Below are 57,671 nucleotides of genomic sequence, written 5' to 3'. Positions count from 1 at the left end.
GGCCCGGCGTACGGCCCAGAACTGAACCAGTAGGCCAGGTTCGGAGTCTCGTCGGCCATCTTGTTCGTTTCGTGCGCGTAGGACTCCCGAAACACCTCCTGCATCTCCGGCACGGTCATTGCCCGGCCGGACCGTTCATAGGCTTCGGCTGCCTCGTGGAACGCAGTGCCTTGTGATAGCCACGCCGCGGGCCGCTGCCAGACTCCCTCGATGCGCTCCAAGTAATAGCCGTAGGAGCATCGCTCGTATGTTTTGTGCTGGGAAACAGAAAGAGGCCGCCCGGTGCCGGGCGGCCTCTCGTCTGTGGTCGAACCGGTCATCCGGTCCCCACCATATTGACTCCTATGTGGTTATGCTGCGCTTTCCTTGACACCGTCGACACGGTAACAGGACATAAGAGCGCATCCGAACATGAATTCAGGAAATTTTTCCGTCCGTTCCGACAACAGCTCTGTTCTGCGTATCTTGATGAAATCCGCGACCGGATCGTAGTCTTCGTCATCTAAGGGCAAGGCCAGACTTCGACGGACGAGCAGCAAGACGGTTCCAGCGGTTACCTCGAGAAACGCCTGCACCCACGGCAGGTTATTCACTACGACAAGTGAATCGTGGCGCAGCAGATCAAGCAAGTTCGTCCATCCCCTTCGCTACGGGTCCTTCGGCGGAAACACCCAAATCTTCTTCCCGTCGGATGTCAGCCGAGTGTGCTCGTTAAGCCTGATCAGAAGTTTCTTTCCGTCGCGCTCTTCGCGCGGACGGTAGGCGAAGCCTCCGGCCGGGGAAACACCGACAGTAGGAGGGAGCTTAGGATCGAACTCGAGTACATAGTTGTACTTCCGAAGCATGGCATACCAAGACCGGAGCCTTGACTTCTTCTCATCCGACATACCTTCGCCGCCGGTCGCCATAAACTCCCCGTGGTCCCGCATCCGCCGGTACGGCGGTGTCCGCTGCATCGCGGAGGGTACCTTCCAGGGAAATTCCTCCCCCACCATCCTTCGCGGCGTCTTCGGTAGGGAAATACCGTTACGAGCCGCGAACTGCTGAACGTATTGCCGCGTGTATCCAAAGCGTCTCGCGATTGCGGCGAAGCCTTCGCCCTTATCTACCAGCGCCTGAACCACCTCGGCTGACAATCCGTCAATGACTGTATTCATTTGTTGGTCCTTCTCGGCCCCCGACTTGTCCGCTGTCACAACAGACTAGTTGACAGTGTCTGCGGGCATATGTCAACTACGTCATCCCCACTCCCCCCTCCCCTTCAGCCCCAACCCGTCCCTACGGTATCGAACACGCGTTCGACACTTCTACCGATGTGACCCAAGTCTCTGTCACAACTTGTTTAGAAGTCAACCTGACGGGTACCAAATTAGGTTTGCCCACCGAGGACTCAAATGCCTTCTCGCACAGCCTGATCTGCGGGAACGCTCCGTATCCGCCTTTTAGAACAGCCTCAAACCTCTACTGTCCCTGCACCGATCAGACACATCCAAACCACGAACCTGGCCCCGATCGCAGGCCGAGTTGTTTCCGCGCGGCTCAAGCCTTCACATCCGTACTACCGCTGAACGATCGCCAGGAACAGCCAGACCGGAGCCCACAGCCCACAAGAGATCAAGGTGAGCGCGAAGTGCAGCGGGTGGTTGCATCTCCGGCGCGGCGTCACGGTGACGTTCTGCATCATCACCATCGGCTGCCGCGGGCTGACGTAGCCAGGATTCGGCGGTTGCGGACCTCCCGCCGGCCATACCCCTGGCCCCGCCGGATACGGCTGCTGGTACTGCGGGACCGGATGGCCGTGCGGGTACGCGGCTCCGTACGGAGGCAACTGCGAGGTTCCCAGCGGGTACGAAGGACCCGCTGGCGCCGGGGCTGACGCCGGGCCGGAGCCCGGGTAGGGAACCGGTCCGGCAGGAAGCGGCTCGGTCTTGGGATAGGCGCGTGAATCACCCTGCGAGGGTGAAGAACTGGTCACAGGAACCGACACTACGGTCGAATCCCTGTGCCCGCCACGATGTTCTAGCGCAGCCACTCGTCAGGCGGTTGCCCGCCGTGCGAGAGATAGCCGTCTAGAGCGTCCATCGCTTCGATCGCCCTTCGGTATAGGGCGGTCATTTGGTCGTCGTACCGTTCGAACTCCGTTGGCGAGTGCTCCTTGTCATCATCTGAGTTGAACTCTTCAGCAAGGTGTTCGGATTCTGCGACGGCCTGACGGAACTCGGCTAGCAGGTGGTTCGGGTTTGGCCCCATCGTGTTCCCCTTCTCGATAGCTCGGATACGAAGCGGCCCCCGGTCGCTAAGGACGACCGGGAGCCACAAGTGTGCTGAAGCCTTTAAGCGCACACCAACACTCTGTTCAGCATGTCGAGTGCTTCCGCGTCCGCTTCCCCTGTCTTGCCGGTGATCGCATTAGACATGTTCCGTTCGGCCCGGGTGGTCTCACCGCGCACCGTCGAACCGTGATGGTTGTAGGTGTTGACCGATTGCAGGACACCGAACGCCGTGCCGCGCCAGGGGGCCGCTCGCATGTCGGTGTCGTACATGGCTTTCAGCGCGTCGCGCTTGTTCTCGGCCAGCGTGCGCCCGCGTCCCTTCTCATCTGGCACCGGTGCCCACAGCTTCAGGAACTCCGAGAATTGGCGATCCGTGACCGTGGTCGCGCACAGCTGCGCCACGTCGGCGGCGAAGCGGTCCGCCGACTCCACAACGATGCCGAGTGCCTGCCGGGCATCGCTGATCTTGTCTAGCGAATTCTTGGTTCGTTTGAACTTGAACCGCTTGCCGGTGCCGCGCGCCTCATTCAGCGCCGACGCCATCGTGTTGTCACACACCACGATCGTTTGCACGGCCGCGTACTGAGTCGCGATAGAGCCATCGTGCGAGGACGTGGCGAGTAGAGACGATCTGAACTCGACGCCTTGCGGAGTCGTGACGTTCTCGGGGCGTTCGATCTGCACCCACGCCTGTGCCCCGTTCTTCAGCAGACCGGCGGATCCGATGCCGAGAGAGTCCGTGGACACTGCGAGACCGTCCGGGGTGATCAGGCTGGCAAGGTTGTCGAGCAACCATTCCTGGAACTGGTGAATCCTGTAGCCCTCTTTGAACACGCCTAGCAACGCGCCGGTATCGCTGCGGTAGATGACCTTTCGCGAATCGTCGGTGATGGTCCGAATCATCTCGCCGTCACCGATGCTGGTGAAGGTTTCGACCGTGCCGGGCACGTCGTAGCGGATAGGTGCGGCCTGCGCCTCCCAATTGAACAGTCGCGCAACAACATCCGCGACGGGAACGAATCCCGGGTAGTGATTGGACTTGTCGTCCTGGTCGGCCTTGCGGTAGTGCCAAGCCTTTCCGCGCTTGTCGGTTTGGCCGATCAACGTATAGTTGTTCAACCATTCGATTGTTTCCTGTGACATCATCTGCCTTTCTGTTTTGAACGAGCGAACGGCCACCGATGCAAGCTCGGTGACCGCTCTCTGGCTCAAACCCAAATAGATTCGATTTTCTGGACTGCTCGCGCGATCTCCAGGGCTGTTTCGGCCCCCACGCGCAGCGAGATCAGCACGTTGTCTGGCCCGCTGACATCTACGACACCTTGATGTTTGATGCCGAATCGTCCAGTCGTGGCGTACACGTCAGACATGGTCGGATTCAGGACTTCTCGCAACTGTTCCATCAGCTTGTGCTGTCGCGCAGCGTGATCCCATTCCTGTGCAAGTGCTGCGTTCAGCGCTAGCCGGTAGCGAGGGATGAGATCGCGCTCCAGCTCGGCAGCGATGGCCGCACCATCGGTGTCACGAAGCACGACGGTGAACTGCTCAGCGTCGGACCCGTCCGGCAGATACCGGTACTCGCTTCCGAACCGGCCACCGATCCGGAGTCGCGTGTATTCCCGTCCCGGGTGCGGTCCTTCGATTCTTAACCACAGCTGCATATTGGCTGGGCCGGTCAGCGTGGCCGAGTTGTCGATATCGTCGGGCTTTTCGACCTCCCAATCGTCGGTAAGGTACCCCGCCAGTATCCTGGCGAATCTGACATGGTTGTTCCCACAGGTGCATTCGCACACTTGTTATCTCCTATTCCTTGAACTTCAAGAAAGGCCACGGGTAAACCGTGGCCCAATTTGATGTTCAACGCCGGAGCGCTCGTACTTTTGTTCTCCCGCTCGGGTCATTCCTTTCATGCGTGCCGTGAGCGTCGCAATATGCGGTGGACGCGAACCGGGGACAGTTGTTGTGCTCCCAATCAGCCCACCACGTAGCAGGCATTAGGCAGCCGTAACCCATGCAACCCTTGATCCCGCCGTCTAAACGTTTGAAGTATTGTTTACTCGACGCGGTCGACCCTTTACCCACGAGACACTGAGTTCGTGCGGTACAGGACAGGCAGTAAAGGGTTATACGGACCCTCCTCGATAATCGCGAATGACTCACGATCCGGACTGTCGTCCGTGATGTCATCATCATCAAGGTCAGACACTCTGTCCGAAATATTCTTGGCGTATGCGGCCTCTAGCTCGAAATCATCAGGCACATTCACCGTCGTCTCACGGTAAACGGTCTCTTCCCAGGTGATCGTGACAGATTTCATACCATGCCCTAACGTCCGCACACCGAATCGTCACCATAAAGAACCGGCAACGTCGGATCGAATCCTGCGGTTTGGAGGACCACGAAACCTCCCCTGTCGACGCTGTCGACTTTTACGTCGGATTCATCCAAGCAGGCGACATCGTCATCTATGGTTTCCTCGTAGTCTTCAATCCGCCAATCAAACGGCACGGCGACTTTGACTATGCAGCCGCGTGTCTCGACATACTCAATCACAACAGTCTTCATATGCTCGTCTTCCATCTTCAGTAGCTCAGCGTCAGGGCGGAACTCGACAATCTCGGCCTTAAAGTCTGATTCTTCGTTGGCGATTGCGGTGTACTGTCCTAGCTCTAGCACGGCATCAACGAGAGCACGGTCGTCATAGTTCTTCAGATCGAAGTCGTCTACAACATTCACGATTGCCGCATGGTCATGCTCAGAATGCCATCTGAGCTCTATTGTTTTCATCTCAACTCTTTTCAGAACAACGAAACCGCGTCCGGATCGAACTCCATGTCTTCGGCCTCGAATGCGTATTCGTAGCCGTTTTCATAGGTGTCGACGTCCGGCGCTACACAACACGCCATGTTCCGGAGAACGCCGTACGGGACATCTTCCAACTCGAAATCATCCGGCACGTTGACCAGGTAACCGTGCTCGCTCTGCTGTTTCCATTTGAGAAAGATTGATTTCATGTCAATCCTCTACGTACAGCCACTCGCAAAGCGCGCAAACGACAGCGTTGATCGCTTTTGCGTCGACGTCAACGCCCCAATGGTCCCGCCCAGGTTCCGACACTACGAAACGAATGAAGTCGCCGAAGTCAACAACTCGGAGCCCGCTTCCGGATCGGTCGAATATTTCCACCGTTCCACCTAGGTCCAACTCTTTCGGAAAACCCATATACTTTTCCTTTCATCATGTTTGAACTTCAAAAACGCTCCAGCCGCCCGAGTAGCTGGAGCGAATTTCAGGCTCAAACCTCTTCGGATGGTTTGAATTCAGCTCATACCTTTATTGACGGCCGGTTTCCGACCACCAAATTTCGCTGGTGAACCGGCTAGCCAACTTGCCCGCGATGGCCGAGAAATCGGCATCGTTGCCGTTCTTCTCCTTGTCCAATAGAGCTTCACGGATAGCGCGGGCCATATGTACCGACATACCCGTTACGGTTCCGCCGCTCATACTCCGAGCTGCCGCCTTAACATCTGCCCAGTCGAGTATTACGCCGGACCCTTCCGGGTATGGCGAATAACTTTCGGGACTTAGCCCTCGCTGCCGGAGGATGTGGTGGTACCGGTTTACAGCGTTCGCGACTACTTGGGCTTCAAGTTCACTTTCGCATTTGAACGAAACTGTTGACATGGTGCTCCTTTCCTTTTCGTCCCCGCGCTGGTATGACCCAGCTTTTCCAGGCGTGAGCCCGGCATTGAAGTCCTGGCCATCCGGAGCGCCATGTATGCGGCGCATCTAGAGGTTTGACTACGGGGTGACTCGCGATAGCAAACGCCGATTTACCCCATACGGAACGGCGGCTACGGCGAGCCGTAGTTACGCCCGAGCGCGAATACCGAAGACAAGTCAATTCGGTATTCGTTCCGGGCGTAGGCCCCACACTATGAAGTTCACAAAGGACAGTTGATTGACACGTACGGTCCGCGAGTAGTTCGCGCCTTGCCGTGCAATCGGAAGTTGTTTCTGAATGTCCGGCCGCTCGGCCTGACATGAACGACATTACGTGCACCTCCGGTGCATGTCAACATGAATCCGCCATTTTCTTCAACTCGCCCTATTTGCCGATCTAAGCGCCGAAAATGGCCGGGGGTAACGGGTTGCCGCTGCGGGCCGCTTCGATCGCTCAGCGGCGCGACTAGGGGGCATTCTCGGCATACTCCGTGCGAGATACATACGCGCACAACAGGTCTCGGCACGAGCACACCCGTTCCGGTCGCCCTCAAGTAGCTGGACGAGCTGCCCGGATGGTCCGCGGGAACACAAAACACCCGGTCAGAGAACTGACCGGGTGATTGCTGGGAATTATTCAGTTGTAGGTGTGCTATCTCGGGTGCAGCGCATTGGTACGCCTCCGCGCTGCGTCCCACGCGCGGAGCATGACAGCACGAGGAACCCTGTTCACCATGTCGGCGATGTTCGCCCGATTCGGCTCACTAGGGAGCCTGCCGAGCGCTTGCGCGACCATGAACACCTCGAACTGCCGCGCTAGATAACGCTCCGCTGCACTCATCTAGCGGGCATGTACGCGCTGATCGCAGCGTTCAACGCGATAAGGTCGCGTTCGCTGAGGTTTTCGATTTGCTCCTTGAACAGGGCACCGTGCGCGCGGATCACGTGGGGGTGCTGCTGCATTTTGTAGGCCATTCGGATTGTGAAGTACGTCCCGAGCGGCGCGGAGATCGGCCGCTTCACAAGATCGACCGTGGGGAATCCGAGTGTGTAGTACATGCGGGATTAGTCCTATCCTGGTGGATGGCCCCGGCGCGCTAAGGACGCGCCGGGACCGTTTAAAGGGTGATCAGGCGGTGATCAGGCACTCATCCGACACGCAGCCCGCGTCGGTCGCTGGATCGCACACACACTCGCCCGCCTCGCAGGCAAAGCACATGTACAGCTGGCCCGGACAATGCGGGTAGTCGACGTGCCGCAGTGCTGTATTCACTGGCACTCGATTTCGACCATGCCGAGCGCTGCCCGCGCGCCAGGGTTGCCGATCTCGCCCAAGCAGTGATAGCCCCAGTAGCCCGGAGCGACCCGCATAGGCTCCCCGTACGGGCCGGTGACGTAGGCGTCTACGCCGCAGAGCTGGTTGCCGTCCACTCGGCAGTCGAACAGCGCTGAGCCCTCCGGAACAGCGGGTTCGACCGCGCTCGGGGGAAGTTCGGCGTACAGGTCGGGCACCGTATCGCCGTTCGGCAAGTACAGCGTCGATTTCGTCAGCCACCCGAGCGGGAAGGGCGGCGCGGTGACCGAGGGGGAAGCGTCGGCAGCATCGTCACCGACTTGTCGCCCTGCCCAGACGATAACGGCCATGAACAGAACGCTGACCAAGACGGTAGCGGCTATTACGGCGCGGATGATTCGAGATCCGTTGTGCACGTTGATATCTCCCTAGGAAGGGGCGCGCCTTCCGGCGCACTCCGTAGCAGTCGGACTAGAGCTGGTGGCTTTCGCCGGTCAGAAGACCGAACACGTACCCGGTCTCGTACGCGGCGTGGTCGCGCTGCTCCTGAAAGGTCGGACGCATAGATCGGTACTTACCTACGCTGTGCCACTCGCCGAGCAGGTGGAACTGCTCGGATCTGGTCAGCATGGCTAGCGGGCTGGTCTGTGTCTCATTCACAGCACCGAACTTACGTATACCGGTGGTGCATGTCAACATGAATTCGACTGTGGCGCATAGCACATCGAGATCCCTGGACCGCCGAACAGTCGAGCCGCTACGGTCGCGCGTCGCGTCACCCCCGGTACCCCAGGGGGCACCCTCCCCCGGCCCCCACCGGCACCGGCTCGTCACTGCGGCTGCCCGTTCCTGTACGGGTATGGAAGTTCGCTATCGGCTAGCTATGCCGGAAACTCCCAGGTCGCCGAGAAAGTTTGTGTGAGCTGCGCCACTAGACGCCGTACGAACAACGGTTTTCGGAGAATTGGTCACCTACTTACTAGTGAGGGGTAGGAGAGAGGGACGTAGTCCCGAACGACGACCCCGAACGGTCGGCCGATCGACCGACCCGAGCCGGCGTGAAGCCGGTTCGGCCGGACCGGTTGACCGCCCCTCTACGGGCGGTCCCGAAACCGATCGGAACGGCCTTCAAGGGCCGTTCTTCGACCGGTCTAACGGTTCGGAAGCCTTCGGCTTCCTCACGCCGCCAAGGGAATGCTGAGCCTTCGGCTCGGCCCGGCCGGACAGCGGCCGTAGGTAGGCCGCTGCCGAAGAGAGGATGATTCGGTGTTCGGTTTGTCTGTTGAACAGTGGCTTGAAGTCGCGAAGGTGGCTACTTCCATCGTTGCGCTGGTCCTGCCGCTGCTGGTGTGAGTTGGTATAAGTCCAACCGACGTCACGATCTACCGGCCGACTGGCCCGCTAGGCGGGCCGCGGTTATGCAACGCGACGAACAACGGTGTCAGCTCGGCCTAGCCGGTTGCCTGCACAAGGCATCAGAGGTCGACCACATACGCCCGGGGAACGATCACTCCCTGATCAACCTCAGAGCCGTGTGCACGACGTGCCATGGCCGCAAATCTGCCGCCGAGGGCGCAGCGGCCAGCGTTGCGCGACGGCGCGAGTTGAGAGCCCGGAGGTTTCGCCCTACCGAACGTCACCCTGGGTCGCTATGTCATTGACGGGACAGGAGCCCGTCAGACCCAGGAGGTCAGTGTGGGCGCTCGTGGCCCTGTTCCTAAAAGGTCCGATCAAAGGGTCCGGCGCAACAAGCCGGACGGGCCGATCGACACAGTAGCCGCGGTTGGCGTGGTGTCGATTCCGGATCTGGATTTGACTGCCCCGCACGGGCTGGTGATGGACCTGTACGAGTCGCTGCGGCACTCGGCGCAGGCCGACTACTACGAGCCATCGGACTGGGAGATGGCCCGTCTCACAATGCATTTTCTCGACGGCCTGTTGAAGTCTCCGAGGGTGAACGGTCAGGTTCTTTCGGTCGTTCAGTCGATGCTCAATGACCTGTTGGTGACCGAGGGCGCCAGGCGCAGAGTACGTCTGGAGGTCGAGCGTGGCGGCCAGGCCGCGGAAGTAGTCGATATCGCCGAGATGTTCCGTCAGCGAGTTCAGGCGGGCAGTTAGGGCCGTGTGACCGTCTGGTCTCGGTCTAGAGCACGGTTCCGTGCTCCGGCTCCGGAGGAGGGTGTCCCTCCGGAGCTGTTTTGTCTTTGATGTCTAGCTCAACTGGTAGAGCAGCGGACGGTTGCACCGCAAGATCCTGGTTCGATTCTGGGGGCATCAGCAATGGGGAAAACGGTCGTGCCGCAAGGAAGCCAAGTACCCGACCCCGCGATAGCCACGCGGCATAGAAGATGAGGCGTTGGGGACGTTAGGTGCCCCCAGCAACAGACGCACCCGCTCCGAGGGGGACAAATTTCGGGGTGTCGTCGGCCCGGACAGATACGGGCACTAACCATCTTTCGGCCCTTCGGCTACTTAACAAGCTATTTCGATTGGATTCTGCATGTCTTGGACCGGTGATCCGGTGTGGCTCGCTGATGTCCTCCGCGAGGAGGGCTTGCGAGTCATCGAACACGATGGCTGGCGGAGCCGAGGGCACGCCGACTTCCGCGACATTCGCGGTGTCATCTGTCATCACACCGCTGGAGGCGGAAGCCAGGACTGGCGCATCGTCCAGTTCGGCCGACCCGATTTGGAAGGCCCTCTGGCACAGCTGGTTTTGGAGCGTGACGGCACATTTCGCGTGATCGCGGTCGGCGTCTGTTGGCACGCAGGGTTCGGTAGTTGGGACGGTTGGCCGACCAACAACGCGAACTACCACACGATTGGCATTGAGGCAGTTTCGCGCGGTGACGGTAGCGACTGGACACCCGAGCAGCTGGATGCCTACAAGCGTGGCTGTGCGGCGATTCTGCGCCGAATCGGCAGGGACGCAAGCGATTGCGCCGCCCATCGCGAGTACAGCAGCGAAGGAAAAATCGACCCGGCCGGCATCGACATGCGCGCGTTTCGCCGCGATGTCCAGGCATTCATTGACAGGGAGGATGCGCCGTTGAGCGCAGCAGAAGTCAAGCACATCGAAGACTTCATCGTCGGCTACGTCGGCCCGATCGGTAGTGATGTCAAGGACATTCGCGAGCAGCTGGCGGGCGACGGTGCCCGTGACGCGGGCGAGTACACCGGCTGGAGGCAACTCGGCGACAAGACCGTGGTGGACGCACTCGCCGAGGTTCTGCGGCGACTTGACGCGCTGGAGAAGCACGCCGCGTGACGATCATCGCTGACCGCATCATCGACATCGGGCATTCTCGAGCGGTTCGGCAGATCGCGTTCACTGCCCGCGATATCCGCAAGGATCATTCGGGGTCAGGCGTCGTCATTCGATACAACCACCTGGTGGAGATTCTGCCGGACGGCAGCTTCACGTCGCCGGATCTCGATCCCGGACCCGCGGATGTGACGATCGGCAACCAGGTCTATCCGATCCTCGTGCCTGATACCGGTGGCACCGTGAAGTTGTGGGATCTCCTCGATGCTCACCTGCCACTGCCGCCTTCCACGGGGCTTAGCGACTACGTCCGCAATGCGGGCGGTGTCGATCGCATCGTATGGATGACCGAGGCCGAATTCACGGCGCTGCCAGCGCGCGATCCAAACACTACTTACCTCACTTACTAGGAGTCTCGTTGGCTGGCGAAGTCACCAAAATCTACGGCCGACTGACGCGGTCCCTCTTTGCAGGCGAAATCAATCTGAACAGCCATCCTGTCAAGCTCGCCCTGTGCGGCTCGGCTTACGTGCCTGATCAGGACACGCACCAGTATTTCGCGCACGTCGCTAGCGAGGCAACAGGCCCGGGTTACACCGCTGGCGGACAGACGGTTGCAGACCTGACGTGGGCCTATGACCCGGCATCGAACACGATCACCATCGACTTCGATGACCCATCGTGGCCGAACTCGACTATCACGGCCAAATGGGCCGTGATCTACGTCGACAATGGCACGCCGAACAAGCCACTGATGGCCTACGGCGATCTCGGCGGCAACATCTCGTCCACCAACTCGACGTTCACGACGAAAGTGAATGCCGCAGGGCTGCTTACCTTCACGGTGGCTTAGCCCATGCCGATCCGTCGTCGCGGCGTTGAGCCGTACCGGATCGTGCGGGGTCGCGACAACCAACACGCGACACGCGTGTGGCTCGGCGATCGGCTGCTGTGGAACGGAACCCGTTCTGCGCTTGTGGAACTCGGTGTCAGCCAGGCTGGCGGCTCAGGACTGCCGATCATCGCGGCAGCTGGGCCGAGCGTGCAGCTCCAGATTGCGGCGGGCTCGGCCAACGCTCACGCGCTGGTCCCGAGCGTGGCGCCGGTCGTGCACCTGTCCACGGCGACCGGGATGGCCGCCAGTACCCCGGTCGAAGGGTCGGCCGGCGTGGAGGTGTCCATCACTGCGGGTCGAGCGACCGCAGGAGGCTTCCCTGTCCTCGCCCACATCTCCGCCGACGTCGTGGCAAACCTGGAGTTGGGCCGGGCCGTCGCGATGGCGTCCTCTGTCGCGCCTGCTGCCGGAGCCCTCGTAGAAGTTTCAGCTGCCGGTAGCGCCGCGCAGGCGTTTCCGCTCCAAGGCGCGGTGTCCGTCGTCGGAGAAGTTGTAACCGCGCCCGGTAGCGCACAGGCATACCTGATCACCGCCGCGGTGGGGCCGTCCGTCCCGTACCCGTCCGAATCGCTGTTTCCTTCCGAAACCCTCTATCCCGGAGCGTAAGTGCCCTATGTGAAGCAGGCGTGGGAAAACGATCCCCCGTCAAAGACTACGCCGATATCGGCGGCTCGAATGAATCACATTGAGGACGGCATCGCGGGCGCGTACGCGGCCGAGAAGACCCGAATCATCCCCTACTGCAACGGTGGGATGGACCAGACCGTCGCGACGACACCGATTACGGTCAACACCCAGGCGGGCTTCCGTACCTCGGTGCGACTACCGGTCTCCTCCACCCGGTGGCGGGTGAGAGCCCGCAACTACGGCATGACCGGTTCTGCCAGGCCGGTGTTGACCGGCAAAGGTATTCGGCTTGGAGAAGCCGCCCGAATTACGACCGGTTCCGGAACCACCTCCCGCACAGGCGGGTTCGTTGGAAATGCCGCTTTCAATATCGTGGCTACCGATTTCCCAATCCCCGGTGACGGGGGCTTTTACGCCTCTCCATGGGTCACAGACCCCGCGCAACAGCTCCAGGCGGGCCTGGAGTACCTGCTTGCCATCGCCTATACCGTGGCGTCGTCTACCAATATCGGCCTGACCATCGGCGAGTGCTTCTACTGGACCTCAGTCGCCTCAGCGCTCGACCCCACAGTGACAGCGGGTTCCACGATTCCTGCTGGCATCCCATTGGATTTGATCATCGAGTACGAAACTGTCACAACACGTTCGGCGTGGCTGTACATCGGAGATTCCATCGCAGAGGGAGTAATGGGGTCGCGGGGTACGACCAATTCAACCATCGTCCCGCAACCGATTTGGCGCAACTATCCCAATCAGTGGGCGGCGAGGAACAGCGCGCTGGCCGTGAACATGTCCATGGCGGGGATGATGACCTCTCAGTACTTGCCGACCAACTTTCCGCAATTCTTCTCGCGCATGGATCTTGCTGCGGCGCAGCTGGACGGTGCGATTGTCGCCACCGGTAGCAACGACTTCACATCGGGTGGCCGGACGCTGGCCCAATACCAGGCAGATATTGCGGCATTGATGGCGCAGATTCGAGCGACGATCGGAGAGAAGCCGATCTACCTCGGTGCCACGATCCCACGATCGAGCACGGGCAACTCGACTCGAATCGCTGCCAACGAATGGCTAGCGAGCTTGCCATACGGCGCAGCGGGTTTCGTGGACTTCGACGCAGCGATGCGAACCCAGGTCGATGCGGCTGCACTCCCCGCCGACCTGACATGCGACACCATCCATCCCTCGTTCAAGGGCGTTGAGCTCATGGCGTCGACCTTGGCTCGCTCTATTCCAACTTAATCCAGGAAAGGAGGCGGGTGGAGTACCACAAAGACCTCCTACCCGCCCCACCCCATATCTACGGCCCGACGTGGCGCAAACATGGGAACGGGCAATGGTTCCTCCCCGAGAAGACCTTGGGCTGGCAAGTCCTTGCCTGGTTGTTCGAATACGTTCTGACACCCGGCGGACCGAACGCCGGAACACCGTTCATGCCGACCGATGAGCAGATCAGGTTCATCGTGTGGTGGTACGCCATCGATCAGCACGGCAAGTTCGTGTATCGATCCGGCGTCCTGAGAAGGCTCAAGGGGTGGGGCAAAGACCCCGTGTCAGCCGCGCTCGCCCTTGCCGAACTCTGTGGGCCAGTAGCTTTTTCGCATTGGAACACCAAAGGCGACCCGGTAGGAAAGAAGCGGCACGCAGCCTGGATTCAGTGTGCGGCCGTCTCGCTGGACCAGACACGCAACACATTCAGCCTATTTCCGGCTATGGCGTCGAAGCGACTCAAAGAAGAATTCAAGCTCGACATCAACAAGACCGTCATCTACTCGGCAGACGGCGGAATCATCGAAGGCGTTACCAGCTCACCTCTGAGCCTTGAGGGCAAACGTCCAACGTTCGTGATCCTCAATGAAGTTCAGTGGTGGGTCGAAGCCAACAACGGCCACCGAATGGCCGAGGTCATCGCCGGAAACGTCGACAAGGCCAGCTATGGAAGCTGCCGAGCACTTTCGATCTGCAACGCACACGTCCCAGGCGAAGACTCGGTTGGCGAGCGTGATCACGACGCCTACATGGATGTGTTGTCAGGCAAGGCAATTGATACCGGCCTGCTCTACGACGCGGTTGAAGCGCCTGCTGACACTCCCCTGTCCGAGATTCCCTCCCCGATTGAGGACCCGGAGGGATACGCGACAGGTGTAGCCCGGTTGCGGGCCGGGCTGGAGGTAGCCCGCGGTGATGCGGTCTGGCTGGATCTCGACGTCATTATCGCGTCGATGCTGGACCGGCGACGCCCGGTCAGCGAGAGCCGCCGCAAGTTCTTGAACCAAGTTAACGCCAGCGAAGACAGCTGGATTGCTCCACACGAATGGGACCGGCTTCACGGGACCGTGCAGCTCCAGGCGAACGATCGCATCACGCTGGGGTTCGACGGCTCCAAGAGCAACGACCACACAGCGTTGGTGGCGTGCCGGATCGAGGACGGCGCGGTGTTCCTGCTCAACGTCTGGGATCCAGCCGACCATCCGAACGGCGAGGTTCCGCGAGACGATGTCGACGCGGCTGTACGAAGCGCGTTCGAACGATACGACGTCGTCGGGATGCGCGCAGACGTAAGAGAATTTGAGGCATACGTCGATATCTGGTCTCGCGACTATCGACGCAAAATCAAGGTCAACGCGACGCCCGGTCATCCGATCGCGTTCGACATGCGCGGACAACAGAAGCGTTTCGCTCTCGACTGCGAGCGATTCCTTGACGCGGTGCTGGAGAAGGAAGTCATCCACGACGGCAACCGCATTCTGCGCCAACACATTTTGAACGCTCGTCGGCACCCGACGACCTATGACGCAATCAGCATCCGCAAAGCCAGCAAAGACAGCGGCCGCAAGATCGACGCCGCTGTGTGCGCCGTGCTGGCGTTTGGCAGCAGGCAGGACTTTTTGATGAGCAAGAAGAACCGAGGCCGAGGGGCGGTGATCCTGGCCTGACAACGACAGACGAACACGTCAACCACCTCACCAACGCGCTATCGGCCGCTACACCGGATCTCAAGGAGTCCGCCGAGTACGCCGAGAGCAAATACAGACTCAAGACGCTCGGGATGGCGACACCGCCAGAGATGGCCCGGCTCCGCATGGACATCGGTTGGCCCGCGCTGTATCTGCGAGCACTCGAACAACGTCTCGACCTGGAGGACTTTCGTCTCTCCGGAAAGGACGAGGGGCTGGACGACATCAGGCAGTGGTGGCAGGACAACGAGCTCGATGAGGAATCTTCGCTCGGCCACATGGACGCTCTGATCTACGGGCGTTCCTACATCACGGTCGCAGCGCCAGGCGAAGACGATGATCAGGATTCCCCGATCATTCGACTGGAGTCTCCGTTGAGCATGTACGCGGAGATGGACCCGCGCACTCGCAAGGTGACCCGCGCACTTCGGATTTACCAGGCCAGGGAAGCCACTGGAGAGCCCGAGCGGGCAACACTTCTCCTTCCGAACGAGACGCTGTTGCTGGTCCGCGCGCAGGGCGCTGCATCGCAGTGGACGACTGAGCAACGGATCCCCCACAACCTCGGCGAAGTACCCGTGGTGCCGATCGTGCATGGCGCCAAGCTGTCCAACCGCTACGGCACCTCGGTGTTGACGCCGGAAATCCGCGCGGTGACCGACGCCGCCGCGAGGCTGATGATGAACCTCCAGGCCGCCGAGGAACTGATGGCCGTTCCGCTGCGGCTCGTGTTCGGTGTCGAGAAGTCGGAGATCGCCCCGAACGGCTCGAAAGCCGAGCTGGAGGAGATGTACTACGGCCGATTGGCGGCATTCGCCAACGAGGCCGGCAGTGCGTTTCAGTTCTCGGCCGCCGATCTGCGGAACTTCACCGATGTCATGGGTGAACTCAGCCGACAGTTCGCCAGCTACACCGGTCTTCCGCCCCAGTACCTTGCGTTCAACTCCGACAACCCGGCGTCGGCCGAGGCTATCCAAGCGTCGGAGATCCGGCTGGTCAAGACGGTCGAGCGGACCGCCCGCCAGTTCGGCGGCTCGTGGGAGCGAGCGATGCGTCTGGCAATGCGGGTGATGAAAAGGGATGTGCCCGAGGATTTCCGGCGGCTCGAAGCCGTATGGCGGGATCCGAGTACGCCCACTCTGGCGTCGAAGGCAGACGCCTACACCAAGCTTGCCACCGCGAAGTCTGCGGACGGACGGCCGATCGTTCCGGTGGAGATGGTTCGTATCGAACTGGGTTACACCGATGAGCAGCGCCAACAGATGGACGACTGGGACAAGGAATCATCTGCCTCGCAGTTGGCGAAGATGCTTGCCGCACCAACAGTTCCGGGACCACCCGGTCAGCCGGTGAAGCCGGGACCATCTAGTGCCGTACCGCAGAACGCCTCGCCACCTAAGAAGGCGGCTGCGTGAACGTAGACGAATACGCCGAAGCGCAACGCCAGATCGACGTGCAATCCGCGGCGACCGTCTACCTGTTGACCAAACAGTTCCAAAGCACCGATATGTCGATGCTGGACTGGGAGCTGCTGCTCCGCTTGCTGTATCCGACGATCGAGCGGGCGCGACGGCAATCCGCCGAGCTGGCCCGCCGGTTCTACGATTCCCAGCGCGCCGAGCACCTGCCCGGCGCACCGCGCCATGACGTCCAGCTGCCCGGCTACAGCCCCGATTGGTTCCGCGAAGACATGGAGCCCGAGCGACGGAAGATGTCCCAGGAGGACGCTGCTAGCTCAGCGGTCGACGCAGTCACGTTGCGGACGCTGAAAGTCGTTGAAGGCGCAGGACGCCGAACAATCATCGACGCGGTTGAAACCGACCCCGGCGCAGCCAATGCCGATCCCGAGCCGGACAGACCGGAAGATCCACCCCGCGAAATCGAACCCAAGGGCTCATCTGCTCCCGCGCCGGGCGTCACACCCCGGCCGAGCGAGCGAAGCCGTAAACAGGTAGTCGGGTGGGCACGGGTCACGACCAGCGCGGAGCCGTGCGGGTTCTGCCAAATGATGGTCAGCCGTGGCCCTACCTATGGGTCTGCCTCGAACGCCGGTTTCCACGGCACCGACGAGATGGCGATTCGATTGTTCGGCGAAGGCCGTGACAAACAGATGCGTCTGATGATGCGGAAATGGCACACCGGTTGCCGGTGCAAGGTCGTTCCCGTTTTCGACCGCAAGAACTGGCCCGGCCGCGCTGACTATCTGGCGGCACGGAGACTTTGGAATGACACGACGGACGGTAAGTCTGGTCGAGACGCGGTGAACGCGTTTCGTCGTGCTGTAGAAGCCGGATATCAGCGGCTCAAAAAAGACGGCTCGGAACAACTTCCTGACGCTGCCTGATTCTTTCTGACTCTCACACTCCAGGCGAGTGTGTTTTGTGTGCCCAGGAGGCATTTTGTCAACCGAAAACCCTGCCCAGGACAACTCTGTCCAAGACCAGGGTGCAAGCCCTCAGAACACCAATCAGGCCGATGTCCCGGACTGGGTGAAGAAAGAGCTTGCCGACGTTCGCGCCGAAGCTGCGCGGTACCGCATCGAGAAGAACGATGCGCTGAACACCGCGCTGACGGCCGCTCAGGCTGCGGTCGCGGAGCAGCTGAACACCGCGAATGCCGAGAAGCAGGCCGCGGCTGATCAGGCCGCTGCGGCATCGATCGATCTTCTCCGGCTTCGTACCGCACTGGCGGCCGGCGTTCCTGGCGAACGCGCCGAACAGTTCGCGAGCTTGCTCCAGGGCTCTACCGCTGAGGAATTGCAGGCCCACGCCGAGACCGTCAAGACGCTACTCGGCTCCCCCGTCTCCGCTTCCGCGACCGACCCGACCCAGGGAATGGGCGGTGCGTCGGTCGAATCCGCTGCCGATGTCTTCGGCGCGATTCTGCGGAACAACATTCGATAAGGATTTCCCGCCTCCATGGCACAGATCAACGAACTTGCTCCCAACGTTGCCGCGAATCACCAGGGCCGTCTGGCTTATGTCCCAGATAACCTGTTGCCGAAGACGATCACCGGCCCCATCTTTCAGAAGGCGCAGGAATCCTCGCTTGCTCTGCGGCTGGGTTCGCCTATCCCGGTGACTTTCGGTGAGACCGTTATCCCGGTCACCACCAAGCGCCCGGAAGTCGGCCAGGTCGGCACCGGCACTACCAATGCCCAGCGAGAAGGTGGCGTTAAGCCGATCTCGGGTACCGCTTGGAGTTCGAAGAGCTTCCAGCCGATCAAGATCGCAACCATCGTCACGTTCTCGGAAGAGTTCGCCAAGACCAACCCGCAGGGCTTCTACGACCAGATCCGCACAGACCTCGCGTATGCGATCGGTCGCGGTATCGACCTGGCAGTGTTCCACGGCAAGCAGCCGCTTACCGGTACCTCGCTCCAGGGCATCGATACCACCAACGTCATCGCGAACACCACTAACGTGGTCAAGTTCCTGGTGTCGCCGGGCACGGTGTACGAAGACCTGCTCGCGGGTTATGACCTGGTCGCGAACAACCCAGATTTCGAATTCAACGGCTGGGCTGTCGATCCCCGATTCCGCTCGACCCTGGTCAAAGAGGCCGCGGCACGGGACATGTCGGGCAAGACCCTCAATCCGGGTGCTATCGACCTGTCGGCGCAGGTTTCCGATGTGCTGGGCTTCCCGGCCTACTACGGCCGCGCCGTCTCGGGCCAGTTGGGCGCGGCGGCCGACACCGGTCTTCGTGTGATCGGTGGTGACTTCTCCCAGCTGCGAATCGGTTTCGCCGATTCGATCCGCTACAAGTTCACCGATACCGCGTCCATCTCGGACGGCACGAACACCGTGAACCTGTGGCAGACCAACCAGGCCGCGTTGCTTGTTGAGGTGACCTTCGGTTGGGTCCTCGGTGACAAGCAGGCGTTCGTCAAGTTCGACAACGTCACCGCCACATAACCCGAATTCGTCAGTCCGGGAACGTCTTTCAGCGCTCCCGGCGGGGAGGACATCTACATGCTTTTGAAGCATCCACTCGGCTCGTATGTCGAAGTCGATGACGAGTACGGCGAACAGTTGAAGTTTTCCGGTTTCCAGGAGGTGACCAGTGGCGCGAGCCGTACCAGCGGACGTAGCAAGTCGCCTCGGAAGGCCCCTGACGCCGGACGAGTCGACCCAAGCAGCGACACTCCTTAACGATGCTGAGCTACTGATCAGGGCCAGGATCAAGAATCTGGACGAACTGATCACAGCCGGTCAGATCGACCCCGGCATTGTCGTGATGGTCGAAGCGAACGCCGTCATGAGGGTTGTCCGCAACCCGGACGCTCTGACCGGCGAAGTCGACGGCTCGTACTCATACCAGCTCAACTGGAAAGAGGCGACCGGCCGGCTGGAAATCCTGGACTACGAGTGGTCGCTACTCGGAGTCACTGAGCGTGTGTTCCTGATCCATCCACGGTTGCCGTGGCCGCCGCTCGGCGCACGGCCCGAGCCTGAGTTCTGGCGGGACGTATGAGTCTGTTGGACAAGGCAAATGAGTCCGTCGTGGTGTACCCCGAAGAGGTCGTTACCGATGCGGACGGCAATACCAAGACGCGACCGGCGAAGGTCGGATTCCCGGCGCGGGCGATGGTTCGCAGCGCCGCGCAGTCCGGCACCAGCGCGCGACGCACCGAACAGGACAACGAGGGCTATGAGTCCGAGCAGCTGTACCGAGTTCGGTTCCTACGGGGGTTCAACAACGGTGTGCCGCTGGGGGCGCAGTCGCAGATCGAATGGAACGGGCAGCGCTGGGCCTTGTTTGGCGATGCAGTGCGCTTCAACGGAAGCCGCCGGACCGCCCATCTCAACTATCTGATCAGGAGGTTCTAGTGGGCGTCGTCATGTCTCAGGCACGGATGAACAAGCTCATCTCGAACCTCCCAGGCGTGGTGAAGGCTGTCGCTGACACGGCTGGTGACGTCGCTGACCGGGCGAAAGCCAAGCTTGCAGCGCATCGCCACCAAGGCCACGCCGAAGTGACGGTGACCCACGGCGACGTCGACAGCTTCGTCAATCTCGTGGACACCAAAGGCAAGCAAAAGGCCGCTGCGGCAATCGAGTTCGGCCATGTGTCGAAGGACGGAAAGCTCACGCCCGGCCTGTACATCATCACCGGAGCCGCTGGACTCGCGGAGAAACTACCCAAAAAGGCGCGATGACACGAAGAATGCCACGCATTCAGGCCGTCGTCATTCCGATCCTTCGAGCCGCCCTGCCGGAGGCCGTGAAGGTCGGTAGCTGGGTTGAGGATCTAGATTATCGCCAGTTTCCGATGATCAACATCCGCTCCCTGGGCGGATTCCGGAACCTGGAACGCCCGGAGGATCTGTCCGCGCCGGTGATCGAGATGACCGCGTACACGGTCGATGGCCTGATCGAGACAGAAGACCTTTACCAGGATGCGCTTTCCGCTCTGTACGACGCGGCCAAGCGTCAAGTACTCACCGAGCACGGATATCTGAACTCTGTGTTCGAAACCATGGGCGCCACGCAATTTTCGTCCCTCTACATGGACAGCTGGCGCGTTCAGGGGTTGATCCGGCTTGGCCTTCGGCCGCCGCGCAAATCTGCTTAGGAGCCTTTTTCTATGGCGTTGAACGACCACGCCGTCATCACACCTGGCGCTGGCTACATCTACGTTGCCGCGCCCGGCACTCTTCCCCCGACCCCGGCCGCTCTCAAGACACTCGACCCGCTGACCTTCGGTAGTCAGGTACAGACGTTGACGATGTCCGGCGGTGCGACCGGCGGCAAGTTCACCGCGAAGGGCGCGACCACTGATACCGCGGTCGAGATCCCTTGGGACGCCAGCGGCGCGAAGGTTGCCGAGCTGCTGGGCACGCTGCCCAGCATCGGCGCTGGTAATGCGATCTATGTGTCGGGTGGGCCGATCAACGCGACCCCGGTAGTGCTCGCCTTCGCCGGACGCCTCCAGGGCAAGGCAATCTCGCTGACGCTGAGCTCGACCGGCTTGATTGGCGGCACCAACCCGGCTGTGGCAGCGGCGGTTACGACCGCGCCGAATGGCTGGAACATCATCGGCCACACCAGCCTGGAAAACCTGCCCGAGATGGCCTACGAGGGCGGGAACACCGAGACCAAGGGCACGTGGCAGAAGAAGGCTTTGCGCGAGGTCGAGAAAGAGGCGATCTCCGATCACATGACCATGCAGCTCCAGCAGTTCGACAGCTCGGGGCTGAAGCTGTACTACGGCAAGAACAACTCGACCGTGGCCGGTGTGTTCGGTGTGAAGGGCGGGTCTGCGCCGGTCAACGAAAAGGCGATCCTGACCTTGATTGTCGACGGTGACGTACGGCTAGGTCACTACGTGCCACGTGCGAATCTCCGGCGCGATGAAGCTATCAAGCTCTCGGGTGAGGACTTCGCGACTCTGCCGGTTCGCGCCACGTTCCTCCAGCTCGGCAATCAGGATCTCTACTCCTGGATCAACGAGGACTTGTTCCCCGCCGAATAGAGCTCGGGGGGTGCGGTCTTCTTGGCGGGCCTCCGCACCCTTCGGTTTCTCTGTGCCCGCCGCATTCTTCCGCTATTTCTGAAAGGCTCGCCATGGCTGCACTTTTCACGCTCGATTCGCTTCGTGAGGAGATCGAGAACGAGTTCGCACCGGTCACCATCCCGCTGCGCGACGGCTCGGAGGTCGTGCTCCGGAACCTGCTGCGTCTGGATAAGAAGGACCGCGACAAGGTACAGGCGCATCTGAAGTCCATGCAGATCGACGCTGAGGACGAGGACGCCGACCTGGAACCGGTGCTGGCGAGTATGCGCGAGGTGATCAAGCTTGCCGCCGAAACCGGCGGGGTGAAACTGCTTCGCGAGATCGGTGATGACGAGCTGCTGTTGCAGCGGGTGTTTCAGCGGTGGATGGAGGCCACCTCGCCGGGGGAAGCCTCGAACTCGCCGGCCTGATCGACAGGTACGGCGAGGAGCTTCTAGCCGACTTCCAGCATCACTACGGCCTGGACCTTCGAGACATCTTCGTCGCCGGATCCGGGCTCAGTCCGCGGCGGTGTATGGCGCTGATAGCGCACCTGCCGCACGATGCCGCCTTCGTCGCGGCATGGCGGGGTGGCCCGCAATACAGAGGGTGGGACGAGGACCGCTATCTCGCGGTCGCTCAGGTCAACGCGATACGCGAACTGTCCTACCTCTACATCTCGGCTCACGCGAAGCGCAGACCCGCACCGCCGGAACCGATTCCGACGCCGGAGGCAGAAACCCGGCGGACCTCGAAACCAAACCAGTTCGCCGAGCTGATGCGCCGCGCTAGGACCGCTGCCAGCTCCGGTTAGGAGTACGCATGGCCGGGCCGGGAGGCACAGAGGTCGACCGGATCTCAGTCCGCGTCGTTCCTAATACAGACGGTTTCCGCAAGAGCCTGGACCGCTTCATCGAGCGGATGGAGCGGACCCTACGAATCCGCGTCCGGGTGGTACCCGACACCCGCGGATTCGAAGACGCGGTGGGCAACACCCGGCAACGGCCGCGCGTTCCTGTTCCTGTCGAGCCGGACTTCGACCGCGAGTTCATGAACCGGATGCGGCGCGAGTTGGGCCAGGCCGCCCGCGCGGCAGGGGCTCGGATTCCGCTCACCCCGGACGGTGACCTGCTGCGGCGCGAGCTGCACCGCCTCATCGGAGAAGCCGAGGGCGCCACGCGTATGCGGTTCGGCGCTGACATGGACCCAGAAGCCATGGCGCGGCTGCGGCGCGACATCGAAGACCAGATCGAACGCGTCCGCCGTTATGGCGAGCAGTGGCGCGAAGTCGACCGTGAGGTCGACCGGCATCGCGAGAACGTGCGCCGCGTCGGCGACGACATCGACAACAGAATTACCAACTCGTTCAACACCTCGATCACCAAGATCCGCCGAGGGTTCTTCACCCTGGGCCGAATCCTGTTGCTGGTCGCGGCGATTGCCTCCCCCGGCCTGGGTCTGATCGTGGGACTGCTCGGCAGTATCCCGGCGTTGGTCTCTGCCGCTGGCGCGGCGTTCGCCGCCATCGCACTGGGCATGGACGGCATCAAACGTGCAGCCCAAACATTGCGTCCCGAGATCGACGCCTTGAAGGCGTCGTTGTCGCAAGAGTGGGAAAACCGGCTCTCCCCGATCTTCCAGCAGATCAAGGACTCCGGAATCTTCGACGTCCTGGACCGGGGCCTGAAGGCGACGGTCAACGGGCTGTCCGACATGGCACAGGGCTTCACCGACGTCGTGACCTCGGCGCGCGGTATGGCGCAGATCGAAACCATCCTCACCAAGACCGGACAGTTCTTCAGCCAGCTGACCGGCTTCACCGTCGACATGACGTCGGCGTTCCTGACGATGGCCGAGTCCGGTGCGAGCAACTTCGGCAAACTTTCGGGGTCGCTCAATAAATTCGGTCAGGACTTCAACGCCCTGATTCAGCGGCTCACCTCTGACGGAACTTTCGATCAGATGTTCACCGGGCTTTCGCAGACTTTCGACGGCCTCGGTGTCATGTTCAATAAATTGTTCGAGGCTGGCGCCCGCGCCATGGGCACAATTGGAAAGCCGCTCGGCGACTTCATGGCGTCTTTCGGAGATTTTTTCGAGCGGACCGAGCCTCTTTTCACGTCTTTCGCTTCGAATTTGCTCAATATCGGATCGCAGATTTTCGATTCACTGGGGCCGATCCTCGAGAAAATGACACCGTCACTGACTAAATTGATGGATCTGCTCGGGAACGGATTGGTCGAAGCCATTCGAATTTTCGGGCAATTTCTCGACCCCATTGCGACGAGCCTGAATAATGCCCTGCTGCCCGCCTTCAAGGCGTTGGAGCCCAGCCTGCCAAAATTGACCGAGGCGTTCAGCAAAATCGCGGTCTCGCTTGGAACCGGTTTCGCTCAGGCGATCGATGCTTTGGCTCCGATTCTGCCTGGGCTCGTTTCCGGGCTCGCCCAATTGGCGGTAGTTTTCGCTGACGGGCTAGCCAAATCGCTTCCGCAAATTATGCCGCTGTTTGTTCAGTTAGTCAAGGTTTTCGCCGATTTTCTGGTCAAGCTCGAACCGCTGATTCCAAAATTGGTCGAATTCGCCGAGGCATGGGTCAATCAAATGATCCAGCTACTTCCGCAACTGACACCGATTTTCGAGAAGCTGATCAGCGAGGTGCTTCCGAAGCTACTCGATATCGTAATCGCGATTCTTCCCTACTTGATCCAGTTTCTTGACTGGTTCACTCGCGCCCTACCGCATATCGGCGCTTTCGCAAGCACGATTCTCACTGTAGCCGTCCCGGCAATCGAATTTCTGCTGACGGTCGTGTCGACAGTGTTCGACCTGATCAAGGGAATAGTCGGCACAGTCCTCGACGGGCTTGTGACGACCTTCCGCACCTGGAAAGCGATCTTCACCGGCGACTGGGAAGCCGCCTGGAACGAAACCACCAACTTCCTCGGACGGACCCTTGAGCGCTGGCTGACGTTCCTGATGGACGCAGCCGACAACTTTACGCAATGGTTCCGGGATCTTCCGCAGAAAGCGAAAGACGCCCTCGGCGATATCGGTAGCTACCTGGTCGAATCAGGTAAAGCTTTGATAGACGGCTTCATCCGCGGCATCAATAGCGCGTTCGAGTCAGCGAAGGGCGCGGTTCAGAGTGGGCTAAGCGCAATTCGCGATCTCTTTCCGTTCTCGCCCGCGAAAGAAGGCCCCTTCTCGGGGCAAGGCTGGGTTCTGTATTCGGGCCAATCGGTAGGCGAAGCATTCGCTGAGGGAATGACCGACCAGCAAAAATCGATCGTTAACGCGGCGACCCAACTCATGCAGGCCGCAAAGGAAGTGTTCGGAGACACCGGACAATTGGGCTTGATCATCATGGTCGGGGCCATCGATAACGCTGGTAAGCAAATTTCGGACACGGCGAAGAAGACCAAGAAATCAGCCACCGAACAACTCACCGCCGGAGTTGCCGAGAACGGCCCTGCCGTCAAGGCTGAGTTCTCCAAGCAGATCGAGCGTGCCATTCCTACCGATCAGATGAAGAGCAAGGGCAAAGAGCTGGCCCTGAATCTGAATGAAGGTGTCGAAGACGGGCTGACAGTCCTACAGAAAACCCTTCGCGCTGCCGCAAACCAGATCGGTGAGGCATTCGGCTTCGAAGATATCGGCGGCAAATGGGACAAGGCCGCCGAGCAGGCGAAGTTCAACGATATTCCCAAGGACTTCATGGAGTCCACCAAGCAGCAATTCTTGTCTGATCTCGGGATCAATGGGTCCGGTTTCCTCCCTCAGCTCTTCGAACAGGGAGCAAAGATCGTTTACAACGTGTCCTCCGTAGAGGAGGTGAACGCGATGGAACGCAACCGCAAGACCCGAGAGAAATCCCAATACCTCGGGAGATAGAAATCGAAACTGTAGTCGAGCTGGAGGGCGTGAACGGTGAAACGTTCACGCTCGCTGGCCCCGACGCCGGGGATAAAGGCGTCTACCTCGGGACTTCTCTAGACGGAATCTACGACCCACCCGTGCGAACGGTGTGGGAGGAACCGGCGAACCTGCCGGGCGCTCGATACCTGGCGCACAAGATCATGCGCCGAGACATCGTGTTCGGCGTCGAGATCCTGAACGATCCAGAGCCCGGCCGGACGTGGCTGGACCGCGACAGCGAGTGGCGTAAAGCCTGGTCGTTCGAGCGGGATTGCAAGCTGTGGGTGACCACCGATTCCGGCCGGCGTTACCTCTCGGTTCGGCTGGGGGAATCGCCGCTGGTCGACATGTCGACCGACCCGACGCTGAACCCGCTCAACCTCACGTTGATGACGGTCATCGCCGGAGACCCGTTCTGGTACGGCGAAGAGAGCGTCCACGAATGGGTTCTCGACCGCGACCTGACGACTACGCCTCTCATCAAGGACGGAGACGTCAATCCGGCCGCGGTGACCCATGAGTTCGACCTCGCCGAGCTCAATCCGACCGATCAACCGGTCTGGCCGATGTGGCTGGTGTCGGCACCGTCGCGAGTCGTCCTGCCGGACTTCTCCTGGCACAGCGATGATTTCGGCGCCCGGCGGATTGTCATGCCGAGCCTCATTGAGGGCGAGGACATCGAGGTCGATGTCGACCCTCGATCCCCGCAGATCGTGTCGTGGTCGGGCTCTCAGGTGTGGGCACGGATGGCCGGTGTGCGGTTCCGCCACCCGATCCCGCCCTACACGCGCAAAGCCCAGCTGCCCGTCACCATCGCACAAGCCCCGGTCGGCGCGAAGATCCAGCTCCGCCTCAAAAGGCCGTGGAGTCGCCCGTGGGGGCTCTGGTGAAGTCAACCATTGTCGACCTCAACGAGGTCCACCGGCAGATCCAAGCTCGTAAGGCGCAGTGGGTCCAGGATCGGCTTCGCAAGGCACTGATCCGGATCTGGGACGGCGACATGCGCCTGTTCGGTGAAGTAGTCGGCGAATTAGCCCACGGGTTCACCTTTGTCGAGAACGACACCGGCACCGCCTACCTCAAGCTGTCCCTGTCGCACTACATCGCGAAATGGATCATCAACCACCGGGGACGCCAAAAAAAGAACGTGATGGTGACGTTCGATAAACAGGGCGCGCGTTGGTCCGGCGCCATGGACAACTACAAGGTCGTCAAAGAAAAAGACGGCCGGACCTACCTTGAGGTGTCATTTCTCCATGATTATGAGCACCTCAAGCACCTGATTATATTTTCGAACCCTTGGCTCCCCCCGGAGCTGCAATTCCCGAAAATATGGGCCGCGTTTGGGCCTGCGCGGTGGAGTTTGTGTATAACCCTTCTTTTCGCCGTCATGAGAAAAGAAGGATCGTGGTGGTCACTTCCGGACGATCCGCTCGATCCGTCGAAATGGTTCAACTTCGATCAGACAACGTGGTCGATGGTGGTCAAGCCGTTCTCGATTCTCAACGACCGATCCGTTTTCGCGCTCGTGTTCTCTCGATTCAAACCGTTCCACGATGTCGCCAAGCAAATCCTTCAGGACGGCCAACTCCACATCGAAGCACGCCGGTATCTGCCCGGCGATCCCCCTCCATGGCCGGGTGCCAAGCTGAAGCCTGGGTGCCTCGTGTTCGGCATCGAAGACAAAAGCGCCTGGACGAATGGTACGAGCTTTGACGGCGATCTGATCAATGGCCTGGTTCGTATGGTTACCTCGATCGGGTCCAATGGCCTCACCGAGAACCGCGACTTCGTCGCGAACCCGAACTTCCCAGATGAGTACTACGATCCGACCTTCCGCGGCACCATGGCCGAGGCTCCCTGGGTTGTGTTCGAAGAGTCTCCATATACCGGTATCGAGTCGTCTGAGTTTATTTACTACGAGGCCACTGATACAAAGGTAGTCATCGGTGGTCATTCCGCCCCCGGCGTGAATGAGGCCCTGGGGGCAACGATCATTGCGGTGGCCGGATTCCTTGGGTCTTTGATCACTCAATCACAAATTGGCTCGGCCGTTGAAATGATCTTGCGGCCTTTGTATACCGACGTGGTCGCCGCATTTCAATCGTGGCAGGACGTCCCCCGGGCACAAGAATTGGGCTGGACCCACTACTACGAGCGATGGGGGTCCGGGGGCGGGGACCGCGCCTATACCTTGGCCGCTTTGGTGGCCCTCCGCGCTGGCCTCTGGGCGTCGCGCCGGAGAACTGCTCATTCGGTAAAGATCGCTGATTCGGTGCCATACCGGTTAGGTGATCAAGGCCAAGGGGATTTTTGGCTAGGAGACCGAGTCGGCACAACGGTTTTGGGGATGCCGGAAAACCTGGTGTACGTCGAGCGCGTCACCAAGATTTCGTATGAGTACACCTCGGACGGGCCGTCTGGCTGGCAAATAGATATCGGCCATCGTGAACCAGAAGACCCGATGATGGCCGCGTTCGATCAGCTACGAGACATTCTGTCAGCACTACAGCAGCTAGGGGTTGTGTGAGCGTCGGTATTCCGAGCCAAGACAACTGCGATGTGGAAAGCCCGGAGGAACATGCGCTCTGGGCTTTGATCCATCTGCCGAACGTCGGCGGTGCGCCGATGGTGACCCACCCGGACATTCTCCGTGGATGGTCAAAACATCTGTACGAGCTTGGGTTTCGGCACCATCCGGAACTCCAGGTGAAGAAGTTCCAGAAGCCTGCGGCCGGTCCACAGTCGCAGTGGAACGCGTCGTCGGCCTGGGTGCCGATCGACACACCCGCACCCGAGACTCGGGTTATCCCCGATATCGAGTCACTAACTGCCGCTGAGAATGCGGCGATGATCGCCCAGTACCGGGCGGCTGGAATGATCCCGGACCCAACTCCGGAGCGGGATCACGCTATCGAATTGAAGTGAGGTTGGAATGGCTGAGACTTTTGCACGCATCCCGGAGCCCGCGCTGATCCGCGGTCTGCTGGTCGCGGTGTCGGCGATCGTGGCTGTAGCGGCTGGCAAGGCGGTTGATACCGCGTGGATCGACTTCGCGACACAGGGTTACGCCCTGGTGTCGCCGCTGTTGGCGGGTCTGTGGATCCGGCCGGCTGTGACGCCCGTAGAGAAGGTGTGACCTCGGGGGGAATCCTCGAAACGGTCGCAACGGTCATCGGTTCCGGCACTGCCGGGGCCGGTGTGACCGCCTGGTTCAACCGTAGGCAGGTAAAGGCCGCTGCGGGCAAGACCGAGGCGGAGGGCGGCATGGTGGACGCGGAGGCGGCCCGGATCATCGCGGACACTGCGGTGGTTCTGGTCGCTCCGCTGCGTTCACAGGTGGAAGCGCTCACGTCGCGGGTAGCGGTTCTCGAATCCGAGAACCGCAACACCAAGTCGCTGCTGAAGATCGCGCTCGACCACATCGAGGAACTACACGAATGGATCAGGGACAACGTCCCGGGCCGACGTCCGCCGCGTCGCCCGACCGCTCTACCTAGGTAAGGAAACGTCACATGACGGCTCCTGGTGCTAATCCGCCGGATGGGGCGTACGTCATCGGGTCGAAGTTTTCCCGGGACATCACCCGAGAGTCGGTGTTGCCGACTATCACCGGTGCCGCTCGCACCAAATACAACGCTGCCGCAGGAGAATTCGGCGGCATCAAAGACAACCTTGCAGAACTGGCCGACACGGTTCGCGACGGCCAGACCGACATGGGCAACCGTCTCGATCTGCTCGAATCCGTTTCCGGATATCAGTCACTGTTCATGGGGAAGTCGTGGAACGTCCTCGGAGGGCGGTGGGTCACACTCCCCTTCGATGAGCAGCTTGGCCCGAACAAGGGTGCCGACAAGTTCCTGAACGGAATCCGATTCAAGTCAAAGGGCTTGTGGCGCAGCGATGCTCACGTAACCTTCGCTCCGGCACCGGCAGAATGGGGCGGCGGAGCCACCCCGGCCGCGGTGCTCGTAGAAGTCAAGCAGGTCGGCGACAACAAGACCTTCACCGCCCATGAGTACGACATCGTGATCACCCAACTCGGCGCGGAGACAGCAGCTTTCAGCCACACGTTCGTGATTCCCGCCGATGATGCGTACTACGTGACCGTCTCGGTCTACCACCCGAAGAACTCGGCGACCGTCTACGGCGGGACGCTGCGCTCCGCGCTGAGTGTCAACCGCTGGGACCTCGGGACAGACAACCCGGCCGTGAAACCGACTGTGCCCAACGGGGGAACACTGGGATGACGACTCCGCACCTCCCGGCCCCGGACAACGCCTACGTCATCGGCGAGAAGTTCGCCCGCGAGCACACAATCGGGAACGTCAAGGACACCATCGCCAACCCGGCCCGCGCCGGCCTCGGCAAAGCGGTCGACGGGTGGGGGCTGTTCCGGCAGAAGCAAGCCGTGACATGGGCTGACCACTACGACGGCCAGAACTCACTGCGTAACCGTGCCGATCTGATCAAGGCAGCCTCCGGTCACTGTTCAGCGTTCATGGGTTACAACTGGGATGTCCCGCCGTCGAAATGGGTTGTGGCGCCATTCGATACCGCCCTCGGACCGTCGAAGCGCGCTGCGGTCGATCCGGCCACGAACGGAATTGTGTTGACGGCGGGCGGGCTGTGGCGCGTGGACGTCCACGCGACCATGTCCGGCTACACGTTGAACCAAACGATTATCCCGATCATCTCCCCGCCGTACTTCACGGTCGTCACGACCTATAACCCGATTCTGCCGCAGTACACCATCGAGGTTGTCAACGCGGACGGCACGCTGTACACAGCCCGGCGGTTCCATGCGATGGCGAACATGTCGTTCGAGCAGTCGGGGCTGTTCGGCGTGAACTTTCCTCAGAGCAGCGCGTTTTCGCACACGTTCGTGATCGACAACATGCCAGCTGAAGCCGACCCCGCCGCCCCGAGCCACTGGAAGACGGTTCGGCTGGGCATCGCGTACGCCCCGGTCAACAACGGCACGTTCAGCTCTGCGTACTGCTCGATCCGCGGCGGCACCCGGCTGTCGTCGATGATCGTGTCCCGCTGGTCTCGCGACGTCGAACACATCAACTACAAGCCCGAGGTCCCTAACGGTGGAACTCTCGGATAGACGATTGCCCCTGGCAGCCTTTCGCGCTGCCAGGGGCTTCGATGTCCCCGAGCTCAACCGGATCGGGCGTCAACTCCAGGAAGACCCGAAGCCCTTCGCCGATCTTTCCGGCCGCGTGCTCCAACTGCTCGGGCGGCAGGTACTTCCCGAACGCAGCCGCGTCTAGCAGCTGGTCACGCACATTTTCCAGGTTCATGGTCGCCCAGTCGCGGCGCGAGAGTTGAGGCATGGGCCGACGATACCTCAAGTCGAACTAATGTTCGACAACTTGGTTTACTCCTCAGCCTCCGCCCGGTCGATACCGTTCTGGACACCCCGCATCGGCAGCTCGGTCTTCATCTCCCTGCACATCTTGCCGAACGATTCGATGACCTTCGATCGGCCCTCCAAATCAGGAGGCGTATCCCGCATCGCCCTGAAGAACATTGCGGCCTTGGCAACGGCCGCCACAACGGCTGGGACCGCCGCCGCACATGCGGTGGCGACAATAACGATGGTTCCACCGTCCACGGAATTTCTTCCTCCCTCTGGATGGCCGAGAGAGGGCTAGTACTCCCCTAGCTCGACCAGATCAAATCTGCTCGACACCAGGGCAAGTCCATATGTGCCGCGGGCTGGTACCACAACGGCGAACTCTGCCCACAGGCTACCGTCGCGATTGGCCGGGATCAACTGCCGGGGACGGAGTGGAGGTGTGGGAGGACAAGCAGGCCGCACCTGAAGGAGCGGTGGCTTGTTCACGAACCGCTCGGCAGTTCGGGTTTGTCGGTGTCGCGGCGGCGGATCGGTCGCAGCTCAGAGCGTGCGTCCTGGTGCATACGTCCTAGCGCCCGGATGATCGCAGGCCGGTCCTTCGGATCTGTCCCGTGCAGCGCATAGAAGAACATGCAGCATCGGGTGACAGCAGCGACCGTAACCGGCATGCCCACTCCGAGAGCGACTGTGGCCCAGTCCATTCAGATCATGCTCCTCTCGCTGATCGAGAGAGGGCATGGGCAGGCCCCAGCTCGACCAGATCGAAGTCTGGTTGAACCAAGGTCCGGCCCGGCGTGGCGGATCTTGAAGTGGTAAAGGCTTCGCGTGGACTGTTGGGGGTTGGCCCCCCACGCCGAAGGGGCCAACAACGAACAAAGAGGACGAATGCCCCTTCGCCACTTTCCACCCCTGGACGGGGTGGAGGAAGTGTGGCCGAGTTTACCGTCGCCGCAGAACTCGGGCAAATATGTCTAGCCCTCCACTCACCTGGGAGGGAATGGAGGTGAGCGAGGGCAGGGTTACCCCGTTACCGCGAGGGCGACGGGTAGCCCGAGCGCACGCCTGGTCGGTCGTATCGGATCGCTTCGGTTAGGCCACACGCGCCGGGGATTACTCGGCACGTCGGGACTGGGATGTTCCGAGCGGTCGGTCTGACTGCCACGTCAGCCCCGTCCGAGTCCGCCTTTACCGGGTCGACCGCTCGTGATCGGAATAGGTTGCTGTGGCCCCTCTGACGGGCGACGGCAACGCGGGCAAGGCGACCCACCCGTAGTGATCTCCCGGGCGCACGGAGTGAAGGAAGGGACCGGCGCGCCGGGAACAGACCTATCCGCCCATGCCGAAACGGCGGGTCGCGATAGGCACTAGCCGGGGCCGTGTTGAACGCTCGAGCCGATGGGCTCAGAGCTGAAGAACGAGCGTCACGCTCGAAGACCGGGCGGCCGGCTGGAGGAGAAAGAGGGATGGCGTCCGTTCGTGGACGCGAGCCTGAAACGGCTAGACTTACGCATGATCCAAGGTCCTATCTTGGGTCCGAACCCCGGGGTGTTACCAGCACCGCCGGGGTTCACTATTTGGTTGGACCACTGACCTTACGCGCGGCCATCCGCACCGTGCAACCTACTGCGGCACAAGATGATTCACGCCATTTTAGTACTGATATGAATATCAGAAGACTCGGCCGTCGGTCGGCTTTCCCTGGACATCGGCGCTCAGCCGAGCAGAGAGAATCTTCGTTGCACCACCAACCGGACGTCAGCTCGGGCACACTTCTTGCTGTGGACTGGATCAAGCTCGGCGGCGTAATCCTCACCGGCATCGGAGTGATCGCAGGCGTGTATTACTACGTGGCGAATCGGCGCAGAAACCGTGTACAGATCACGATCTCGGCCCAGTCGCTCATCACGGATGCGACGGCGGCCCATAGCCTCGAAGTCCGCTACGACGGCCAGGAGGTCAAAAATCCTCACGTGGCATTGGTGATCCTTGAGAACATCGGACCCAAAGATGTGCGTAGCACGGACTTTGACGGCCGCAACCCGCTTCTAATCGACCTAGAGGCGAAGATCCTTTCCCTGGCTTCCGCCTCTGGTCCCCCATTCACCGCTCACGACACCTTTCTCTCACTTAAACCGACGCTATTGCCGAAGCACCGCCAGATTCGGGCCACCGTGGTAGTCGACGGCAAAGTAGATCCCCAGGTCACGTCGTCGCTTGCCGATACTGACGTGTCGCTGAATACCGGTCCGTCTCGGAGCGGTATGTGGCGAGTCAGCACGTTTACCGCCGGAATAGTGGTCACGGCACTTGGCTTCACTCTGGCACTTCTCGTCAACTTACTCATAGAACGCTGGCTCACGGGCTGAATACGTCAACGCCCACGTGGATCTATGCCGCGTGCGCGGTCCTGCCCCTGCCCGGTACCGCCCCGCTCGACGCCAGGCGCGTAGCCGGGTTTCGTCTCAACCGCCGCTGTCGGCGGATGGGCTTGGCCCAAGGCGAGAAGGTTCCTGACTTCGGGCGAAACACCGTGCAGTTGCGCCTGTTCCATCGCTCTTGCCCGTTCCTGGGCTGCCTCGCGTGCTTTCTCGGCGGCTTCACGCCCGGCTCGGGCCTTCTCTGCCGCTTCACGTTCCACCCTGGCAGCCTCGGCCAGCTCCGGGGTACTCCGTTCCCCAACCTCGACGGTTTGTTGCTCTCTGGGCTTATCAGGCACCGGGAACGGAAACTCCCGCGCCGCGAGACGGGCGGCGTCACGTTCCACTTGTTCGATCAGGGCCGCTTTTGCTGCTTCGGGTGACTCTCGTCCCGCGGTGGTCTTCTCGGGCGCTTTGCCTGCCGAGACAGCCCCGGCGCTGAGTCGTTCTTTAAATTCCCTGACAGCCTTCTCGGCAACTGCGCGTGCCGCGCGCTCGGCCTCCGGTGTTACACGGGCCTTAGCCCGCTCGGTTCGTAGTTCAGTCTGCCGTGCACGTTCAGCTTGGACGTAGCGCGGAGCGTCTTCCCTGCCACGAGCAGCGGCCTTTTGGAACTGCTGCGCCGTGCGGAATTTCTCGGCCTTTTCTTTTGCCCTTGCGATTACGCGTATTTTCGCCAGTCGTTCACGGGCTCGGTCGGCCCGTTGCAGCTCGTACGGTCTCACCAATTCGAGCTGCTGACTGACTAGGCTCCGCCCGATCACCATTGCGCGAGCTGCTGCCTCTCGACTTATTTCGACGTGCTGAAACTTACCTTTGGTAGCGTCGGCCGTGTCCTGCATCAATTCGCGCGTCTTGTCGGGGACCTTTTCACCCGCCACTGTTTCCCAGCGAGAGCGGGCTATTTGACCGGCGGCGATCCCAGCGTGCTCTTTGGCTATCTGCTCGCGCGACTCCCGCTCATTGACCCTACCCGACTTCCGCTCGACGCTTTCTATGCCCTGACCTGCGGTCCTCGCGTTATCCAGAATGCGCGGACCCTTAGCGGTCTGTATCCTGAATTGTTTAACCCAGCCCTTATCGGCGGTTTCCCCCATCTCATGCGCCCGGCCCAGTTCGAAGTACAAGCCGCGCTCGTAAGGGGTCAGGTTCTTGCGTACAGCGTCATATTCGTCGGGCATGATGGCGCCCACCCCCGCTTTGAGTTCTACATGCCCTTACGGGCTTTTCGTATGTCCCGCGCGGCCGAGGTGATCACATAGTCGGCCATTTCCGGTCCGTCATCTTCGAGGAACAGATAATCTGTCATTGCGAATATGCTCCGAGACTCGTCGCCGGTTCCGTCGTGCACGGCCGGACTGAAATCGACATACAGCGGAGCGCTACTCCACTCGGGACGATTGGTCCAAGCCATCCCACCGCGACGTACAAAGCATTCACCGTAGAATCGGATGAACTGGTCCGCCGCGTCTCGATTTTCGGGTTCGAGAAATCCGTCTCGACCTCCAAAAAATTGCTTGGTAGCTTCCAGAACTCGTACCGTCAACGGTGGCTGCCACCACTCATCCACGTAGTCGGCCGTGCCGGGGATCGTCTCAATAAGGAATGCCCGTATCTGCGCTTCCATGCGTTCGGGTGCGACCCATTCAAGAAATGCTTGGGTCTTGTCATCGAACTCGATATCGAAACCCATCTGGTCATCCATTGCGGCTTCTCCTCGTAGTGGCCTGGTGGAACGGTGCATCGGTCAAACGGTTCACGGTCAAGGTACAAGCAGGTGGCACCCGTCACGCGGGGCCTGGGGTGTGGTCGCTCCACCGCGTAGGTTTCAGCGTCCAACGGGCGTAGGTCTGTTCAGGTGACACGGTCACCACGTCGACTACCTGTGTGAGGTCATCGGGGACGGCGTTGCCCTCGAAGTGGGTAACGCTGGGTACGATCACGGCGTCGGCCTTCGCCCGTCGAGCCGCCTCGATGAGTTCCTGTACCGGGTCTGCGGTGTTCGCGCCGAAGACTACGGTCTTGGCGAGGTTGTAGCCGAGTCGCCTTGCCGTGCTGCGTATTTGAGTCTCGTTCCACGGCTGCGCTACTCCGGCGATGTCCCGACGGAGGTAGCCGACCGCGATAGGCTTGAGCGTCATCATGGCCCCTCGTAGAGTCGTTCATTCGGGAGTCGATCCAATCCGGTTGTGGCACCGGGGATCACGCTCACGCTGTCGATGTAGCGCCGCTGCTGTTGCTCCTGGACGAAGACCAGTGCCGAGGTAAGGCACGCCGCGAAGTCCAGCGATTCGCCCCGTAGCGTGACGCGTAGATGGACGTCGGGCTCCTCCGGATGCGGGGATGCGTCGGCGTTCATCCGTTCCGCCGATCGCTGCCGCTGTCGGAACATGCTGTCGCCCACTGCTCAGCCAGCCAATTTTCGAGATGATCCAACGAGCCCGACTTCACCGGTTCATGACTGCCTGCGCTGATCAGGGACCATCCGTAGGGTGGACGGTTGTTGCGCTTCAATTCGTATCCGGCGCGGGCGGCTTGCACGGTCACGCGCCGGCGAAGGTCCTCGAACGTGCCCACGGTCACGCCTCCCTCTTCGTCCGCATCTTGGCGAAGTAGTCAGGGTCGATATCTGTGGTGTCATCGACAACCCGTGTGCCGATGAACGGGCACACGCCCGGCACCTGTCCTTCGTGCCAACCGATCTTCCCGGCAACCAACGGAACCCATTTCATGCAAAACCGCGACGGGCACACGACCTTGACCAGCTGGTTCGCCCCGTCATGCATTCCCACACCGCAGTGCGAGAGCTTGATCCACGGGCCACACCCGCACCCACATCCGCAATCAGCCACGATGCACCGCCAACGACTGCGAATCGCGATTGATACCGGTACACGCGCGTATCGCCTCCACCACGACCCTGCCCGAAGGACGAAACGTGTTGCACGGTGGTTCTATCCACCATCTGCTGCCGCCTCGCAGTTCTTCGGGCGGCGACGGCAACGGAATCGTTCCCTTGCGAACGATCATCACGTTCAGCCGGAACAGGTCGTTGAACACCCGCGTGTCGTCATCGGGCACATCAGGCCGTACCAAGAAGCTCCACCGGTTCGAGCCGCCGTGCGCCACGATCGGGCCGACAGCAACGCCGTGGCGCTGCATATAGGTCCGCAGCGCGCCCCCTAACGATCCAGGCATCGTCAGCACGCCGGTACTCCCGGCAGGAAACGTCAGACGCCCCGAACCGGGCGGGTCGATGTTGGCGGGCAGTCCACACACCAACCGGTAGTAGACGCATCGAGAGACTGCGGTGTCACCAAACGGTATGTTCTTCATCGCGTTTCATCCCCCTGCTCGCTTCGAGCGGATAGGTGGCCCGGCCCCCAGGGGTTTAAAGGGGTGAGGGTGACTCGGTCCGACCTCGAGGCACCTACCGGGCGCACTCCTAGACAAGCAGCGAACGACCTGGAGATGTATGGATTCTTGTCCACACGTGTCCACAAAACGGTTAGATCGAGGGCATGGACCCCCACGCCGCAGTCGTCGGGGCGCAGCTCCACGCGGCCCGCGAAGCCGCCGGGATATCCCTGCGTGGGTTGGCGACCCAGATACCGTTCAGTAAGTCGGCCCTCAACTACTACGAGTCCGGAGAGCGCACGCCCACGGCCGATGTCATAGCGTGTTACGAAAAGCGTTTCGGTCAGATCCGAGACCCTGTTGATACGCTCGCGAACCTCGGAAGGGCTGATGTGGAACGGCGCTCTTTCCTACGTGTCGGGTACTCCACAGCCATCAGCGCTTCCGTGTTGCTCCCTGGCTGGCTCGTTCCGGCGGCGTCTGACCTGTCGCAGAAGAAGTCAGGTAATAGGCACGTGGGCGCAGCGGATGTTGCCGCTGTGCGAGAAATGATGCGCTTGTTTTCCCAGATGGATCAACGCCTGGGCGGAGGGCACGGTCGGACGGCTATTGCTCAGTACCTCACCAGCGAGGTGACGAGCTTCCTAAAGGGTTCCTTCGCGAGCGCAGCCGTGCGGCGCGACATGTTCGCAGCAGCGGGCGAAATGGCGTATCTGGTCGGATGGATGGGGTTCGACAACGACGAACACTCTGTCGCCCAACGGTTCTTCGTCGCCTCGACCAAGCTCGCCGCCGAGGCAGACGACGCTCCGCTGGTCGGCCATGTCCTGCGTGCGATGGCGCACCAGGCCGTCGACCTTGGCCACCATCGGCAAGGTCTACAGCTCGCCGAAGCATCGGTCGAAGGCGCCCGCTACCGAAACGCGTGCCCTCGTGAACGTGCGCTACTGAAAGTGGTACACGCCAAAGCATTGAGTGCGGCGGGACGACGCACAGAATCGGCGAGAGCGCTTCTCAGAGCTGAAGAGGATCTGGCGGCGGCGTCCAGCTCAGATACTGAGCCTGCTCGCGTGTTCTTCTTCTCCGAAGCGAGTCTCGCGCACGAAACCGCTTGCTCATTGCGCGACGCGGGTGACCTGTCCGGAGCCGCGGATCAGTTCGAGCTCAGCGTCCGCAAGCGCCAGGCTAAGACGTTCACCCGAACCCACGCGGTAACGCTCGGCTATCTGGGCACCGTCCAGGCGAGAAGCGGGAACCTCGAACAGGCTTGCGCCACATGGAAATCAGCGCTTAACGCAATGGCCGGCGTGCAGTCGGGGCGCACCCGGAACGTTGCCCGTGGGATCCGCGCAACTGTGGCTCCCTACCTCGGACGACCGATCGCCGATATACAAGAGATTGACGAGCAAGCCGCAGACTATCTAGCGGCCATCGGAAAATAGGACAGGGGTTGTATGGCAGACGAAGTGTTCGAAGTGGTCCCGGTTGCCCACGTGGTTGGTGGCCGCAGCGAACCTACGGATGATCACTGGGGAGGCAGCGAGGCGATCATTCGCATTGATGACCCCCGGTTCACCGAAGAGTCGGTACAGGGGCTGGAAGCGTTCAGCCATCTTGAAATCGTGTTCCGGTTCCACCTCACGGACCAAGCGGATCTGCACTTTGGCGCGCGAAGCGCCCGTGACAATCCTGAATGGCCGAAAGTTGGCATCTTCGGCCATAGGAACATGCGGCGGATCAACTGGCTAGGAGTCTCCCGCACCCGACTGCTTCGAGTGGACGGCCTCGATCTCCACGTTGCGGAACTCGATGCTGTGGACGGAACCCCCGTGCTGGACATCAAGCCGTGGTTTGCGGAGTTCGGTCCACGTGGAGAAGTCCGGCAAGCTTCATGGTCTACCGAGATGCTGAAGGACTATTTCTAGCGGCCCGTTGGGCAGAGCCGCCTATGCGGGTCACAGGGTGACAACGGCTCTGCGCGCACAAGTGATCCTATCCGGTTGCCGCTGTAGATACCCTGAGTGCATGATCTACGGCTACGCCCGCGCCGCTCATCCCTGGGACCTCACTGTCGAAGTGGTCTCCCTCCGGCGTTCCGGTTGCGACCACGTCTTCCACGACGCCTACACCGAAGACGACCCGCGCGAAGACTGGGCGCAGCTGATTGAGCGAGTGCAGCCCGGAGACACAATCCGGTTCGTGGAGTTCGACCGGGTCGCCCGTGACACCGATGAGGCAGTGTTCATTCTGGACGGCCTGACCGAACTCGGCGTGCAGACCGAGTTTCTAGTTCACCGGCACTGAACGCCGAAGTCGGAAAGGCCCCCGGAGCGGACTCCGGGGGCCTTCTCGTGGGGCCGTTGCCTGTGATCTCCACAACTTTCGCGGCTTAACGACTCGGTAGCTGGACTCAAAAACTCGTCGGCGTGTCGTGCTTTAGACACGCCGGTGGGGCCGCTCGAAGCTCCCTAGGGCGTTCGTGAAGACCTCAGCCCATTCTTAGGACGACAACTGCCTCCGAGCATGTAGAGCCGCTACAGGACGGGGTCCATCGTGGCTGCTCAGGCCAAGAGGTGCCTACGGCGCAGAGGCCACGGATGCGTGCGGACTCTACGTAATCTCTACGAATTTCCGCGGGAACCCTACAGACAACCCCGGATGGTCCGGGAGCCGCTAATCCACTCCAGCCAGGTGATATCGGCCTGACCAGGATGGCGACGTAACCCGCAGGATCAGAACCCAGTAAACTCCTGGTCAATGAGTACCAATCAGGTCGACAGCGTTCCTGGCGACAACGACAGGGACACCGACGGCCCGACTTTCGCCGATCTCGGGATCGATGACCGCATCCTCGCGGCCATCGCCGATGTGGGCTACGAGTCGCCGTCGCCGATCCAGGCCGCGACGATTCCGCCACTGCTCAGCGGCGCCGATGTGGTCGGTCTCGCGCAGACCGGCACCGGCAAGACCGCGGCGTTCGCCATCCCGATCCTGATGGGTCTCGATACCTCCGGCAAACTCCCGCAGTCGCTGGTGCTGGCGCCGACGCGCGAGCTCGCCATCCAGGTGGCCGAGGCGTTCGGGCGCTACGCCACGCACATCCCCGGGCTGAACGTGCTGCCGATCTACGGCGGCCAGGCCTACGGTGTGCAGCTGTCCGGGCTGCGCCGCGGCGCGCACGTGGTGGTCGGCACGCCGGGCCGGGTGATCGATCACCTGGAGAAGGGCACCCTCGACCTGTCGCAGCTGAAGTACCTGGTGCTCGACGAGGCCGACGAGATGCTGAAGATGGGCTTCCAAGAGGACGTCGAGCGCATCCTCAAGGACACGCCGTCCACCAAGCAGGTCGCGCTGTTCTCGGCGACCATGCCCGCGGCGATCCGCAAGATCTCCAAGCAGTACCTGAACAATCCGGTTGAGATCACCGTCAAGTCGAAGACGTCGACCGCCACCAACATCACCCAGCGCTGGGTGCAGGTCTCGCATCAGCGCAAGCTGGACGCGCTGACCAGGGTGCTCGAGGTCGAGTCGTTCGAGGCGATGATCATCTTCGTGCGCACCAAGCAGGCCACCGAGGAGCTCGCCGAAAAGCTGCGCGCCAGGGGCTTTTCCGCTGCGGCCATCAACGGCGACATCGCGCAGAACCAGCGTGAGCGCACCATCGGCCAGCTGAAGTCCGGCGCGCTGGACATCCTGGTCGCGACCGACGTGGCCGCGCGTGGTCTGGACGTGGACCGCATCTCGCACGTGGTGAACTACGACATCCCGCACGACACCGAGTCCTACGTGCACCGCATCGGCCGCACCGGCCGGGCCGGGCGCAGCGGTGAGGCGCTGCTGTTCGTCGCGCCGCGCGAGCGTCACCTGCTCAAGTCGATCGAGCGGGCCACCAGGCATCCGCTGGAAGAGATGCAGCTGCCCAGCGTCGACGACGTCAACGCGCAGCGGGTCGCCAAGTTCGGCGACGACATCACCGAGAGCCTGACCTCGTCGAACCTCGCGCTGTTCCGCAGGCTCATCGAGGATTACGAACGCGAGCACAACATTCCGCTGGTCGACATCGCGGCGGCGCTGGCCGTGCTGTCGCGCGACGGCGACAACTTCCTGATGCAGCCCGAACCGCCGGAGCCGGTGCGCGAGCGCCGCGAACGCCCGGATCGGCCGCGCCGGTTCGAGGGTGAGGACGATCGGACCGGTTTCGGTTCGCACAGCCGGGCCAACGGCACCGAGCTGGCCACCTACCGGATCGCGGTCGGCAAGCGGCACCGCGTGGTGCCCGGCGCGATCGTCGGCGCCATCGCCAACGAGGGTGGTTTACGCCGCAGCGACTTCGGGCATATCAGTATCCGGCCCGACCACAGTCTGGTGGAGCTGCCCGCGGACCTGTCCCCCGAGACGCTGGAAGCATTGCGCCGCACCAGGATCAGCGGCGTCCTCATCCAGCTCACCCCGGACCAGGGTCCGCCGGGACAGCGCTCGTTCACCCGCGGCCCGCGCCGCGAGGGCGGGAACGCGAAGCGGCCGGAGCGGCGTAAGCCACGCTCCTGAGCCGGGGAGAGTACGGCGAGGTCAGCCTCGCTAGCTAGAGTGTTGCCGTCCGGTACGTAATTAGTGCTGACGGCAGCGGGTGTCCCGCGAAAACTCGAGACGTGATGAGCGACAATGGCGCTGCCCGCTCATCGATGCCGGCCGGGTGCGGATGTCCCGCAGCGGCCCGAGGTGTCGATGGGCGACAATCGCGCAGCCCGTTCGTCGTCACGAATCGGGTGCGGGTGTCCCGCAAGACACAGGAGGGCCGCGTTTGTTCGTGTTCGGTGATCGTGTCGTCTGCTCCGCCGTCGACCTCGTGCGCGCGGCGCGCTGTGAGTTCGCGCTGCTTCGCGCCCTCGATACCGAACTGGGAACCGTCGCGGCCGATCCGGCGACCACCGCGGAATGGGCGCCCCAGCCGCGCACCTGGTTCGACGACTCGCGCGATCGCAGGCTCAGCGACTTCCGCGACCGCTTCGGCAGCTCGATGGTGGAGATCCAACGCCCGCAGCACAAATCGGACAGCGGCAAGACGCTGATCGCGGCGCTGACGGCCGCGCATGCCGAGACCATCGCGGCGCTGCGGGCGGGCGTGCACGTGATCCACGGCGCCACCTTCTTCGACGGAACCTTCGACTGTTCCTGCGATTTCCTGGTGCGCGCCGGTCATCGGGTGCGCTACACCGTGCACGGCACCGCGCACAGCAAGGCCGACCGCGTCGGCACCGCACTGGAACTCGCCGCCTGCGCCGACGCGGTGGACCACAGCGGATCGTTGACCGGCCCGCTGGTCCGGCTGCATCTCGGCGAGGACAACAGCGCATATGCGTTGAGCGATCTGATCCCGGTCTATCGCGCGCGCAGGCGCCGAGTCGAACGCATCCTCGACGAAAAACTGAGCGAGCTGCTACCCGCGCAGTGGGGTGATCCGCGCTATCTGGCCTGCGGGCGCTGCGAAACCTGCACGACGGCCGCGGCGGCCGCACGCGATCTGCTCCTCGTCGCCGGTATGCCGACCACCACGCGGGCTCGACTCCGCGAGGCGGGCGTGAGCACCATCGACCGGCTGGTCGGCACCGAGAGCACGGTGCGCGGCGTGCCACCGCGGACCTTCACCGCACTGCGCCGCCAGGCCGAGATCCAGCTGCGCCGGGAGGATTCCGGGCAGCCGACGCACAGCCTGGTCGACCCGATCGCACTCGGCGCACTCCCGCCGCCCTCCGCCGGTGACCTCTCGCTGACCGTCGTCGGCGGCGGGCGTACCCCGCTGGCCGTCGACGTCGGCGGTCCGGGCACCGTGCACCTGACCTTCCGCGGACCGTTCGGCGTCGACGGCGAACCGGGCAGCGAGGCGGCTGGGCAGCGGCGCGCGCTGGAAGAGGTGCTCGACTATCTCGCGCAGCGGCGGCGGATGTATCCGGACATGCACGTCTACCACTACACCGCTGCGGTACGCACCGCGCTGCTGCACTGCACCGGCAGCACCGGCGTCGGCGAAGAGATCGTGGACGAGTTGCTGTGCGACGGCGTGCTGGTCGACCTGTATCCGATCGTGCGCAACGCGCTGATCATCGGGGAACGCTCCTACCGGCTGAGCAGGCTGGCGCGATTGTTGCCCGGCGCGGCGCATTCGGCCGACGCCGAACGGGATTGCCTGACCGTGCTGCGCCTACGGGACTGGCTGCTGGATCAAGCCGCCGAACAGCGCATCGACCCGCAGGCGGTGACGCTGGAGCGGACCGGATCCTGGTGTCAGGTGGCCGGTCCCGACGGGCTAGAGCCCATCCCGCCCTCGCGGCCCTCCTCGTTCGAGGCGGCGCTCGCCGAATACGCCGCGGCACAGGACGAACCGCGCCACGTCGCCGCGATGATGGCCGCGGCGCTCGGTTATCACCGGCGCGAACGGCAGCCACTGTGGTGGGCGCACGTCGATCGGCTCAGCCACCCGGTCGACGAATGGGCCGACGCCCCAGGGGTGTTGGTCGCCGAATGGGGCACCGTCGACACCAAGTGGCATCGCAGCCCGGACCGCCCGACCATGCGGCGCTACCTCACACTCACCGGCCGGATCGGTTCGAGCTGGAGCGCGGGCGGCCCCGGACCGGCCACCGTGCTGACGCCGGGCACCACCGTCTACACCTTCTACGACCGACCCGCGGCCGCGGGCATGGTCACCGCCGTCGGACGCCGCGCCACCGCCGTCGCCACCGTGCTCGGCTGCTCAGTGGACGCCGAATTCGACGACGCGGTCCGGCTCGAAGAGCTGCTGCCGGACGGCTGCGAACCCTACGACGAACTACCCACCGCGATCGCACCCGGCCTACCCGCGTGGGACTGGAACGCCGAGACCGCGGTCGAATTCGCCGCCCAGCAGCTGCTCGTCGCGCTCCCGGAGATCCCCGAGGGCGCCGTGTTCGACCTGCTCGCCCGCCGCCCGCCCCGGCTACGCGGCGGCGCCGCGTTGCCCGAGGTGCACGGCGACCATGCCGCGGCGATCACCGCCGCGATGCGCGAACTCGACCACTCCTACCTCGCCGTGCAGGGCCCGTCGGGCACCGGCAAGACCTCCACCGCCGCCCGGGTGCTCGAGCGTCTGGTCACCCGGCACAAATGGCGGATCGGCATTGTGGGGCAGACCCATTCGACCGTGGAGAACCTGCTGGACGCGGTCGTGCGGGTCGGGGTGCTGCCGGAGCTGGTCGCCAAGAAGGACGTCGAATCGGTGGCGCCGGAATGGGTGGTCATCGACGCCTCTCGGTACGCGCGTTTCCTGGACAACGCCATCAGCGGCTGCGTACTCGGCGGTACGCCAACGGATTTCGCGAACGAGGCGATGGTGCCGAGGGCGGGGCTCGATCTGCTGGTGATCGCCGACGCGGGCCGGTTCCCGTTGGCCGACGCCGTCGCGGTCGGGGTCAGCGCGCGAAACCTGTTGCTGCTCGGCGATCCGGTGCCGCCCGCCACGCACAGCGCCCACCCGGAACCGGTCGGCGAATCGGTGCTCGGCTGGCTCGCCGAGGGGCGGCACACGCTACCCGGCGAGCGCGGCTACTTCCTGGATCGCACCTGGCGGATGCATCCGCAGGTGTGCGACCCGATCTCCCGGCTGTACTACGACGGACGGCTGCGGGCCAACGAAACCGTCACGCTGGCAAGGGAACTCGACGGCGAGTCGCCCGGCGTGAGCACCGTGCTGGTGCCCCATCACGGCAACGCCACCGAGTCCGCGGCCGAGGCTCGCGAGGTGGTGCGCCGGGTACGCGCGCTGCTCGCGATGAACTGGACCATCGGGGCGATGACCCGGCGGCTGCATCCGCACGACATCTTCGTGGTCGCGCCGTACGCGGCGCAGGTCGGGCGGATCCGAACGCTGCTCGCCCGGGCCAGGATCGAGGACGTGCTGGTCGGCACCCCGGACCGATTCCGCGGCCGGGAGGCCGCCGTGGTCCTGCTCTCGATGACCACGTCCAGCCCGGCCGACGCGCCCTACGGAATGCCATTCCTGTTGTCGCGCGCGCTGATTCACGCCGCGCTGTGCCGCGCGATGTGGAAGGCGATCATCATCCGCTCACCGCTGCTGAGCGAGTACCTGCCCGCCAGTCCGGATGAGATGCCCGAGCTGGCCGGGTTCTTGCGGCTCTGACTCAGCCGAAACAGTTGCCTTCGCCGCGATAAGTGGGGACGGTGGTCCTGGTGCCGTCCGAGTCGACCAGGTGCACCTTGTCGAAGCGCTCGCACAGTTCGCCCGCCTTGGCATGGCGGAACCACACCCGGTCGCCGATGCGCAGCTCCGCCGCACCGGTCAACGGGGTCTGCACCTCGCCCGCACCTTCGGTGCCGATCAGTCGTAAACCGCTGGGCCACACCGGCATCGGTACGCGCGACGCACCGGTCGGGCCGGACGCGATGTAGCCGCCCGCGAAAACCGTTGCGATGGAAGGGGTCGGCCGACGCAGCACCGAGGTGGCGAAAAACAGTGCGGGCCTCGGGGTGAAGGACCGGTAGTGGTCGAACAGCGTCGGCACATAGAGTCCGGAACCCGCGGTCACCTCGGTGACATCCGGATCGGCGATGCTGACCTCGATCGACCCGCTGCCGCCGCTGTTGACGATCTCCAGCTTGCCGGTCACCGAACGCACCGCGTCGAGTACCCGCTTGCGGCGCTTGGTGATTTCCGCGGCAGAGGCCCGCTTCATCAGGCGCAGTGCGACATTGCTGTCGGGCATGCCGGCGATCTGCGCCTCGTAGGTCATCACGCCGACCACCTCGAACCCGCGGCGCAACGCGGCCGCGGCGAGGGCGGCGGCCTGCTCGGGAGTGCGGATCGGCGAACGGCGGACCCCGAGGTGGATCGGGCCGATCCGAAGGGAGGCGTCGACATCGAGGCACACCCGTGGGTGCACCAGGTCGGTTCCGAGGGCGGCGCGGATGAGGTCGAGCTGGGCGACATCGTCGATCATCAGGGTGATCGAGCGGCGCAGCGTCTCGTCGGCGGCGAGTTCGGCCAGCGCGGCCCGGTCGACGGTCGGGTAGCCGAGCAGGATGTCGCGGGCGCCGCGCCGGGCCAGCCAGATGGCCTCGGGCAACGAGTAGCTCATCAGGCCTGCAAAGCCACCCGAGGCGGTGAGCTCACCGCCGAGCACTTCTTCGAGGACGGCGCGACAGCGCACGGATTTGCTGGCGACCCGGATCGGCACACCGTTCGCGCGGCGCACCAGGTCGGCGGCGTTCGCGCGCAAGGCGGTCAGGTCCAGGGCGGCCAGCGGCGGGTCGAGTTCGGCGGTGGCCGCGTGCAGCCCCGCGATGGGGGACGTGTCCGTCACCCCATCAACTCAACCATCAAACTGGTCAAACGTCCAGTACTTGCGGTAACCCATTTTCCGAGGTCACCGCACGCCCGGCGGCGACTAGACCTCGGCGGCGCGGGTGGCCAGGCTGCTCACCAGATCGTCGAGGACCACCAGCATAGTTTCGTCGTTGCAATCGGCGAGCCAGCGCAACACGGTGCCTTGCAGCACCGAGACCGCGTAGGTCGCGATGGCCTCCACCGGTTCGAGCCACTGCACACCCGATCGGTCGGCACACAGCTGCAAGAAGGCGGCGACCTCGGTGTCCATCTCCCGATAGACCGCGGACGCGGTGGGGTCGGCCAGGCAATCGGTCTGCGCCTCCCAGCGCTGACGCAGGGTCTGCACCGTGGCCTCGTAGGCCTGCACCTGCTTGGATGGGGCGGCCTTCACCAATGGCCAGTACGCGCTCACACCGGCGTGCAGTAGCACCCGTAGCGCGCGCACTCCTCCGTGATCCAGTGACGCGGCCGCCTTCTCGACGGCCTCGCAGATGGTCGGCCGTAGCCGAACCACTGCGGTGTCTCCTCGTACGCTCAACGACGACTCCCTCGGCGAAAAGATCTCGCGCACCCTCGTCGGCGCGACTCGTCGAACATGGCGGGCACTCCGCTGGTAATCCCAGGCTGCCCGGTCCAACGTTCATCAATGGTAGAGGGTTTTCGGGGTTTGAGAACAGGTTCAATGGGTATTTCCAGACCGCAAGAATGTTTTGTTACCCAAACGGAATGGTCGGGGTGCCATCGAGCCCTGCCCGGATTTCCCTCTCTCGGGGTCACTCTCAGCCCTGCCCGGCTGATAAGCAGACCGTTGTCCACTGTACGGGCGCGTACCGAGGTGCCCCGAATCCTGTGGCCGATCACACAGGTGAAGCACGCAAAACGGTCATCTGGCGGTGTCGAGTCCGATCCGGAAACGACACCCGCGCGACGCCCGCGGCCGGATAGCCTGAGTCGGTGACTCTCTCGCCGCCAGCCGACCAGTACTTCATCTCCGGCACCTTCAACTTCCGCGATCTGGGCGGGCTGCGCACCGACGACGGCGCGAAGGTCCGTCCCGGCGTGCTGCTGCGCTCGGCCCAACTGACCGGCCTCGACGACGCCGGGGTGGCCACCCTGCGCGAACTGCGCGTCAGCGACGTGCACGACCTGCGCGGCGAACGCGAGATCGGCCACATCGGCAGCGACCGGCTGCCCGAGGGCGTCCGGCTGAACGTGACGCCGTTCGACGCCAGGATGGCCGAGGCGCCGCCGCACCACACCGACGCCCAGGGCGCGTTCGCGCACATGCTCGAGGTCTACCGGATGTTCCCGGCGCTGCCCGAGGCCCATGCGGCGATCACCGCGCTGGCCGAGTCGATCGCGCGCGGCGAGGGTGCGGTGCTGGTGCACTGCGCGGCCGGCAAGGACCGCACCGGCTGGGCCGTCGCCACGCTGCTGCGCGCGGTCGGCGTGACCGAGACCGACGTCGAGGCCGACTTCCTGCTGAGCAACGGCGCCATCCCCGCCTTGCGCGCCATGATGACGACGAAACTGCTCGGCGGTGAAGAACTCTCGGTGGATCTGCTGGGCGTGCGCGAGGAATATCTCAGCACCGCTACCGCATCCATGCACGAGTTGCACGGCGATGTGGACTCCTACCTGACGGCCGCCGGGATCACCCCGGAGCTGCGCGCACGGCTGCGCGAGCGGATGTTGGAGTGACGCAGGACTATTCGGCCTGAGCCAGGTCGCGGCGCACCAGGCCGTCGGTATCGATGGTGACCTGATCGCCGGTGTGGAACCAGGTACCGGTGAAGCGAGCCGCGGTGGTCGTCGGGTCGTTCCAGTAGCGCGGGCAGACGTTCGGGCCGCGGCACAGCAGTTCGCCGTGGCCCGCCTGCGCCTGCGGTCCCCACAGCGCCAGTTCGGTACCGCCGAACGGGAATCCGAGCACCGTGTCGGCGTCGGTGGCCGACTCCGCCGCGTCGTCGACGGCCAGGCCGATGCCGCTGGTCTCGGTGGCGCCCCAGATCGACCATTGCCGGGCGACCGGGAACATCTCGCGCAGTTCCACGGCCAAATCGGCTGGGGTAGCGGGCGTCACGGCCCGCTCGCCCCGATGGCCCGCCTTGCTGATCCTGGCGATGCCCTCGGTGTGCATGCCGTCCGCGCGCAACGCGGCGAGCTCGGGCAGCAGGCCCGCGAAGATCCGCGGCGTTGCCGACACCATGTCGATCCGTTCGGCCACAATGGCTTCCGCGAGCCCGCGGGTATCGCGCGCCAGCACCACGGTGCCACCGACCGCGAAGGTCGGTAAGAGTTGGTCCACGCAGCCGCTGGCATGGGCGAGCGGCAGCAGCACCAGGTTGCGCAGGCCGTCGGTCGGCAGGTCGAGCGCGGCGACCACCGAACGTATTGCCGACAGCAGGTTTTCGTTGGTCAGCTCCACGCCCTTGGGCGCGGTGGTCGAGCAGCGCGGGGTGCCGCTGGTGTAGCTGAGCAGCGCCAGATCTCCCAGTGCCGCACCGTCATCGATGAACGCGGCGCCGTCGGGCAGTTCCGCGCCGCGCGCGATCTCGCGGCCGAGCACGAAATCCGCACTGCTGTCGGCGATCACCCGCTCGGCCACCGCGTCGGGTAAGCCGTCGTGCACCAGCACCGGTACCGCGCCGCTGAGCAGCGCGCCGAGAAACGCCTGCACCCAGCGCACGCCCGCGGGCATGTGCACCGCGACCCGGTCGCCGTAACCGATGCCGTGCTCTTGTAACCCGCCCGCAATGCGCGAGGCGGAGTGCCACAACTCCCGGTAGGTGAGCCGCGGGCCACCGACCTCGACCACGGCCTCCCGCGTGGAGAACGCGTGCACCTGCAGGTCGAGTAGCTCGGTGAGTGCCGGGGTCAGGTTGCCGTACCGCAGCACCCCGTCGGCGCCGCGCGCCAGCGGGGCATCACGGCCATGCGGATGGGTCAGGGGGTATTCGACGAGCAACTGCGACATCCGTCCTCCGCGCGCCTCGAGTCAGCAGGCACTGCGACTATATGACGAGAGTCACATTTTCGCGGGCAGAGGCGATGAACGTGTCCTAGCTGTCACCGCCCCGTGTAGGTGGCCTTCCCCGGCCCGACCTCGAGGAAGCTGCGCACCGCGCCCTGCAGATCGGCGGTGTCGAACAGCGCCCCGGACACCGCCGGTGTCACCGAATCCGCATGGGCGACACCGCCGGAACGCCACGCCTCGATGATCTTCTTGGTCGCGGCGTGCGCCATCGTCGGCCCCTGCGCGAGGCGGTGCGTCAATGCCCTTGCGGCCGTGTCGACGTCGTCGTGCACGGCGTTCACCACGCCCCACTCCGCCATGGTCGCCGCGTCGTACAGGTCGCCGGTCATCACGAACTCGCGCGCCCGGCCCGAGCCCGCACGCTCGGCCAGCCGCTGCGGGCCACCCATCGACGGCGTCAGGCCGACCACGGTCTCCACCAGACCGAACTTCGCCTTCGGCGCGGCCAGGATGATGTCGCAGGCCAGCGCGATCTCGAAGGCGGCGGTCAACGTCAGCCCGTGCGCGGCGAACACCACCGGGCACGGCAGCGCCTCGACCGGATGGATGATCTGCGCGAACAGGGTCCGCCAGAGTTCGGCGCCCTGGTCCACCGACAGACCGTCGAAGACGTGCACGTCGACGCCGCCGGAGACCAGCTTGCCCTCGGCGCGCAGCAGCAGCGCGCGCGGCGGGTTCGCCGACAGCTCGGCGAAGTCCTCGATCAGGGCGTCGAGCATCGCCCGGTCGAAGAGGTTCAGCGGCGGATTGGCGAGCGTAAGGGTCGCTACCTCGGCGCCGCCGTCGGTGGTTTCGCGTTCCAGGCGAGTGGCCTTCTGATCGGTCATGCCTGCGCCTCGCTGGCGCTCGGCTCCGGCATCCCCGTGGGGGCTGTGTCGTGGATTCGTTCGCTTCGCTCACTCATTCGGTCAGCGTAAGACCTTTGTCTGCCAGACTGTCGAGGTGACCAAGTCGGCGGAAGGCGGCTCCTATGTCGAGCCCGGCGAGTTCAAGCGGGACACGAACTACATCACCACCCGGATCACAGCCGACGGTCGCGACGGCTACCCCGTCGAACCGGGACGCTATCGACTGATCGCGGCGCGGGCCTGCCCGTGGGCCAACCGCACGCTCATCGTGCGTCGCTTGCTCGGCCTGGAAGACGTGCTCTCGCTGGGATTGTGCGGGCCGACGCACGACAAGCTCAGCTGGACCTTCGATCTCGATCCCGGCGGCGTCGATCCGGTGCTCGGCATCCCCCGACTACGCGACGCGTATCTGGCCCGCTTCCCGGACTATCCGCGCGGCATCACGGTGCCCGCGGTGGTGGACGTGCCGACCGGGCAGGTGGTGACCAACGACTACCCGCAGATCACCCTTGATTTCTCCACCGAATGGACCGAGTTCCATCGGCCCGGCGCGCCGCAGCTGTACCCCGAAGCGCTGCGCGCCGAGATCGACGAGGTGAACCAGGCGGTGTTCCGTGACGTCAACAACGGCGTCTACCGCTGCGGTTTCGCCGGATCGCAGGACGCCTACGAGGCCGCTTATGACCGGCTCTTCGCCCGGCTGGACTGGCTCTCCGAACGCCTTGCGACGCAACGCTATCTGGTCGGCGACACGATCACCGAGGCCGATGTGCGGCTGTTCACCACACTGGCCAGGTTCGACCCGGTCTATCACGGCCACTTCAAGTGCAACCGCTCGAAACTGAGCGAGCTGCCGGTGCTGTGGGCGTACGCGCGTGACCTCTACCAAACCCCTGGCTTCGGCGACACCACCGACTTCGCGCAGATCAAGGAGCACTACTACGTGGTGCACCGCGACATCAATCCGACCGGGATCGTGCCGAAGGGACCGGACCTGGCGAACTGGCTCACCCCGCACGGCCGGGAGGCGTTGGGCGGCAGGCCGTTCGGTGACGGCACACCCCCGCCCCCGCCGCCGTTGGCCGAGCGGGTGCCCGCGCTGCACCAGCCGGACTGATGGAACCGGCGAGGCTGGGTACATCGTTGTCATGACGAGCTGGTCGGCGTAGGTGCCATAGAGTTCAACCAGCAGACCGGAAGAGGAGGGTGCCGCCGATGTTCAAAGGCGCGTTCGAGAAGACGGTGGTCCAGCTACTCGATTCAGGGTCGCGTATGCAGGCGCCCGCGGTCGCCAAGTATGTCGACCGGATCCGGCGCTCCCACCCGTCGGAAAGCCCAGCACAGATCATCGAGCGCCTGGAGAACCAGTACCTGCTCGCGGTGACCGGGAGTGGTAGCGCCGTCGGCGCGGCGGCGGCGGTACCCGGCGTCGGCACGGTCGCGGCGGTCGCGGCGGTCAGCGCGGAAACCACGTTCTTCATGGAGGCCTCGGCCGTATTCACCCTCGCGGTGGCGGCCGTGCACGGCATCTCGCCGGAGGACAAGGAGCAGCGCCGGGCGCTGGTGCTCGCCGTCGTGCTCGGCGAAGGCGGCATGGATATCGTGCAGAAAACCGTCGGCACGTCGGCGAAGAACTGGGGCACGGTGTTCGCCAACCGGATTCCCGGTCTCTCCTCGATGAACGATTCGCTGCTCAAGCGGTTCATCGTCCGCTTCATCACCCGCCGCGCCGCGTTGATGGCGGGCAAGGTGGTGCCCGCGGGCATCGGTGCGGTGATCGGCGGCGTCGGCAACCGGGCGATGGGCAAGACCACGATCAAGAACGCGCGCCAGGCCTTCGGGCCGCCGCCGGTGGTCTGGCCGGCCGACCGGCACCTCATCGTGGACGCCGATCCGCTCACCGCGATCGACCCGTCGCAGCCGCAACCGCCGACCAAGCCGCAGTGACCGGGGTGGCATCGCTCGCCTTCTCGGTGCGCGCCATGACCAAGCGCTACGGCCTGGTCTCCGCCGTCGAGAACGTGAGTTTCACCGTCGCGTCCGGCACCACCGCCGCCCTCGTCGGGCCGCCCGGTGCGGGCAAGACCACCATCGCGCGGACTCTGCTCGGATTGCTCGAGCCCACCTCGGGGACCGCGGCGGTCGGCGGGCCTGGAACCAATCGGCCCCGTGGCGACGCGGATCGTGACGCCGTCAGCTCGGCTCGGGTCGTCGGCGGGGTGCTCGCGCCACGCGGACTGCATCCCGGGCGGACCGCGCGCGACCACCTCCGGGTGTACGCGGCGGCGGTCGGCGTGCCGGACGGACGGGTCGAGGAAGTGCTCGAGCTCGTCGGGCTCGGTGACGTGGCCCGCTCGAAGGCCGGTGCGCTGTCGGCCGGACAACAGACGCGGCTGGCACTGGCGACCGGGGTGCTCGGCGACCCGCCGCTGCTGGTGCTCGACGAACCGATGGACGGCCTCGACACCGCCGAACGTGGCTGGCTGCAAGACTTTCTGCGCAGGCACGCCAAGCGCGGCGGTAGCGCACTGGTCACCAGTGAGAGTCTCGCCGCGGTGCTGCCGGGTGCGGACAACGTCATCGTGCTGAACAACGGTGCGGTGGTCTATCAGGGCAGTCCGGCGCGACTGCGCCGCGGGCACCCGGATCGGCTCGTCGTCGCGGCCTCGACTCCGATCGCCCTGGCGACGGTGCTGGCCGCGCGCGGCTTCACCGACGCCGTGATCCGGCCGGACGGGCGGCTCGCGGTGGCCGAGGCGACCGAGGCCGACATCAGGGATGCGGCGACGGCCGCGCAGGTGCGGCTGGACAGCATCATTCCCGATCTGATCCATCCCGATCGGGTGCTGGCCTCGCTGACCAAACCCCCGGCGCCGGCGATCTCGCCCTACCCCGGCTTGTCCGGGACCGCTCATCATCCGACGCCGATGCCCTACGGAATTCCTCGATGATCACGATTCTGCCGCCGGAGCTCCTGCCCTCCGTCAACTCCGAGGTGCGCAAGGTCGCCACGCTTCCGGCGAATCGGCTCCTCGTCTGGGTGCCGCTGGTGGTCGCGCTCCTCGCGAGCATGGCCAGCGCGCTCATGGCGGGCAAGGCCGATCCCAGGGGCGAACCCATCACCGGCACCGCGACCCTGGGCCTGTACATCGGCCTCACGGTGGTGGTCGTGGCGGCGGCGGTGTTCGGCGCGACCAGCACCGGCGCCGAGTACGGGCACCACACCATGCCGATCACCGCGCTGTTCACCGGGGACCGCGACCGGCTCGCCGCGGCGAAACTGGTGGTCACCGGCGTGTTCGCGCTGGCGGTCGCGGTGGCGGTGGAGCTGGTCTCGGTGCTGACGCTCGCGGCTTTCGGCCGCGGCAAATTCGACTTCGACCTGGATCTGGCGGCCGTGCTCGGCGGCGGACTGCTCGCCGCGGTCTGCTGGTCGCTGATCGGCGCCGGCCTCGGGTTCCTGCTGCGTTCGTCGTCGACCGCGATCGGAATCATGCTCGGCTGGCTGGTCGTCGCCGAACCGCTGCTCTGGCTGATCGCCAACGGCGTCGGAGCCACCGGCTTCGTCACGCTCTTTCCCGGCTCCGCCACCATCAGCACCATCGCTGTCGGGTCCTACCCCGACAGCGACTTCCTCGCGCCGACACCCGCCGCCATCGTGGTCCTGCTGCTGTGGGCCATCGGCATCGGCGGCGCGGGCTGGTGGAACCTGCGCCGCCTCGACCTCTGAACCGGGCGCAGCCGACGACCGGGAACAACGACGTGTCGGTGCGCGTCATTACCGTGGATGGTTATGGGCGGGGTAGTCGAAGCGGGCGAAGACACCGGGTCAGCTGAGCGCGACCGGGGCGGTCCCAGCTGGATTCGCCGGCTGTGGGGCGAGAGCCGGACGCACCGCGGCACGCTCGCCGGCCTCGGCGCGGCCGTGCTGGCGGGTGCCGGGGTGGAGATCGCCGGGCCGCTGCTGACCAAGCGCGCCATCGACGCCGCGGGGACCGGCCAGACCGCTGTGATCGGGGTCGTCGCCGGGCTGCTGGTGCTGCTCGCGGTGGGCCGGTTCGCGGCCGGATTCGGCCGGCGGTTGCTCGCGGGGAAGCTGTCGTTGGACGTGCAACATTCGCTGCGGGTGGACCTGCTCGGGTCGCTGCAACGGCTGGACGGGGTCGGCCAGGACGCGATCCGGACCGGTCAGGTGGTGTCGCGGTCGATCACCGATCTGCAACTGGTGCAAGGACTGCTGGCGATGGTGCCGCTGGCGAGCATGGCGGTGGTGCAGTTCGTGCTCGCCGCGGTCGTGATGATGTGGCTGTCGCCCCCGCTCGCGATCCTCGCGCTGCTGATCGTGCCCGCGATCGCGCTGGTGGTCTACCGGCTGCGGCCCCGGCTCTACGCGGCCACCTGGTCCGCGCAGCAGCGCGCCGCCGACGTCGCCCAGCATGTCGAGGAGACCGTCACCGGGGTCCGGGTGGTGAAGGGGTTCGGGCAGGAAGCCCGGATGGTGGACGTGCTCGAAAAGCACAGTCGCACCCTGTATGCCGAGCGGATGCGCGCGGCGGCGGTGAACTCGCGCTTCGCGCCGACGGTGGCCGCCATTCCGCAGCTCGGCATGGTCGGCGTCATCGTGGTCGGCGGGCTGCTCGCGTTGCACGGGACGATCGGGATCGGCACGTTCGTCGCCTTCGCCGCGTACGTCGCGACGATGAGCGGTACCGCCCGGATCATGTCGGGGGCATTGGTCCTCGCGCAACTGACCCGCGCCGCCGCCGAGCGCGTGTATCAGGTGATCGACACCGCTCCGGTGATCACCGATCCACCCGAGCCCGCACCGCTGCCCGCGGGCCCGCTCGGCATCGAGATCGACTCGCTGACTTTCGGATTCGACCCGGAACAGCCGGTGCTGCGCGAACTCGACCTGACCGTGCGGCCCGGCGAGACGGTGGCGATCATCGGGCCCGCGGGCTCGGGAAAGACCACGCTCTCGCTGCTGCTCCCCCGCTTCTACGCGCCCGACGCGGGCCACATCCGTCTGTTCGGCGCCGCGCCGGAGCACAGTGTCGACCTCGCGGACCTGCGCGCCGCCGACCTGCGCAGCGCGATCGGCGTGGTGTTCGACGACCCATTCCTGTTCTCCGACACCATCGCCGCCAATATCGCGATCGGCCGCCCGGAAGCCACCGATGCCGAGATCCGGGCGGCCGCGCAGGCCGCCGCCGCCGACGACTTCATCGGCGAACTCCCCGACGGCTACGACACGGTGGTCGGTGAACGCGGCCTGACCCTGTCCGGCGGGCAACGCCAACGCATCGCGCTGGCCAGAGCCCTGCTGGCGCGGCCTCGCATCCTCGTGCTCGACGACGCGACCTCCGCGGTGGATGCCATCACCGAGGCCGCGATCTTCGGCACGCTGCCCGATCAAGCCGGGCGCACCACGCTGATCCTGGCGCACCGCGAATCGACCCTCGCCCACGCCGATCGGGTGATCCGGCTGCCCGCACCGGTGGGTGCGCAGCTGACCGAACACAAAGCCGCCGCCGCGATTCCGGCCATCGCCACCAACGGCAGTGCGGGCCACACCTTCGCCGCGGCGGCCGCCGACCTCACGGAAACACCTGAGCTACGCCAGGAAATCGCGCGGCTGCCACCCGCGAAAGAGCAGCCGAAGCTGGACGACCAGCGGTTGCGGCAGCCCGATCCGGGGTTCCGGCTGACCAGGCTGTTGCGCCCGGTTCGCGCACTGGTGATCGCCGCGGTCGCCCTGCTGCTGCTCGACGCACTGGTCGGTGTCGCCTTCCCCCCGATCGTGCGATTCGCGATCGACACGGGCGTCGGTGGCGGTGATTCCGGGGCTCTCTGGCTGGCCGCCGGGCTCGGCATCGCCTTGGTCGCCGCGGGCTGGCTGGTCGGCGCGGCCAACACGCTGATCACCGCGCGGACCGGCGAACGAGTGCTGTACGGGCTGCGCATCCGCAGCTACGCGCACCTGCAACGGCTCGGCCTCGACTACTACGAGCGCGAACTGTCCGGCCGGATCATGACGCGGATGACCACCGACCTCGACTCGCTGTCCACGTTCCTGCAGACCGGGCTGGCCACCTCGTTGATCGGCGGCCTGACCTTCGTCGGAATCGCGGTGGCGCTGTTGGTGATCGACGTATCGCTGGCCTTGGTCGTGATCGCCACGCTGCCGCCGCTGTTCTTGGCGACGGTGCTGTTCCGGCGCTTCGCGTCCACGGCGTACACCGTCTCGCGGGAGAACGTGTCCACCGTGAACGCCGACTTCCAGGAGAACGTCGCCGGCTTGCGCGCGGTCCAGGCCAATCGGCACGAACCGGTCGCAGCCCGCCGCTTCGCCGAATACTCCGACCGGTACCGGCACAGCCGGATGCGCGCGCAGACCTCGATCGCGTTGTACTTCCCGTTCATCACCGCCTGGTCGGGAATCTCGCTGGCCGCGGTAATCTTCGTCGGCGCCCGCGAGGTCGCGGCGGGCACCACGACGGCAGGCACCCTGGTCGCCTTCGTGCTGTATCTGGAACTGCTGTTCGCGCCGGTGCTCGCGCTGTCGCAGGTGTTCGACGGATATCAGCAGGCGCGCGTCGGACTGCGCCGGATCGGCGAGTTGCTGCGCACGCCCTCCGCGATCGCGAGCGATCGAGCCGACGCGGTCCCGATCGAGCACGGGCTGCGCGGCGAGGTCGTCCTCGACGACGTGCGCTTCCACTACCCCGGGGTGGCGAAGCTCGCCCTGGCCGACGTCTCGCTGCGGATCCCCGCGGGCAGCACCCTCGCGCTGGTCGGCCCGACCGGCGCGGGCAAGTCGACCATCGTCAAGCTGCTCGCCCGGCTGTACGACCTGCCGCCCGACGCGGACGGCACCGGCGCGATCCTGGTCGACGACACCGACATCCGTGACTACCGTCTCACCGACTATCGCGCCCGGCTCGGCATCGTGCCGCAGGAAGCGCACCTGTTCAGCGGTGACGTCGCCGGCAACATCGCCTTCGGCAAGCCCGGCGCGACCGACGCCGAGATCGCCGAAGCCGCGGCGGCGGTCGGCGCGACGGACATGATCGCGGCCCTGCCGCTGGGCATGCGCCAACCCGTCGGCGAGCGCGGGCGCGGCCTGTCGGCGGGTCAGCGGCAGCTCGTCGCGCTGGCCCGCGCCGAGCTTGTGCGCCCCGACTTACTACTGCTCGACGAGGCGACGGCTACCCTCGATCCGGACGCCGAGGCAGCGGTGCTCGCCGCGAGTCGATCGTTGACCCGCGGGCGAACCACCGTCCTCGTCGCACACCGGCTCGGTACGGCGGCGCGAGCCGATCGCATCGCCGTCGTCGAACACGGCCGGATCGCCGAAATCGGCACTCACGTCGAGTTGCTCGCCGCAGGTGGCGGGTATGCCCGACTGTGGGCAGCGGCACGTGAAACCGGGGGAATATTCTCGGTTACGGACAAGTCGTCTTCTATGAGGTGAGGTTTGTCGGGTGGTCAGTCGCTCCGTCGGTTTGCTGCTGGGCCTATCCTCAGATAGGGCGCATCGGCGCGCATCCGCTGATCCCCGTGCCGGGCACGTCACAAACGTCGCAGCGCGAAGAACGAAATGAGGCGAACACCTGCTGTGAGCAGCTCAACTTCCCAGTTCGGACAGAACCAGTGGCTAGTCGATGAGATGTATCAGAAGTTCAAGCAAGATCCATCTTCGGTCGATGAGAGTTGGCACGAGTTCCTCGCCGATTACACGCCCGAAGCCACGGGTGATTCCGGTAACAGCTCGGCCGCCCCGGCCGCGGCCGCTCCCGCGCAGGCGCCGACCCC

The 57,671-nt window shown here is 63.7% G+C and carries 64 protein-coding genes and 1 tRNA gene (1 of these 65 running past the window's edge); 41 read left to right on the top strand and 24 right to left on the bottom strand.

Annotation, left to right across the window (positions count from 1 at the left end; genetic code table 11):
- The 12 genes from NN4_RS26630 to NN4_RS26580 form a co-directional block, all read right to left on the bottom strand.
- Positions 1–320, bottom strand: partial view of a RecB family exonuclease gene (locus NN4_RS26630; protein ID WP_147136937.1) — the 5' end (the start) only. The gene continues 502 nt to the left of window position 1, outside the view; the window shows 320 of its 822 coding nt (coding positions 1–320); its start codon is at positions 318–320; its stop codon lies beyond the left edge, outside the window.
- A 30-nt stretch (positions 321–350) separates the two neighbouring features.
- The gene (locus NN4_RS26625; RefSeq protein ID WP_147136934.1) at positions 351–629 is read right to left on the bottom strand and encodes a hypothetical protein; all 279 of its coding nucleotides are present in this window, start codon (positions 627–629) and stop codon (positions 351–353) included.
- A gap of 18 nt (positions 630–647) precedes the next feature.
- Positions 648–1,157: an XRE family transcriptional regulator gene (locus tag NN4_RS26620; protein ID WP_147136931.1), complete on the bottom strand. Its 510-nt coding sequence runs from the start codon at positions 1,155–1,157 to the stop codon at positions 648–650.
- A gap of 862 nt (positions 1,158–2,019) precedes the next feature.
- A complete protein-coding gene (locus NN4_RS26615) occupies positions 2,020–2,250 on the bottom strand; it encodes a hypothetical protein (RefSeq protein WP_147136928.1) in 231 nt (76 codons plus the stop codon).
- Between the two features lie 83 nt (positions 2,251–2,333).
- Entirely contained in the window at positions 2,334–3,491 is a 1,158-nt protein-coding gene (locus tag NN4_RS26610; RefSeq protein WP_222595168.1) for a DUF932 domain-containing protein, read from the bottom strand.
- Positions 3,482–4,066 (bottom strand): hypothetical protein, encoded by a 585-nt coding sequence (locus NN4_RS26605; RefSeq protein WP_147136925.1) that lies wholly within the window; start codon positions 4,064–4,066, stop codon positions 3,482–3,484. Before NN4_RS26605 ends, NN4_RS26610 begins: the two co-directional genes overlap by 10 nt.
- 532 nt (positions 4,067–4,598) lie before the next feature.
- Positions 4,599–5,060, bottom strand: a complete 462-nt coding sequence (locus NN4_RS26600) for a hypothetical protein (protein ID WP_147136922.1) — start codon at positions 5,058–5,060, stop codon at positions 4,599–4,601.
- A gap of 11 nt (positions 5,061–5,071) precedes the next feature.
- Positions 5,072–5,287 carry a hypothetical protein gene (locus tag NN4_RS26595; protein WP_147136919.1) on the bottom strand — a complete coding sequence of 72 codons (216 nt, stop codon included), beginning with the start codon at positions 5,285–5,287 and terminating at the stop codon, positions 5,072–5,074.
- 319 nt (positions 5,288–5,606) lie between these two features.
- A complete protein-coding gene (locus NN4_RS45190; RefSeq protein ID WP_186818648.1) occupies positions 5,607–5,777 on the bottom strand; it encodes a hypothetical protein in 171 nt (56 codons plus the stop codon).
- Between the two features lie 1,056 nt (positions 5,778–6,833).
- A complete protein-coding gene (locus tag NN4_RS26590) occupies positions 6,834–7,055 on the bottom strand; it encodes a hypothetical protein (RefSeq protein WP_147136916.1) in 222 nt (73 codons plus the stop codon).
- Between the two features lie 210 nt (positions 7,056–7,265).
- Positions 7,266–7,640 (bottom strand): hypothetical protein, encoded by a 375-nt coding sequence (locus NN4_RS26585; RefSeq protein WP_147136913.1) that lies wholly within the window; start codon positions 7,638–7,640, stop codon positions 7,266–7,268.
- 121 nt (positions 7,641–7,761) lie between these two features.
- Positions 7,762–7,950, bottom strand: coding sequence for a hypothetical protein (locus tag NN4_RS26580; protein ID WP_147136910.1), 189 nt, complete (start codon positions 7,948–7,950; stop codon positions 7,762–7,764).
- Positions 7,951–8,708: 758 nt separating this feature from the next.
- Here NN4_RS26580 and NN4_RS26575 point away from each other — a divergent pair.
- The 28 genes from NN4_RS26575 (at position 8,709) to NN4_RS26440 (ending at position 30,563) form a co-directional block, all read left to right on the top strand.
- On the top strand, positions 8,709–8,951 hold the full coding sequence (locus NN4_RS26575) for an HNH endonuclease (RefSeq protein WP_222595167.1): 243 nt from the start codon (positions 8,709–8,711) through the stop codon (positions 8,949–8,951).
- Between the two features lie 34 nt (positions 8,952–8,985).
- Positions 8,986–9,408, top strand: coding sequence for a phage terminase small subunit (locus tag NN4_RS26570; RefSeq protein WP_147136904.1), 423 nt, complete (start codon positions 8,986–8,988; stop codon positions 9,406–9,408).
- An 87-nt stretch (positions 9,409–9,495) separates the two neighbouring features.
- Positions 9,496–9,568, top strand: a tRNA-Asn gene (locus NN4_RS26565).
- 222 nt (positions 9,569–9,790) lie between these two features.
- Entirely contained in the window at positions 9,791–10,558 is a 768-nt protein-coding gene (locus NN4_RS26560) for a peptidoglycan recognition protein family protein (protein WP_147136901.1), read from the top strand.
- Positions 10,555–10,965, top strand: coding sequence for a phage upper tail fiber protein (locus tag NN4_RS26555; RefSeq protein ID WP_147136898.1), 411 nt, complete (start codon positions 10,555–10,557; stop codon positions 10,963–10,965). Before NN4_RS26560 ends, NN4_RS26555 begins: the two co-directional genes overlap by 4 nt.
- Before the next feature lie 8 nt (positions 10,966–10,973).
- Positions 10,974–11,408 (top strand): hypothetical protein, encoded by a 435-nt coding sequence (locus tag NN4_RS26550; RefSeq protein WP_147136895.1) that lies wholly within the window; start codon positions 10,974–10,976, stop codon positions 11,406–11,408.
- 3 nt (positions 11,409–11,411) lie between these two features.
- Positions 11,412–12,056: a hypothetical protein gene (locus tag NN4_RS26545; protein WP_147136892.1), complete on the top strand. Its 645-nt coding sequence runs from the start codon at positions 11,412–11,414 to the stop codon at positions 12,054–12,056.
- Positions 12,057–13,319, top strand: a complete 1,263-nt coding sequence (locus tag NN4_RS26540; RefSeq protein WP_147136889.1) for an SGNH/GDSL hydrolase family protein — start codon at positions 12,057–12,059, stop codon at positions 13,317–13,319.
- Between the two features lie 17 nt (positions 13,320–13,336).
- Positions 13,337–15,013: a terminase large subunit domain-containing protein gene (locus tag NN4_RS26535; protein WP_147136886.1), complete on the top strand. Its 1,677-nt coding sequence runs from the start codon at positions 13,337–13,339 to the stop codon at positions 15,011–15,013.
- Positions 15,010–16,449 (top strand): phage portal protein, encoded by a 1,440-nt coding sequence (locus NN4_RS26530; protein ID WP_147137008.1) that lies wholly within the window; start codon positions 15,010–15,012, stop codon positions 16,447–16,449. Before NN4_RS26535 ends, NN4_RS26530 begins: the two co-directional genes overlap by 4 nt.
- The gene (locus tag NN4_RS26525; protein ID WP_147136883.1) at positions 16,446–17,378 is read left to right on the top strand and encodes a VG15 protein; all 933 of its coding nucleotides are present in this window, start codon (positions 16,446–16,448) and stop codon (positions 17,376–17,378) included. Before NN4_RS26530 ends, NN4_RS26525 begins: the two co-directional genes overlap by 4 nt.
- A gap of 55 nt (positions 17,379–17,433) precedes the next feature.
- Positions 17,434–17,937: a hypothetical protein gene (locus NN4_RS26520; protein WP_147136881.1), complete on the top strand. Its 504-nt coding sequence runs from the start codon at positions 17,434–17,436 to the stop codon at positions 17,935–17,937.
- A 15-nt stretch (positions 17,938–17,952) separates the two neighbouring features.
- On the top strand, positions 17,953–18,951 hold the full coding sequence (locus NN4_RS26515) for a phage major capsid protein (protein WP_147136878.1): 999 nt from the start codon (positions 17,953–17,955) through the stop codon (positions 18,949–18,951).
- A gap of 148 nt (positions 18,952–19,099) precedes the next feature.
- Positions 19,100–19,510 carry a Gp19/Gp15/Gp42 family protein gene (locus NN4_RS26510; RefSeq protein ID WP_147136875.1) on the top strand — a complete coding sequence of 137 codons (411 nt, stop codon included), beginning with the start codon at positions 19,100–19,102 and terminating at the stop codon, positions 19,508–19,510.
- Positions 19,507–19,866 carry a hypothetical protein gene (locus NN4_RS26505; protein ID WP_147136872.1) on the top strand — a complete coding sequence of 120 codons (360 nt, stop codon included), beginning with the start codon at positions 19,507–19,509 and terminating at the stop codon, positions 19,864–19,866. The genes NN4_RS26510 and NN4_RS26505 overlap by 4 nt, the downstream gene beginning before the upstream one ends.
- Positions 19,866–20,195, top strand: coding sequence for a DUF5403 family protein (locus NN4_RS26500; RefSeq protein ID WP_147136869.1), 330 nt, complete (start codon positions 19,866–19,868; stop codon positions 20,193–20,195). Before NN4_RS26505 ends, NN4_RS26500 begins: the two co-directional genes overlap by 1 nt.
- Before the next feature lie 8 nt (positions 20,196–20,203).
- Positions 20,204–20,611: a phage tail termination protein gene (locus NN4_RS26495; protein ID WP_222595166.1), complete on the top strand. Its 408-nt coding sequence runs from the start codon at positions 20,204–20,206 to the stop codon at positions 20,609–20,611.
- A gap of 18 nt (positions 20,612–20,629) precedes the next feature.
- The gene (locus NN4_RS26490; protein ID WP_147136863.1) at positions 20,630–21,511 is read left to right on the top strand and encodes a phage tail tube protein; all 882 of its coding nucleotides are present in this window, start codon (positions 20,630–20,632) and stop codon (positions 21,509–21,511) included.
- A 92-nt stretch (positions 21,512–21,603) separates the two neighbouring features.
- Complete coding sequence (locus NN4_RS26485; RefSeq protein ID WP_147136860.1) at positions 21,604–21,963, top strand: phage tail assembly protein; 360 nt, start codon at positions 21,604–21,606, stop codon at positions 21,961–21,963.
- Positions 21,915–22,346 carry a D site-binding protein gene (locus tag NN4_RS26480; RefSeq protein WP_147136858.1) on the top strand — a complete coding sequence of 144 codons (432 nt, stop codon included), beginning with the start codon at positions 21,915–21,917 and terminating at the stop codon, positions 22,344–22,346. The genes NN4_RS26485 and NN4_RS26480 overlap by 49 nt, the downstream gene beginning before the upstream one ends.
- An 8-nt stretch (positions 22,347–22,354) precedes the next feature.
- Positions 22,355–25,426, top strand: coding sequence for a phage tail family protein (locus NN4_RS26475; protein ID WP_147136855.1), 3,072 nt, complete (start codon positions 22,355–22,357; stop codon positions 25,424–25,426).
- Between the two features lie 29 nt (positions 25,427–25,455).
- A complete protein-coding gene (locus NN4_RS26470; protein WP_246181090.1) occupies positions 25,456–26,340 on the top strand; it encodes a phage tail protein in 885 nt (294 codons plus the stop codon).
- Entirely contained in the window at positions 26,325–27,980 is a 1,656-nt protein-coding gene (locus NN4_RS26465; protein WP_246181089.1) for a Gp37-like protein, read from the top strand. Before NN4_RS26470 ends, NN4_RS26465 begins: the two co-directional genes overlap by 16 nt.
- Positions 27,977–28,378: a phage gene 29 protein family protein gene (locus NN4_RS26460; protein ID WP_147136849.1), complete on the top strand. Its 402-nt coding sequence runs from the start codon at positions 27,977–27,979 to the stop codon at positions 28,376–28,378. Before NN4_RS26465 ends, NN4_RS26460 begins: the two co-directional genes overlap by 4 nt.
- Positions 28,379–28,385: 7 nt before the next feature.
- Positions 28,386–28,589, top strand: a complete 204-nt coding sequence (locus NN4_RS26455) for a hypothetical protein (RefSeq protein ID WP_147136846.1) — start codon at positions 28,386–28,388, stop codon at positions 28,587–28,589.
- Positions 28,586–28,954 (top strand): hypothetical protein, encoded by a 369-nt coding sequence (locus NN4_RS26450; RefSeq protein WP_147136843.1) that lies wholly within the window; start codon positions 28,586–28,588, stop codon positions 28,952–28,954. The genes NN4_RS26455 and NN4_RS26450 overlap by 4 nt, the downstream gene beginning before the upstream one ends.
- A gap of 11 nt (positions 28,955–28,965) precedes the next feature.
- On the top strand, positions 28,966–29,700 hold the full coding sequence (locus tag NN4_RS26445; protein ID WP_147136840.1) for a hypothetical protein: 735 nt from the start codon (positions 28,966–28,968) through the stop codon (positions 29,698–29,700).
- Positions 29,697–30,563, top strand: a complete 867-nt coding sequence (locus tag NN4_RS26440) for a hypothetical protein (protein ID WP_147136837.1) — start codon at positions 29,697–29,699, stop codon at positions 30,561–30,563. The genes NN4_RS26445 and NN4_RS26440 overlap by 4 nt, the downstream gene beginning before the upstream one ends.
- Here the strand turns inward: NN4_RS26440 and NN4_RS26435 are convergent.
- Together NN4_RS26435 and NN4_RS26430 are read right to left on the bottom strand one after the other, a co-directional pair.
- Entirely contained in the window at positions 30,541–30,792 is a 252-nt protein-coding gene (locus NN4_RS26435; RefSeq protein ID WP_147136834.1) for a DUF6374 family protein, read from the bottom strand. The two genes, NN4_RS26440 and NN4_RS26435, sit on opposite strands and share 23 nt — an antisense overlap.
- 44 nt (positions 30,793–30,836) lie before the next feature.
- Entirely contained in the window at positions 30,837–31,073 is a 237-nt protein-coding gene (locus NN4_RS26430) for a hypothetical protein (protein WP_147136831.1), read from the bottom strand.
- A 1,523-nt stretch (positions 31,074–32,596) separates the two neighbouring features.
- Between NN4_RS26430 and NN4_RS26425 the strand changes: the two genes are divergently transcribed.
- Positions 32,597–33,184: a hypothetical protein gene (locus NN4_RS26425; RefSeq protein ID WP_147136828.1), complete on the top strand. Its 588-nt coding sequence runs from the start codon at positions 32,597–32,599 to the stop codon at positions 33,182–33,184.
- 5 nt (positions 33,185–33,189) lie between these two features.
- Here the strand turns inward: NN4_RS26425 and NN4_RS26420 are convergent, their stop codons facing one another.
- From NN4_RS26420 to NN4_RS26395, 6 genes are all read right to left on the bottom strand, one after another.
- A complete protein-coding gene (locus tag NN4_RS26420) occupies positions 33,190–34,416 on the bottom strand; it encodes a hypothetical protein (RefSeq protein WP_147136824.1) in 1,227 nt (408 codons plus the stop codon).
- Positions 34,417–34,442: 26 nt separating this feature from the next.
- The gene (locus NN4_RS26415) at positions 34,443–34,940 is read right to left on the bottom strand and encodes a hypothetical protein (RefSeq protein WP_147136821.1); all 498 of its coding nucleotides are present in this window, start codon (positions 34,938–34,940) and stop codon (positions 34,443–34,445) included.
- A gap of 82 nt (positions 34,941–35,022) precedes the next feature.
- The gene (locus NN4_RS26410) at positions 35,023–35,376 is read right to left on the bottom strand and encodes a hypothetical protein (protein ID WP_147136817.1); all 354 of its coding nucleotides are present in this window, start codon (positions 35,374–35,376) and stop codon (positions 35,023–35,025) included.
- The gene (locus tag NN4_RS26405) at positions 35,376–35,594 is read right to left on the bottom strand and encodes a hypothetical protein (RefSeq protein WP_147136814.1); all 219 of its coding nucleotides are present in this window, start codon (positions 35,592–35,594) and stop codon (positions 35,376–35,378) included. The genes NN4_RS26410 and NN4_RS26405 overlap by 1 nt, the downstream gene beginning before the upstream one ends.
- Before the next feature lie 220 nt (positions 35,595–35,814).
- Entirely contained in the window at positions 35,815–36,021 is a 207-nt protein-coding gene (locus NN4_RS26400; protein ID WP_147136811.1) for a hypothetical protein, read from the bottom strand.
- Positions 36,022–36,079: 58 nt separating this feature from the next.
- Entirely contained in the window at positions 36,080–36,571 is a 492-nt protein-coding gene (locus NN4_RS26395) for a DNA-directed RNA polymerase subunit beta (RefSeq protein ID WP_147136809.1), read from the bottom strand.
- A gap of 185 nt (positions 36,572–36,756) precedes the next feature.
- Between NN4_RS26395 and NN4_RS26390 the strand changes: the two genes are divergently transcribed.
- The 5 genes from NN4_RS26390 (at position 36,757) to NN4_RS26370 (ending at position 44,765) form a co-directional block, all read left to right on the top strand.
- The gene (locus NN4_RS26390; RefSeq protein WP_147136805.1) at positions 36,757–38,034 is read left to right on the top strand and encodes a helix-turn-helix domain-containing protein; all 1,278 of its coding nucleotides are present in this window, start codon (positions 36,757–36,759) and stop codon (positions 38,032–38,034) included.
- Between the two features lie 12 nt (positions 38,035–38,046).
- Positions 38,047–38,517: an SAM-dependent methyltransferase gene (locus tag NN4_RS26385; protein ID WP_147136802.1), complete on the top strand. Its 471-nt coding sequence runs from the start codon at positions 38,047–38,049 to the stop codon at positions 38,515–38,517.
- A gap of 100 nt (positions 38,518–38,617) precedes the next feature.
- On the top strand, positions 38,618–38,896 hold the full coding sequence (locus NN4_RS26380; RefSeq protein ID WP_147136799.1) for a recombinase family protein: 279 nt from the start codon (positions 38,618–38,620) through the stop codon (positions 38,894–38,896).
- Between the two features lie 453 nt (positions 38,897–39,349).
- Positions 39,350–41,140, top strand: coding sequence for a DEAD/DEAH box helicase (locus NN4_RS26375; RefSeq protein ID WP_147136795.1), 1,791 nt, complete (start codon positions 39,350–39,352; stop codon positions 41,138–41,140).
- 259 nt (positions 41,141–41,399) lie between these two features.
- Entirely contained in the window at positions 41,400–44,765 is a 3,366-nt protein-coding gene (locus tag NN4_RS26370; protein ID WP_246181088.1) for an AAA domain-containing protein, read from the top strand.
- A 1-nt stretch (position 44,766) separates the two neighbouring features.
- Here the strand turns inward: NN4_RS26370 and NN4_RS26365 are convergent, their stop codons facing one another.
- Complete coding sequence (locus NN4_RS26365; RefSeq protein ID WP_147136790.1) at positions 44,767–45,945, bottom strand: amino acid deaminase/aldolase; 1,179 nt, start codon at positions 45,943–45,945, stop codon at positions 44,767–44,769.
- Positions 45,946–46,029: 84 nt separating this feature from the next.
- The gene (locus NN4_RS26360) at positions 46,030–46,509 is read right to left on the bottom strand and encodes a TetR family transcriptional regulator (protein ID WP_135233096.1); all 480 of its coding nucleotides are present in this window, start codon (positions 46,507–46,509) and stop codon (positions 46,030–46,032) included.
- A gap of 416 nt (positions 46,510–46,925) precedes the next feature.
- Between NN4_RS26360 and NN4_RS26355 the strand changes: the two genes are divergently transcribed.
- Entirely contained in the window at positions 46,926–47,672 is a 747-nt protein-coding gene (locus NN4_RS26355) for a tyrosine-protein phosphatase (RefSeq protein WP_147136787.1), read from the top strand.
- 7 nt (positions 47,673–47,679) lie between these two features.
- On the opposite strand, the gene NN4_RS26350 is transcribed toward NN4_RS26355, so the two are convergent.
- The gene (locus NN4_RS26350; protein ID WP_147136784.1) at positions 47,680–48,948 is read right to left on the bottom strand and encodes a class I adenylate-forming enzyme family protein; all 1,269 of its coding nucleotides are present in this window, start codon (positions 48,946–48,948) and stop codon (positions 47,680–47,682) included.
- 92 nt (positions 48,949–49,040) lie between these two features.
- Entirely contained in the window at positions 49,041–49,835 is a 795-nt protein-coding gene (locus NN4_RS26345) for an enoyl-CoA hydratase/isomerase family protein (protein ID WP_147136781.1), read from the bottom strand.
- Between the two features lie 115 nt (positions 49,836–49,950).
- Between NN4_RS26345 and NN4_RS26340 the strand changes: the two genes are divergently transcribed.
- The 6 genes from NN4_RS26340 to NN4_RS26315 form a co-directional block, all read left to right on the top strand.
- Positions 49,951–50,973 carry a glutathione S-transferase family protein gene (locus NN4_RS26340; protein ID WP_147136778.1) on the top strand — a complete coding sequence of 341 codons (1,023 nt, stop codon included), beginning with the start codon at positions 49,951–49,953 and terminating at the stop codon, positions 50,971–50,973.
- Positions 50,974–51,071: 98 nt separating this feature from the next.
- The gene (locus NN4_RS26335; protein WP_147136774.1) at positions 51,072–51,803 is read left to right on the top strand and encodes a hypothetical protein; all 732 of its coding nucleotides are present in this window, start codon (positions 51,072–51,074) and stop codon (positions 51,801–51,803) included.
- Positions 51,800–52,807 (top strand): ABC transporter ATP-binding protein, encoded by a 1,008-nt coding sequence (locus tag NN4_RS46650; RefSeq protein WP_147136772.1) that lies wholly within the window; start codon positions 51,800–51,802, stop codon positions 52,805–52,807. The genes NN4_RS26335 and NN4_RS46650 overlap by 4 nt, the downstream gene beginning before the upstream one ends.
- Positions 52,804–53,586, top strand: a complete 783-nt coding sequence (locus NN4_RS26325; RefSeq protein WP_147136769.1) for an ABC transporter permease — start codon at positions 52,804–52,806, stop codon at positions 53,584–53,586. Before NN4_RS46650 ends, NN4_RS26325 begins: the two co-directional genes overlap by 4 nt.
- A 63-nt stretch (positions 53,587–53,649) precedes the next feature.
- On the top strand, positions 53,650–57,330 hold the full coding sequence (locus NN4_RS26320; RefSeq protein ID WP_147136766.1) for an ABC transporter ATP-binding protein: 3,681 nt from the start codon (positions 53,650–53,652) through the stop codon (positions 57,328–57,330).
- A 195-nt stretch (positions 57,331–57,525) separates the two neighbouring features.
- The coding region (locus NN4_RS26315) for a 2-oxoglutarate dehydrogenase E1 subunit family protein (RefSeq protein ID WP_443093892.1) at positions 57,526–57,671 on the top strand (146 nt) is incomplete at its 3' end.

It is taken from the genome of Nocardia ninae NBRC 108245 (assembly GCF_007990755.1).
Lineage (GTDB): Bacteria > Actinomycetota > Actinomycetes > Mycobacteriales > Mycobacteriaceae > Nocardia > Nocardia ninae.
This window is presented reverse-complemented; position numbering and strand designations above follow the sequence as displayed.

Coding starts and splice junctions, on each gene's coding strand:
- NN4_RS26415 (WP_147136821.1), bottom strand. CDS start 34,940: ATGGATGACCAGATGGGTTTCGATATCGAGTTCGATGACAAGACCCAA.
- NN4_RS26545 (WP_147136892.1), top strand. CDS start 11,412: ATGCCGATCCGTCGTCGCGGCGTTGAGCCGTACCGGATCGTGCGGGGT.
- NN4_RS26600 (WP_147136922.1), bottom strand. CDS start 5,060: ATGAAAACAATAGAGCTCAGATGGCATTCTGAGCATGACCATGCGGCA.
- NN4_RS26485 (WP_147136860.1), top strand. CDS start 21,604: ATGGCTGCACTTTTCACGCTCGATTCGCTTCGTGAGGAGATCGAGAAC.
- NN4_RS26320 (WP_147136766.1), top strand. CDS start 53,650: ATGGGCGGGGTAGTCGAAGCGGGCGAAGACACCGGGTCAGCTGAGCGC.
- NN4_RS45190 (WP_186818648.1), bottom strand. CDS start 5,777: ATGAGCGGCGGAACCGTAACGGGTATGTCGGTACATATGGCCCGCGCT.
- NN4_RS26575 (WP_222595167.1), top strand. CDS start 8,709: ATGCAACGCGACGAACAACGGTGTCAGCTCGGCCTAGCCGGTTGCCTG.
- NN4_RS26390 (WP_147136805.1), top strand. CDS start 36,757: ATGGACCCCCACGCCGCAGTCGTCGGGGCGCAGCTCCACGCGGCCCGC.
- NN4_RS26615 (WP_147136928.1), bottom strand. CDS start 2,250: ATGGGGCCAAACCCGAACCACCTGCTAGCCGAGTTCCGTCAGGCCGTC.
- NN4_RS26410 (WP_147136817.1), bottom strand. CDS start 35,376: ATGACGCTCAAGCCTATCGCGGTCGGCTACCTCCGTCGGGACATCGCC.
- NN4_RS26435 (WP_147136834.1), bottom strand. CDS start 30,792: ATGCCTCAACTCTCGCGCCGCGACTGGGCGACCATGAACCTGGAAAAT.
- NN4_RS26380 (WP_147136799.1), top strand. CDS start 38,618: ATGATCTACGGCTACGCCCGCGCCGCTCATCCCTGGGACCTCACTGTC.
- NN4_RS26420 (WP_147136824.1), bottom strand. CDS start 34,416: ATGCCCGACGAATATGACGCTGTACGCAAGAACCTGACCCCTTACGAG.
- NN4_RS26400 (WP_147136811.1), bottom strand. CDS start 36,021: ATGCATGACGGGGCGAACCAGCTGGTCAAGGTCGTGTGCCCGTCGCGG.
- NN4_RS26620 (WP_147136931.1), bottom strand. CDS start 1,157: ATGAATACAGTCATTGACGGATTGTCAGCCGAGGTGGTTCAGGCGCTG.
- NN4_RS26385 (WP_147136802.1), top strand. CDS start 38,047: ATGGCAGACGAAGTGTTCGAAGTGGTCCCGGTTGCCCACGTGGTTGGT.
- NN4_RS26505 (WP_147136872.1), top strand. CDS start 19,507: ATGAGTCTGTTGGACAAGGCAAATGAGTCCGTCGTGGTGTACCCCGAA.
- NN4_RS26560 (WP_147136901.1), top strand. CDS start 9,791: ATGTCTTGGACCGGTGATCCGGTGTGGCTCGCTGATGTCCTCCGCGAG.
- NN4_RS26475 (WP_147136855.1), top strand. CDS start 22,355: ATGGCCGGGCCGGGAGGCACAGAGGTCGACCGGATCTCAGTCCGCGTC.
- NN4_RS26440 (WP_147136837.1), top strand. CDS start 29,697: ATGACGACTCCGCACCTCCCGGCCCCGGACAACGCCTACGTCATCGGC.
- NN4_RS26345 (WP_147136781.1), bottom strand. CDS start 49,835: ATGACCGATCAGAAGGCCACTCGCCTGGAACGCGAAACCACCGACGGC.
- NN4_RS26590 (WP_147136916.1), bottom strand. CDS start 7,055: ATGTACTACACACTCGGATTCCCCACGGTCGATCTTGTGAAGCGGCCG.
- NN4_RS26405 (WP_147136814.1), bottom strand. CDS start 35,594: ATGAACGCCGACGCATCCCCGCATCCGGAGGAGCCCGACGTCCATCTA.
- NN4_RS26495 (WP_222595166.1), top strand. CDS start 20,204: ATGCCACGCATTCAGGCCGTCGTCATTCCGATCCTTCGAGCCGCCCTG.
- NN4_RS26395 (WP_147136809.1), bottom strand. CDS start 36,571: ATGAAGAACATACCGTTTGGTGACACCGCAGTCTCTCGATGCGTCTAC.
- NN4_RS26455 (WP_147136846.1), top strand. CDS start 28,386: ATGGCTGAGACTTTTGCACGCATCCCGGAGCCCGCGCTGATCCGCGGT.
- NN4_RS26445 (WP_147136840.1), top strand. CDS start 28,966: ATGACGGCTCCTGGTGCTAATCCGCCGGATGGGGCGTACGTCATCGGG.
- NN4_RS26585 (WP_147136913.1), bottom strand. CDS start 7,640: ATGGCCGTTATCGTCTGGGCAGGGCGACAAGTCGGTGACGATGCTGCC.
- NN4_RS26515 (WP_147136878.1), top strand. CDS start 17,953: ATGGCACAGATCAACGAACTTGCTCCCAACGTTGCCGCGAATCACCAG.
- NN4_RS26375 (WP_147136795.1), top strand. CDS start 39,350: ATGAGTACCAATCAGGTCGACAGCGTTCCTGGCGACAACGACAGGGAC.
- NN4_RS26595 (WP_147136919.1), bottom strand. CDS start 5,287: ATGAAATCAATCTTTCTCAAATGGAAACAGCAGAGCGAGCACGGTTAC.
- NN4_RS26335 (WP_147136774.1), top strand. CDS start 51,072: ATGTTCAAAGGCGCGTTCGAGAAGACGGTGGTCCAGCTACTCGATTCA.
- NN4_RS26350 (WP_147136784.1), bottom strand. CDS start 48,948: ATGTCGCAGTTGCTCGTCGAATACCCCCTGACCCATCCGCATGGCCGT.
- NN4_RS26325 (WP_147136769.1), top strand. CDS start 52,804: ATGATCACGATTCTGCCGCCGGAGCTCCTGCCCTCCGTCAACTCCGAG.